Source organism: Branchiibius cervicis, from assembly GCF_042661605.1.
Classification (GTDB): Bacteria; Actinomycetota; Actinomycetes; order Actinomycetales; family Dermatophilaceae; genus Branchiibius; species Branchiibius cervicis.
The window spans coordinates 1525738-1583408 of record NZ_JBHSWJ010000002.1 but is presented as its reverse complement, the minus strand read 5'-3'; the positions used below and the strand labels follow the sequence as shown (position 1 = coordinate 1583408).

45 protein-coding genes, 1 tRNA gene and 9 pseudogenes (2 of these 55 only partly in view) are annotated in these 57671 nt (G+C 67.7%); 42 read left to right on the top strand and 13 right to left on the bottom strand.

Going from position 1 to position 57671, the window contains the following annotated elements; genetic code table 11:
* Positions 1-584 (bottom strand): annotated as a pseudogene (locus ACFQBT_RS08375) (zinc-dependent alcohol dehydrogenase); it reaches 612 nt to the left of the window's first position.
* A gap of 121 nt (positions 585-705) precedes the next feature.
* Here ACFQBT_RS08375 and ACFQBT_RS08370 point away from each other — a divergent pair.
* From ACFQBT_RS08370 to ACFQBT_RS08345, 6 genes and pseudogenes are all read left to right on the top strand, one after another.
* Positions 706-2124 (top strand): DNA polymerase IV, encoded by a 1419-nt coding sequence (locus ACFQBT_RS08370; RefSeq protein ID WP_377821891.1) that lies wholly within the window; start codon positions 706-708, stop codon positions 2122-2124.
* Positions 2125-2169: 45 nt separating this feature from the next.
* A pseudogene (locus tag ACFQBT_RS08365) lies at positions 2170-2357 on the top strand (transglutaminase N-terminal domain-containing protein); the annotation flags it as partial.
* Between the two features lie 9 nt (positions 2358-2366).
* A complete protein-coding gene (locus ACFQBT_RS08360) occupies positions 2367-5573 on the top strand; it encodes a transglutaminase family protein (RefSeq protein ID WP_377825414.1) in 3207 nt (1068 codons plus the stop codon).
* Positions 5574-5585: 12 nt separating this feature from the next.
* A complete protein-coding gene (locus ACFQBT_RS08355; RefSeq protein WP_377821889.1) occupies positions 5586-8123 on the top strand; it encodes a circularly permuted type 2 ATP-grasp protein in 2538 nt (845 codons plus the stop codon).
* A complete protein-coding gene (locus ACFQBT_RS08350; RefSeq protein ID WP_377821887.1) occupies positions 8123-9049 on the top strand; it encodes a transglutaminase family protein in 927 nt (308 codons plus the stop codon). Before ACFQBT_RS08355 ends, ACFQBT_RS08350 begins: the two co-directional genes overlap by 1 nt.
* 28 nt (positions 9050-9077) lie before the next feature.
* Positions 9078-9968 (top strand): serine hydrolase, encoded by an 891-nt coding sequence (locus ACFQBT_RS08345; RefSeq protein ID WP_377821885.1) that lies wholly within the window; start codon positions 9078-9080, stop codon positions 9966-9968.
* A 3-nt stretch (positions 9969-9971) separates the two neighbouring features.
* Here the strand turns inward: ACFQBT_RS08345 and ACFQBT_RS08340 are convergent, their stop codons facing one another.
* Together ACFQBT_RS08340 and ACFQBT_RS08335 are read right to left on the bottom strand one after the other, a co-directional pair.
* On the bottom strand, positions 9972-11927 hold the full coding sequence (locus tag ACFQBT_RS08340) for a potassium transporter Kup (protein WP_377821883.1): 1956 nt from the start codon (positions 11925-11927) through the stop codon (positions 9972-9974).
* 181 nt (positions 11928-12108) lie between these two features.
* A tRNA-Leu gene (locus ACFQBT_RS08335) sits at positions 12109-12191 on the bottom strand.
* A gap of 74 nt (positions 12192-12265) precedes the next feature.
* Here ACFQBT_RS08335 and ACFQBT_RS08330 point away from each other — a divergent pair.
* Genes ACFQBT_RS08330 through ACFQBT_RS08310 form a run of 5 tightly spaced genes read left to right on the top strand, consistent with a single transcriptional unit; the run spans position 12266 to position 16901 of the window.
* Positions 12266-12559: an SRPBCC family protein gene (locus ACFQBT_RS08330; protein WP_377821881.1), complete on the top strand. Its 294-nt coding sequence runs from the start codon at positions 12266-12268 to the stop codon at positions 12557-12559.
* A gap of 9 nt (positions 12560-12568) precedes the next feature.
* Positions 12569-14065, top strand: a complete 1497-nt coding sequence (gene gtfA, locus ACFQBT_RS08325) for a sucrose phosphorylase (protein WP_377821879.1) — start codon at positions 12569-12571, stop codon at positions 14063-14065.
* Between the two features lie 4 nt (positions 14066-14069).
* Positions 14070-14465, top strand: a complete 396-nt coding sequence (locus ACFQBT_RS08320; RefSeq protein ID WP_377821877.1) for a hypothetical protein — start codon at positions 14070-14072, stop codon at positions 14463-14465.
* The gene (locus ACFQBT_RS08315; RefSeq protein ID WP_377821875.1) at positions 14417-15586 is read left to right on the top strand and encodes an ATP-dependent DNA ligase; all 1170 of its coding nucleotides are present in this window, start codon (positions 14417-14419) and stop codon (positions 15584-15586) included. Before ACFQBT_RS08320 ends, ACFQBT_RS08315 begins: the two co-directional genes overlap by 49 nt.
* On the top strand, positions 15579-16901 hold the full coding sequence (locus ACFQBT_RS08310; protein WP_377821873.1) for a M20/M25/M40 family metallo-hydrolase: 1323 nt from the start codon (positions 15579-15581) through the stop codon (positions 16899-16901). Before ACFQBT_RS08315 ends, ACFQBT_RS08310 begins: the two co-directional genes overlap by 8 nt.
* 5 nt (positions 16902-16906) lie before the next feature.
* Here ACFQBT_RS08310 and ACFQBT_RS08305 read toward each other — a convergent pair whose 3' ends face one another.
* The gene (locus tag ACFQBT_RS08305) at positions 16907-17092 is read right to left on the bottom strand and encodes a DUF5703 family protein (RefSeq protein ID WP_377821871.1); all 186 of its coding nucleotides are present in this window, start codon (positions 17090-17092) and stop codon (positions 16907-16909) included.
* 40 nt (positions 17093-17132) lie between these two features.
* Between ACFQBT_RS08305 and ACFQBT_RS08300 the strand changes: the two genes are divergently transcribed.
* Positions 17133-17405 carry a hypothetical protein gene (locus ACFQBT_RS08300; RefSeq protein ID WP_377821869.1) on the top strand — a complete coding sequence of 91 codons (273 nt, stop codon included), beginning with the start codon at positions 17133-17135 and terminating at the stop codon, positions 17403-17405.
* Here the strand turns inward: ACFQBT_RS08300 and ACFQBT_RS08295 are convergent.
* A complete protein-coding gene (locus tag ACFQBT_RS08295) occupies positions 17402-18340 on the bottom strand; it encodes an aldo/keto reductase (protein WP_377821868.1) in 939 nt (312 codons plus the stop codon). The genes ACFQBT_RS08300 and ACFQBT_RS08295 overlap by 4 nt on opposite strands.
* Positions 18341-18377: 37 nt before the next feature.
* On the opposite strand from ACFQBT_RS08295, the gene ACFQBT_RS08290 reads away from it, so the two are divergent.
* Genes ACFQBT_RS08290 through mshC form a run of 4 tightly spaced genes read left to right on the top strand, consistent with a single transcriptional unit; the run spans position 18378 to position 21659 of the window.
* Positions 18378-19073 (top strand): MSMEG_4193 family putative phosphomutase, encoded by a 696-nt coding sequence (locus ACFQBT_RS08290; RefSeq protein WP_377821866.1) that lies wholly within the window; start codon positions 18378-18380, stop codon positions 19071-19073.
* A 19-nt stretch (positions 19074-19092) separates the two neighbouring features.
* The gene (locus ACFQBT_RS08285; RefSeq protein ID WP_377821864.1) at positions 19093-19623 is read left to right on the top strand and encodes a DUF3090 domain-containing protein; all 531 of its coding nucleotides are present in this window, start codon (positions 19093-19095) and stop codon (positions 19621-19623) included.
* Positions 19601-20401, top strand: a complete 801-nt coding sequence (locus ACFQBT_RS08280; RefSeq protein WP_377821862.1) for an SCO1664 family protein — start codon at positions 19601-19603, stop codon at positions 20399-20401. Before ACFQBT_RS08285 ends, ACFQBT_RS08280 begins: the two co-directional genes overlap by 23 nt.
* 40 nt (positions 20402-20441) lie before the next feature.
* Complete coding sequence (gene mshC, locus ACFQBT_RS08275) at positions 20442-21659, top strand: cysteine--1-D-myo-inosityl 2-amino-2-deoxy-alpha-D-glucopyranoside ligase (protein WP_377825412.1); 1218 nt, start codon at positions 20442-20444, stop codon at positions 21657-21659.
* Here mshC and ACFQBT_RS08270 read toward each other — a convergent pair.
* The gene (locus ACFQBT_RS08270; protein ID WP_377821860.1) at positions 21656-22498 is read right to left on the bottom strand and encodes a PAC2 family protein; all 843 of its coding nucleotides are present in this window, start codon (positions 22496-22498) and stop codon (positions 21656-21658) included. The genes mshC and ACFQBT_RS08270 overlap by 4 nt on opposite strands.
* A gap of 59 nt (positions 22499-22557) precedes the next feature.
* Here ACFQBT_RS08270 and metH point away from each other — a divergent pair.
* Positions 22558-26317 (top strand): annotated as a pseudogene (gene metH, locus ACFQBT_RS08265) (methionine synthase).
* On the top strand, positions 26318-26995 hold the full coding sequence (locus ACFQBT_RS08260; RefSeq protein ID WP_377821858.1) for an HAD family hydrolase: 678 nt from the start codon (positions 26318-26320) through the stop codon (positions 26993-26995). It begins immediately after the preceding pseudogene.
* A gap of 48 nt (positions 26996-27043) precedes the next feature.
* On the opposite strand, the gene ACFQBT_RS08255 is transcribed toward ACFQBT_RS08260, so the two are convergent.
* The gene (locus ACFQBT_RS08255) at positions 27044-27490 is read right to left on the bottom strand and encodes a hypothetical protein (protein WP_377821856.1); all 447 of its coding nucleotides are present in this window, start codon (positions 27488-27490) and stop codon (positions 27044-27046) included.
* Between the two features lie 42 nt (positions 27491-27532).
* On the opposite strand from ACFQBT_RS08255, the gene ACFQBT_RS08250 reads away from it, so the two are divergent.
* Entirely contained in the window at positions 27533-27907 is a 375-nt protein-coding gene (locus tag ACFQBT_RS08250) for a hypothetical protein (protein WP_377821854.1), read from the top strand.
* A gap of 3 nt (positions 27908-27910) precedes the next feature.
* Here the strand turns inward: ACFQBT_RS08250 and ACFQBT_RS08245 are convergent, their stop codons facing one another.
* Positions 27911-28777, bottom strand: a complete 867-nt coding sequence (locus ACFQBT_RS08245) for a RecB family exonuclease (protein ID WP_377821852.1) — start codon at positions 28775-28777, stop codon at positions 27911-27913.
* A gap of 53 nt (positions 28778-28830) precedes the next feature.
* On the opposite strand from ACFQBT_RS08245, the gene ACFQBT_RS08240 reads away from it, so the two are divergent.
* From ACFQBT_RS08240 to arc, 3 genes are all read left to right on the top strand, one after another.
* On the top strand, positions 28831-29976 hold the full coding sequence (locus ACFQBT_RS08240) for a site-2 protease family protein (RefSeq protein ID WP_377821851.1): 1146 nt from the start codon (positions 28831-28833) through the stop codon (positions 29974-29976).
* Between the two features lie 25 nt (positions 29977-30001).
* On the top strand, positions 30002-31027 hold the full coding sequence (locus tag ACFQBT_RS08235) for a tRNA (adenine-N1)-methyltransferase (RefSeq protein ID WP_377821849.1): 1026 nt from the start codon (positions 30002-30004) through the stop codon (positions 31025-31027).
* A gap of 64 nt (positions 31028-31091) precedes the next feature.
* Positions 31092-32834, top strand: coding sequence for a proteasome ATPase (gene arc, locus ACFQBT_RS08230; RefSeq protein WP_377821847.1), 1743 nt, complete (start codon positions 31092-31094; stop codon positions 32832-32834).
* Positions 32835-32920: 86 nt separating this feature from the next.
* On the opposite strand, the gene ACFQBT_RS08225 is transcribed toward arc, so the two are convergent.
* The gene (locus ACFQBT_RS08225) at positions 32921-33298 is read right to left on the bottom strand and encodes a DUF3054 domain-containing protein (protein ID WP_377821845.1); all 378 of its coding nucleotides are present in this window, start codon (positions 33296-33298) and stop codon (positions 32921-32923) included.
* A gap of 35 nt (positions 33299-33333) precedes the next feature.
* On the opposite strand from ACFQBT_RS08225, the pseudogene dop reads away from it, so the two are divergent.
* The 10 genes and pseudogenes from dop (at position 33334) to ACFQBT_RS08175 (ending at position 44186) form a co-directional block, all read left to right on the top strand.
* Positions 33334-34868 (top strand): annotated as a pseudogene (gene dop / locus ACFQBT_RS08220) (depupylase/deamidase Dop).
* 85 nt (positions 34869-34953) lie between these two features.
* Positions 34954-35154 carry a ubiquitin-like protein Pup gene (locus ACFQBT_RS08215; RefSeq protein WP_109684590.1) on the top strand — a complete coding sequence of 67 codons (201 nt, stop codon included), beginning with the start codon at positions 34954-34956 and terminating at the stop codon, positions 35152-35154.
* A pseudogene (gene prcB / locus ACFQBT_RS08210) lies at positions 35151-35983 on the top strand (proteasome subunit beta). Before ACFQBT_RS08215 ends, prcB begins: the two are co-directional and overlap by 4 nt.
* Positions 35980-36750 carry a proteasome subunit alpha gene (prcA, locus tag ACFQBT_RS08205; RefSeq protein ID WP_377821842.1) on the top strand — a complete coding sequence of 257 codons (771 nt, stop codon included), beginning with the start codon at positions 35980-35982 and terminating at the stop codon, positions 36748-36750. The pseudogene prcB and the gene prcA overlap by 4 nt, the downstream one beginning before the upstream one ends.
* 152 nt (positions 36751-36902) lie before the next feature.
* Positions 36903-38702: an ABC transporter ATP-binding protein gene (locus ACFQBT_RS08200; protein ID WP_377821841.1), complete on the top strand. Its 1800-nt coding sequence runs from the start codon at positions 36903-36905 to the stop codon at positions 38700-38702.
* Positions 38699-40255, top strand: a pseudogene (locus ACFQBT_RS08195) (ABC transporter ATP-binding protein); the annotation flags it as partial. The gene ACFQBT_RS08200 and the pseudogene ACFQBT_RS08195, both read left to right, overlap by 4 nt.
* A 289-nt stretch (positions 40256-40544) precedes the next feature.
* Entirely contained in the window at positions 40545-41138 is a 594-nt protein-coding gene (locus ACFQBT_RS08190; protein ID WP_377825410.1) for an IMPACT family protein, read from the top strand.
* Between the two features lie 140 nt (positions 41139-41278).
* A pseudogene (gene pafA, locus ACFQBT_RS08185) lies at positions 41279-42639 on the top strand (Pup--protein ligase).
* A gap of 79 nt (positions 42640-42718) precedes the next feature.
* Positions 42719-43735, top strand: a complete 1017-nt coding sequence (locus tag ACFQBT_RS08180; RefSeq protein ID WP_377821839.1) for an FKBP-type peptidyl-prolyl cis-trans isomerase — start codon at positions 42719-42721, stop codon at positions 43733-43735.
* 34 nt (positions 43736-43769) lie between these two features.
* Positions 43770-44186 carry an FKBP-type peptidyl-prolyl cis-trans isomerase gene (locus ACFQBT_RS08175; RefSeq protein WP_377821837.1) on the top strand — a complete coding sequence of 139 codons (417 nt, stop codon included), beginning with the start codon at positions 43770-43772 and terminating at the stop codon, positions 44184-44186.
* Between the two features lie 68 nt (positions 44187-44254).
* On the opposite strand, the pseudogene ACFQBT_RS08170 reads toward ACFQBT_RS08175, so the two are convergent.
* Together ACFQBT_RS08170 and ACFQBT_RS08165 are read right to left on the bottom strand one after the other, a co-directional pair.
* A pseudogene (locus tag ACFQBT_RS08170) lies at positions 44255-45286 on the bottom strand (IS30 family transposase).
* Between the two features lie 306 nt (positions 45287-45592).
* Positions 45593-46672 (bottom strand): DUF3866 family protein, encoded by a 1080-nt coding sequence (locus ACFQBT_RS08165; RefSeq protein ID WP_377821835.1) that lies wholly within the window; start codon positions 46670-46672, stop codon positions 45593-45595.
* A gap of 53 nt (positions 46673-46725) precedes the next feature.
* On the opposite strand from ACFQBT_RS08165, the gene ACFQBT_RS08160 reads away from it, so the two are divergent.
* The 7 genes from ACFQBT_RS08160 to ACFQBT_RS08130 all read left to right on the top strand — a co-directional run bounded on the left by ACFQBT_RS08160 (position 46726) and on the right by ACFQBT_RS08130 (position 53335).
* Positions 46726-47433 (top strand): helix-turn-helix transcriptional regulator, encoded by a 708-nt coding sequence (locus ACFQBT_RS08160; RefSeq protein WP_377821833.1) that lies wholly within the window; start codon positions 46726-46728, stop codon positions 47431-47433.
* Positions 47430-47705, top strand: coding sequence for a WYL domain-containing protein (locus ACFQBT_RS08155; RefSeq protein ID WP_377821831.1), 276 nt, complete (start codon positions 47430-47432; stop codon positions 47703-47705). Before ACFQBT_RS08160 ends, ACFQBT_RS08155 begins: the two co-directional genes overlap by 4 nt.
* A complete protein-coding gene (locus ACFQBT_RS08150) occupies positions 47705-48673 on the top strand; it encodes a helix-turn-helix transcriptional regulator (RefSeq protein ID WP_377821829.1) in 969 nt (322 codons plus the stop codon). The genes ACFQBT_RS08155 and ACFQBT_RS08150 overlap by 1 nt, the downstream gene beginning before the upstream one ends.
* A gap of 82 nt (positions 48674-48755) precedes the next feature.
* On the top strand, positions 48756-49127 hold the full coding sequence (gene tatA, locus ACFQBT_RS08145; protein WP_377821827.1) for a Sec-independent protein translocase subunit TatA: 372 nt from the start codon (positions 48756-48758) through the stop codon (positions 49125-49127).
* 51 nt (positions 49128-49178) lie between these two features.
* Positions 49179-49991: a twin-arginine translocase subunit TatC gene (gene tatC, locus ACFQBT_RS08140; protein WP_377821825.1), complete on the top strand. Its 813-nt coding sequence runs from the start codon at positions 49179-49181 to the stop codon at positions 49989-49991.
* A 9-nt stretch (positions 49992-50000) separates the two neighbouring features.
* The gene (locus ACFQBT_RS08135; protein ID WP_377821823.1) at positions 50001-52790 is read left to right on the top strand and encodes a DEAD/DEAH box helicase; all 2790 of its coding nucleotides are present in this window, start codon (positions 50001-50003) and stop codon (positions 52788-52790) included.
* Between the two features lie 23 nt (positions 52791-52813).
* On the top strand, positions 52814-53335 hold the full coding sequence (locus tag ACFQBT_RS08130; RefSeq protein ID WP_377821821.1) for a PH domain-containing protein: 522 nt from the start codon (positions 52814-52816) through the stop codon (positions 53333-53335).
* A 3-nt stretch (positions 53336-53338) separates the two neighbouring features.
* Here the strand turns inward: ACFQBT_RS08130 and ACFQBT_RS08125 are convergent.
* Positions 53339-54239 (bottom strand): annotated as a pseudogene (locus tag ACFQBT_RS08125) (5'-3' exonuclease).
* A gap of 69 nt (positions 54240-54308) precedes the next feature.
* Here ACFQBT_RS08125 and ACFQBT_RS08120 point away from each other — a divergent pair.
* Positions 54309-54782 (top strand): Lrp/AsnC family transcriptional regulator, encoded by a 474-nt coding sequence (locus tag ACFQBT_RS08120; RefSeq protein ID WP_377821819.1) that lies wholly within the window; start codon positions 54309-54311, stop codon positions 54780-54782.
* A gap of 10 nt (positions 54783-54792) precedes the next feature.
* Positions 54793-55965, top strand: a complete 1173-nt coding sequence (locus ACFQBT_RS08115) for a nucleotide sugar dehydrogenase (protein WP_377821817.1) — start codon at positions 54793-54795, stop codon at positions 55963-55965.
* 20 nt (positions 55966-55985) lie between these two features.
* Here the strand turns inward: ACFQBT_RS08115 and ybaK are convergent, their stop codons facing one another.
* On the bottom strand, positions 55986-56456 hold the full coding sequence (gene ybaK, locus ACFQBT_RS08110) for a Cys-tRNA(Pro) deacylase (RefSeq protein WP_377821814.1): 471 nt from the start codon (positions 56454-56456) through the stop codon (positions 55986-55988).
* Positions 56457-56773: 317 nt separating this feature from the next.
* Between ybaK and lnt the strand changes: the two genes are divergently transcribed.
* Positions 56774-57671: the 5' portion of an apolipoprotein N-acyltransferase gene (gene lnt, locus ACFQBT_RS08105; protein WP_377821812.1), read on the top strand. It continues 674 nt past the right edge of the window; 898 of the gene's 1572 nt are visible here — the first part of the coding sequence; it begins with the start codon at positions 56774-56776; its stop codon lies beyond the right edge, outside the window.

Here is a 57671-nt window from a genome sequence, read left to right as displayed (position 1 = left end):
ACGGCCAGTTGACCCACGGGTCCGAGACCGAGAACGGCCAGCGTCCCGTCCTGCGGCACGTCGGCGTAGACGACGCCCTGCCACGCCGTGGGCAGGATGTCGGACAGGTAGAGGAACCGTTCGTCCGGAGGGTCCTCGGGGAGCTTGACCGGGCCGAAGTCGGCGTGCGGCACACGCACCAATTCGGCCTGACCACCCGGCACGGCGCCGTACAGACTCGTGTAGCCGAACAGGCTCGCGCCCTTGTCCTGTTCACGGTTCTGGGTGGTCTCGCACTGTGCGAACAGTCCGCGATCGCACATGAAGCAGTGCCCGCAGGAGATGTTGAACGGCACCACGACACGGTCGCCCGGCGCCAGGTCCTGCACGGCCGAACCGACTTCTTCGACCACCCCCATGAATTCATGGCCCAGGATGTCGCCCTCGGTCAGATACGGAGCCAGCACTTTGTACAAGTGCAGATCCGAACCGCAGATCGCGGTGGAGGTGACCCGCACGATCGCGTCGGTGGGGTCTTGCACGGTCGGCTCGGGAACTTCGAGGACACGAACGTCCTGGATTCCCTGCCACGTCAACGCCTTCATCCGTCGAAACTACGGACGCGAGGGCGATGTGGGCACACCCCTACCGCAGGGCCACGGCCAAACGGTCCATCTCGTCAACTGGCCCAATTCGCCCGCGGCACGTGCTGGGGCTATGCCGCAGGTGAGAGACGATAAGGCCGTGCGTACGACGGCGAGCATCCTGCACCTGGATCTCGATGCCTTCTTCGCCGCCGTCGAGCAGCGTGACAAGCCCTCGCTGCGCGGCAAGCCCGTCGTGGTCGGCGGCATCGGCAACCGGGGCGTGGTGGCGACCGCGAGTTACGAGGCGCGGGCGTACGGCGCTCGCTCGGCCATGTCGACCTCAGAGGCCCGCCGCCGCTGCCCGCCCGGGACGGCCTTCCTCTTCCCGCGCGGCGAGGCCTACCGCCGCTCGAGCCGGGTGGTCATGGACCTCTTGCGGGAACTGTCCCCGGTCGTGGAGCAAGTCTCCGTCGACGAGGCGTACGTCGATCTGGCGGCGCAGGGGGATCAACACCTGAGCGTCGACCAGGTCCGCGCCCGCGTCGAAGAACTCCTGGACACCATCGAGAAGGGCACCGGCGGTCTGACCGCCAGTGCTGGGGTCGGCAGTTCCAAGATGATCGCCAAGATCGCATCGGACATGCACAAACCCAGGGGACTGGTGATCGTCGAGCCCGGGGACGAGGAGGACTTCCTGGCTCCGCTGCCGGTCCGCGCTCTGGGCGGTGTCGGACCCGCCACCGCGGATCGGCTGCGCACCTTCGGTGTGGAAGAGGTGTCCCAGCTACGCCGCATGACCGAGTCCGATCTGGTGAGCATCTTCGGAAATGCCCACGGCTCAGGACTTTTCGCCATCGCCCGCGCTCAGGACGACCGCGAGGTCGTCACGGAGCGCGAAGCCAAGAGCATCTCGGCCGAGGAAACCTTCGACGTCGACGTCGTCGATCGTGCGGTTCTCAGGGAGGAACTCGCCCGCCTCACCGACCGGGTGAGCGCACGATTGGCCGAGCACGGCGCATTCGCCCGCACCGTCACCATCAAAGTCCGCCACCACGACTTCAGCACGTTCACGCGCAGCATCACCGCCGGTCACCCCACCGACGACCCGGCGACCCTGCTGCGTCTAGCCATCGGGCTCCTCGACGCCCACGACGTCAGCGACGGTCTGCGACTGCTCGGCTTCGGCGTCTCCGGTTTCGTCGCCCATGCCCAGGCGGCACTGGACATGCAGTGGCCGGGAGAGGAAGACCTACCGACCGCTACTGCCACCGCCGAGGACGACATCGCCGTCGATCAGGTCGCCAACGCCTGGGGATCGGCACAGGCGCTGGTCAGCCGCCCCGCGGCGTACGCGATGAATCCGGGCGACCCGGTCTGGCGCCCCGGTCAGGACGTCACCCACGAGGAGTACGGCGACGGCTGGGTGTGGGGTAGCGGGCGCGGGGTTGTGACGGTCCGCTTCGAGGGCCCGCGGACCGGACCGGGCAAGGTCCGCACGTTCCGGGCGTCCGATGAGGCGCTGCGGCCGGCGGACCCGCCCGATTGGACTGGCGTGTAACACCACCGCAACACCCTCGCCGCATACCTCTGGCAAGGTAACCCTGTGACGATCCGGGTAGCCCTGCAACACCGCACGACGTACCGCTTCGACCATCCGGTGACGGTGCACCCCCACACCGTTCGCCTGCGTCCTGCGCCCCACAGCAGGACGCCGATCGATTCGTACTCGTTGACCATCGACCCCCGAACCACTTCATCAACTGGCAACAGGACGCGTTCGGCAACTACCTGGCGCGGTTGGTGTTCCCGGAGAAGGTGTCCACGCTGGACATCTGCGTGGACCTGGTCGCGGACATGACCGTCATCAACCCCTTCGACTTCTTCGTCGAGGAGTACGCCGAGAACTACCCCTTCGCCTACCCCGACGCTCTGAAGGCCGACCTGGAGCCCTACCTGCGCCCGGTTGACGAAAGCGGCGCCGGTCCGGGGCCGTTGGTGACGCAATGGGTTGCCGACAACGTCGTTGTCCCGCAGGACGGAATGCGAATCGTTGACTTCCTGGTCGACATCAACGCCAAGATCAACCGCGACGTCGACTACACGGTCCGTTTGGAGCCGGGCGTGCAAAGCCCGGACCACACCCTGGCGGCGCACCTGGGCTCGTGCCGCGACAGTGCCTGGCTGCTGGTCAGCGTGCTGCGGCAGCTGGGTCTGGCTGCGCGGTTCGTTTCCGGCTACCTGGTGCAGTTGACCTCCGACATCCAGGCCATCGACGGTCCGAGCGGGCCCGCGGAGGACTTCACCGACCTGCACGCCTGGGCCGAGGTCTACATCCCGGGCGCAGGCTGGATCGGACTGGACGCCACCTCAGGGCTGTTCGCTGGAGAGGGACACATCCCGCTGTCGGCGACCCCTCACCCCAGCAGCGCGGCCCCCATCTCCGGCGCGACCGATTTCGTCGGCGTCGATTTCGAGTTCAGCAATACCGTGCAGCGGGTCTTCGAGGATCCGCGGGTCACCAAGCCCTACTCCGATGACCAGTGGACCCGCATCCAGAATCTGGGCCACCACGTCGACACCCTGCTGCAGGAGGGTGACGTCCGCCTGACGATGGGCGGTGAGCCGACGTTCGTCTCGGTCGACGACACCTCCACTCCGGAATGGGAGACCGACGCCGACGGCCCGGACAAACGCGAACGCGCCGCCGACCTGGCCCGCCGGCTCAAAGCGCGGTGGGCACCCGAGGGCCTCAGCTTCCACGGCCAGGGCAAGTGGTACCCCGGAGAACCTTTGCCGCGCTGGCTGATCGGGCTGATCTGGCGCGCTGACGGCAAACCGCTGTGGCACGACCAGGAGCTGCTGGCCGACCCGTGGACCGAGTCGGATCTGAAGCCGGGCAGCGTCCAGGCCGCCCGGCAGGTGCGCGCCGTCGCGCTGGGTATCGCCGCCCGACTGGGCATCGACGCCAAACTCACCCGCGCGGCGTACGAGGATCCGCTGAACCAGTTGGCCGCCGAGGTGAGCCGGCCCGCAGGGGAACGACCGCAGGAGGACGCCGACCCAGAGGAGCAGGGCGACGAAAGGTCCCGCCGCAAGCTCGGCGCCGAGATCGACAAGGCCGCGGGTACGCCGGCCGGCTGGGTTATTCCCGTCTTCCCCGACCCCAAGGGCAAGGGCTGGGCGACTGCCCAGTGGCGGACCCGCCGACGCCGGTTGTTCCTGACCGCGGGCACCTCGCCGCTCGGTCTGCGCCTGCCGCTGGGTTCGATCGCGTGGAAGGAAGCGCCGTACGAACCGGACGCGTCCCCGTTCGCCGCCCGCGGCGACCTGCCGGCAACACGCCCCGTCCGCGGGGTGGCCAAGGTCAAGAAGGCCAAGGTCTACGACATCGAGAAGTCGCCCCGCACGGCACTGGCGGTGCAGGAACGCGATGGCCACGTGTTCGTCTTCCTGCCGCCGTTGACCGAGTTGGACGACGCCATCAAACTGCTCGCGGCCATCGAAGGTGCCGCCGCGGCGGCCGGGCAGCCCGTGGTGCTGGAGGGCTACGCCCCGCCCGGCGACCCGCGCACGAAGTCGCTGACCGTGACTCCTGACCCCGGCGTCATCGAGGTCAACGTGCAGCCGACCTCGACCTGGGATGAGCTGCAGGAGCTGACCACCACCCTGTTCGAGGACGCCCGGCACGCCCGTCTCACCACCGAGAAGTTCGACCTGGACGGATCGCACACCGGCACCGGCGGCGGCAATCACATCACCCTCGGTGGCGTCACCCCCAAGGATTCGCCCATGCTGCGCCGGCCGGACCTGCTGCGCAGCATGATCACCTTCTGGCAGCACCACCCGGCGCTGTCCTACGTCTTCTCCGGCAAGTTCATCGGCCCGACCAGCCAGTCCCCGCGTGTGGACGAAGGCCGTCACGAGACGCTCTACGAGCTCGAGATCGCGTTCGCCGAGATGGACCGGGTGCTGGCCGAAGGGGAGCCGCGGCCCTGGCTGGTCGACCGGCTGCTGCGCCACCTGTTGACCGACATCACCGGCAACACCCACCGCAGCGAGTTCTGCATCGACAAGCTCTACAGCCCCGACAGTGATCGCGGTCGCCTCGGCCTGTTGGAGATGCGTGGCTTCGAGATGCCGCCGCACGCCCAGATGTCGTTGGTGCAGGGATTGCTGGTCCGATCCCTGGTCGCGCGGTTCTGGAACGAGCCGTACACCGGCTCGCTGGTGCGCTGGGGCACCGCACTGCACGACCGGTACCTGCTGCCGGCGTTCGCCGCCGCCGACCTGCGCGACGTCGTCGGCGACCTCAACGACTTCCTTGGCGACAGCGGACCGTACTTCGACCAGACCTGGCTGGATCCGTTCCTGGAGTTCCGCTTCCCGCGCCTGGGAGAGGTCGACGTACTCGGGGTTCACCTGGAGTTGCGCACTGCCGTGGAGCCCTGGCATGTCCTGGGTGAGGAGGTCAGCCTGGGCGGCACCGCGCGGTACGTCGACTCCTCCGTCGAGCGCGTCCAGGTCGCCGCGACCGGGCTGGTCGAGGGCCGGCACGTGGTCACCTGCAACGGCATCCCGGTCCCGTTGCAGCCGATCGCCGGCTCCGGCTGGGGACTGGGTTCCCCCGGGACCGGTTCGGCGCCCGACACCTGGGTGGGCGGCGTGCGGTACCGCGCGTGGGCACCGCCCAGTGCGCTGCATCCGACTATCGGCGTGCATTCCCCGCTGGTGTTCGACCTGGTCGACCGCTGGAACGGCCGGTCCCTGGGCGGCTTCACCTACCACGTGAGCCACCCGGGCGGTCGAGCGTACGACGACTACCCGGTCAACGCCGCCGCCGCCGAGTCCCGCCGCAACAGCCGGTTCTCCCGGACCGGGCACACGCCGGGGCGGGTCGACACCAGTAGATGGCCGCAGTACGAGTCGCTGGTGCGGCACGGTGCGGGGGAGTACCCGGCCACGCTGGACCTGAGACGGTTTTCGCCGGGGACCCCGCCCACCTCGTAAGGTGGGCCGATCATGAGCCAACCCGCCGACGCTTCCTCCGGCGTCATCGACGCGTACGCCCAGCTGCTGCAAGAAAGTTCGGGCGGCGACGAGTTCGTCGCCGGCGCGACCCTGCGTGACGGCAACGAGGCGCTGGCTGAGCGGGTGGACGCCCTGGGCGTCAACGGTTTGCGGGCCCGACGAGCCACGGTCCGCCGGGCCATCGAGGACGACGGCATCACGTACGGCGGGGCGCCCGGCTCGGCACGCGCCGGCCGGTGGAGTCTGGATCCGCTGCCGACGATCCTGTCCGGCGGCGAATGGCAGCGGCTGGAAAAGGGTCTGGCCGAGCGCGCCCAATTGCTGGACGAGATTCTCAATGACCTCTACACCGACCAGCGGCTCATCTCAACGGGCGTCATCCCGGCCGAGGCGATCCTGGGCCACCGGGGTTTCATCCACCAAGCCGTGGGCACTCGCGTGCCCGGCTCGAACCAGCTGATCCTGCCCTCGATCGATCTGGGCCGGGATTCCGACGGCGAATGGACCGTCATCGGTGACCGCTCCCAGGCACCGTCGGGTGCCGGGTACGCCATGGCCGACCGGCGGATCATCGCCCGGGCGATGCCGGCGCTGTATCGCGATACCCCGATCGCCCGGTTGCGCGGCTTCTTCGACGATATGCGTTTCGCGCTGATGGACGTGTCACCGCATCACGACCGCTCGCCGCGGGTCGTGCTGCTCTCGCCCGGCCCGGACAGCGAGACCGCCTTCGACCAAGCCTTCCTGTCGGCCCTGCTCGGCTTTCCCCTGGTGCAGTCCGAGGATCTGTCCACCCGCGACGGCCGCATCTGGATGCGCACGACGACCGGCGAGTACGAGCGGGTCGATGTCATCCTGCGGCGGGTGGACGCCGGCTGGTCCGATCCCCTTGAGTTGCGCTCGGGCTCGCGGCTCGGCGTACCGGGCCTCATCGAGGCCAACCGGCGCGGCCACGTAGCGGTGGTCAACCCGGTGGGTGCCGGCATCCTGGAGAATCCAGCGCTGCTGGCCTACCTGCCCCAGTTGTCGCGTGCCGTCCTCGGCACCAGTCCCCGGCTGCCCGCCGCCCGCACCTGGTGGTGCGGGGACGCCCAGCACCGGCGGGAGGCATTGCCGCAGCTGGACAAGCTGGTCATCAAGGCGATCAGCCGCGACAGCGGTTTCGTCACCAGGTTCGGCTGGGAGCTCAGCCAGGACCAGCTGGCGGACATCCGCGCCCGGATCGAGGAGCAGCCCTGGGCCTGGGCGCTGCAGGACCCGGTGTCGCTGTCGACCGTGCCGGTCGTCACCAACGACGGTTTGATGCCGCGCCGGCTGGTGCTGCGCGCTTTCGGTGTCGCGCGGGACGGAAGCTACCGGTTCATGCCCGGTGGCCTGGGCCGCCTGTCCACCGACAGCAGCAGCCGGATGGTCAGCAACGCCCTCGGCGGCCAGGCCAAGGACATCTGGGTGCTGGCAGCCGACGAGACCGCCGGACCGGAACTGTTCACCCCCATCGGCGCCGCCACGGCCCAGTTGCCCGGGCTGGCCGCGGCCGAGGTCGCGGTCGCACCCCGCGTCGCCGACGACCTGTTCTGGCTGGGCCGCTACGCCGAGCGCGCCGAGGCCGCTACGCGCATGTCGATCGTCGCCGACGACCTGCTGGCCGACACCATGGGCCGCACCGGTTCGCTCGGTGCCGCCGCCACCCGGATCTTCCTCGATGCACTCAGCGCGGTGACGACGGTGCGCACCAGCGAAACGCAGGACGGGGTCAGCAACGACCAGGAGTTGTTGCGCACCGTGCTGGTCGGTCCGGGCACCGGATCGATCTCGTACGCCGTGCGTCACCTCATCCGCAGCTCGCTGGCCGTCCGTGAACTGCTGTCCAGTGACACCTGGCTGATCGTCAGCCGCCTGAGCCGGGTCATCGAACCGGGCGAGACGGGCGAGGACCAGCCGTTACAGCCGGTGCTCGCCCAGGTGCTCGAGTCGCTGATCGCGGTCGCCGGCCTGGGCGCTGAGAGCATGGTGCGCGATCAGGTCTGGGCCTACCTCGAGGCCGGTCGGCGGATCGAGCGCGCCCAGCACACCGTCACGATGTTGTCGCACACCCTGGCCGAGGAGCGGTCACCGGTCATCGAGGGCCAGGTCATCGAGGCCGTCCTGCGGGCCACGGACAGTGTCATCACCCACCGCCGGCGCCTGTCGGCCGGGCACAGCGACGGCGGACCGGTGCAGGGCGCGCTGGCGTTGCTGCTGTCGGACCGGACCAACCCGCGCTCGGTGCGTTACCAACTCGACCAGATGGTGGTCGCGATGTCCCACGCCCCGAACAAGGAACTCGACGAACGGATCGCCGCGGTGACCACCACCATCGCCACCATGGACCTGGAGGAACTGACCCGCGGCAAGCGAGCTGCGCTGCGTACCCGACTGGGGGAGTTGGCCGCCGAGTTGCACGAGTTGGCTGCCGAGGTCGAGCGGGTGCACTTCGTACGCCGTGCCAACCAGATGTCGCTCACCGGCGGCGGGTTGGTGATCAGCTGATGGCCGCCGACTGGGGTGATGTGCACGCCCGCCGAAGCTACGAGGTCCGGCACCGCACGACGTACAACTACGACGATTTCGTCACAACCTCGTTCGCCCGGTCCTGCTTGCGCCCGCGCACCACGTCCCACCAGCAAGTGGTGAGCAACCGCATCGAGGTGCTGCCGGGTGCCGACGTGCTCACCGAGCACGTCGACTACTTCGGCAACTACAGCCACTACATCGAGATCCGCACCCGGCACACCCAGCTGCAGGTCGCCAAGACCTCGGTCGTCGACGTGAGTTGGCCACGGGTCGACGTCGACCAGGTCAACCAATGGACCGTTGCCCAGGCCGCTTTGCAGTTGCGCGATCCCTCGACGTTCCCGCCGGCCGAGCACGCGTCGTACACGCTGCCGTCGGATCTGGTGGTGCTGTCCCCGGAGGTGCACGAGTACGCCGGGCAGATCCTGCCGCCCGACCGGCCGCTGGGTGATGCCCTGGTGGATCTCTACGAGACCATCTACCGCGACTTCACCTACCAGAAGGGTGCGACCTCGGTGACCACGACGCTGGCCGAGGTGCTGGCCGAACGCGCCGGCGTGTGCCAGGACTTCGCGCATCTGGCCGCGGGCTGTCTGCGTGCGGTCGGCCTGCCCGGGCGGTACGTGAGCGGTTACATCGAGACCCGTCCCCCTGAAGGTAAGCCGAAGCTCGAGGGTTCTGATGCGACCCACGCGTGGACGTCGACCCGGCTTCCCGACGGCCGCTGGGTGGATCTGGATCCCACCAACAACCACTTCGCCGATTCCCGCTACATCGTGACCGCCTGGGGCCGGGACTTCCGGGATGTCTCGCCGCTCAAGGGCGTGATCTTTACCGAGTCGAAGAAGAGCACGTTGAAGGTGGCGGTGGATGTCATCCCGCTGGAGCGCCTCCCTGTCTGAGACAGCACGGAGCGCTACGATCCCGAGCGTGCCCGCTCAACCGTCGCGCCGTTCGGTGCTGACCGTTGCGTTGGCCGTGCCGGCCTTGGCCGCCTGCGCGAACGCCGAGGGCCGCCCGCCGCTGGGCCGCAGCGAAGGCGGCCAGGCAGCGTTGGCGTCCCGGAGCTCGACGACGACGACGACCAAGCCCGCCGTCCCGACCATCACGCGGGCGGCACTGACCGCCGTGGCCGGCAAATACCTGGCTACCCGTACGGCGACCCTGGGCTTCTCCTTGCACGATCACCGCACCGGGGTCCGGCTGGACTACCGGCCCCAGGCGAATGAAACCGCCAGCAGTATCAAGGTGCTGGTGCTGGCAACGACCCTGCGGATCGCCGCGGAGAACAAGCGGTCGCTGACCGCCACGCAGAAGGCGTTGGCGACACAGATGATCGAGTACAGCGACAACAACGCCACCACCAGGCTCTTCCGCGCGGCGGGTTACAAGAACGTGCAGCGGGTGGCCGGACTGTTCGGACTGACCGGCACCACCATCAACCCGGCCTGGGGAATCTCCACCACCACCCCGGCCGACTGGGTGAAGCTGATGGATCACATTGTGATGGGCAGCACTGTGCTGTCGGTAGCCGACCGCGCGTACATCCGCTCGCTGATGAGCCAGGTCACCAAGACCCAGCGCTGGGGAGTGGCGAACCCTCCGGTCACCGCCGCGACGGTGGCGTTGACCAAGAACGGTTGGCTGCCCTACAAGGGCGTGTGGCGGGTCAACTCGATGGGCTACCTGGAGGGGCAGGGTCGCAAGTACACCCTGGCCATGCTCAGCAAGTCACCCAAAGGCTTCGACTACGGCGTACAGACGCTCAACGGGCTGTCCACGACGATCTTCGCCGCGCTGGGCAAGCAATTGGTGGCCTAGGTACTACACCAGGACGTTGGTGCCCATGATGATCGTGCGGGCGGGCGGCAGGCGGTAGTACTCGGTCGGGTCGGCCGCATTGTGGGCCATCGAGGTGAAGAGGCGCTTGCGCCACCTGCTCATGTTCGGCAGTTCGGTGCGCGACAAGGTGATCCGGGACAGGAAGTACAACGCGGCGTCCGGGTCGATGGGAAGGCCCAGTTGCGTCGCCCCGGCCAGGGAGTGCGGCACGTCCTGCACGTCCTGGAAGCCGTAGGTCACGGTGACGTGGTGGATGTGGTGCGACGGGTGCCCGATGGTGGCCACCGTGACCCGCTCCTCCTCGGGGACATAGGGCACGTTCGCCGAGATGGCCGACAGGATGACCACCGACTCGTGCAGCACCTTGTTGAAGGTCACGTTCTCCCGTAGCGCCAGCGGCGTCGTCTGGTCGTCGGGGTGCAGGAACACCGCTGTGCCCGGTACCCGCGTCAGATCCTGTTGTTGGAGCTCGGTCACGAACGGCACCAGCTTGCCTTCGAGTTTCTGGCGGCGCTCGGTGACCAACGTGCGGCCGCGCTGCCAGGTCATCATCACCAGCACCACGACGGCCGCGATGAGCAACGGCAGCCAGCCGCCGTGCGCCACCTTGGTCAGGTTGGCCACGAAGAAGGTCAACTCCAACCAACCGAACAGCGAGCCCACCAGGATCAGCTTCCAGCGCGGCCAGTGCCAGGCGGCCTGGGCGTGGATCAGGAAGAGCACCGTGGTGATCAGGAAGGTGCCGGTCACGGCCAGTCCGTAGGCGGTCGCGAGCTTTGAAGAGTGTTGGAAGATCAGCAACAGCGTGATGACGCCGGCGAAGAGCACCCAGTTGACCGCGGGCAGGTAGATCTGGCCGCCCTCTTTGTGCGACGTGTGCCGGACGGTGAGGCGGGGCAGGTAGCCCAACCGGATGGCCTGGTTGGTCACCGAGTAGGACCCCGAGATCACCGCCTGTGAGGCGATCACCGTCGCGAGGGTGGCCAGGATGACCAACGCCAGCTGCGCCCAACCCGGAGCGAGCCGGAAGAACGGGTTGCTCAGCGCATCGGGTTCCTCGCGGATCAGCGCCGCCTGGCCGAGGTAGTTCAGGGTGAGCGCGGGGAAGACCAGGAGGAACCAGGCCCGGCGGATCGGCGATCGACCGAAGTGGCCCATATCGGCGTACAGCGCCTCGGCACCGGTGATGGACAACACGATCGCGCCCATCGCGATGAACGCGATACCCGGGTGATCGACGATGAAGAGCACGGCGTAGGACGGGGACAGGGCCCGCAGGATCTCCGGGTCCCGGACGATCTGGCGAAGGCCGAGCAGGGCCAGCACCGTGAACCACACGACCATGACCGGTCCGAAGACGCGGCCCACCAACTCCGTGCCGAAGCGTTGGACCAGGAAGAGGGCCACGATGATGGTGACACCGATGGGCAGCACCAGGTGCGCGAGGCTGGGCGCCGGGACCTCCAGGCCCTCGATCGCTGACATGACCGAGATGGCCGGCGTGATGACACTGTCGCCGTAGAACAGGGATGCGCCGAGGACGCCGAGCACCATCACCACGGCCCACCGCCGACCACCCGGTCGCACGTGTTTGCGGGCCAGGGCCGCCAGGGCCATGACGCCGCCCTCGCCGTCGTTGTCCGCGCGCAGGATCAGCGTCACGTACTTCACCGAGACAATCAGGGTGATGGCCCAGAAGATCAGGGAGACAACGCCGTACACATCGGCGTCGTTGTTCTTGACGATGCCCTTGTCGAGGGTGAAGACGGTCTGGAATGCGTACAGCGGGCTGGTTCCGATGTCACCGAACACCACACCCAACGCGCCGAGCATCAGGGCTGCGGCTCCGGCGCGATGCACCGGACGTGCGTCGCGCGAGCGTCCTGCGGGGGACGGGGAGGAATCTTTGGCCACTTCGACCCTTCGGGAACTGCTCATGACGAGTTTTCGTGCGCTGGCTGGCCGACTCTATCCCTGTTTTGGTGCTGCGAACTCCATGCCTGCTCCTGCAGGCGTGCGCTTGCCGATGGGAACTCGGGACCCGGACCGCTCGACATCAGGCGCGTGCCGGACGGCCGATCCCTCCGGGCGCCTGCCGCGGAGGGATCATCATGTGGAGTGTCCGGAGGGGGACTTGAACCCCCACCCCCTTTCGGGGACTAGCACCTCAAGCTAGCGCGTCTGCCATTCCGCCACCCGGACGAGGTTGCGACCGTGAACGTTAGCACGGTGAGTGCCCGCCCCCGAATCGTGCTGCTGCCTGGGAGACTTCGATCATGGCGTTGATCACCAGGACGTTCACCACCGCACCGCAGCGGCTGTTCCGGGCCTTCACCGATCCGGTCGAACTGGCCGCGTGGTGGCCGGCGACCTCCACCGAGACCGCTCAGACCGTCCGCTCGGAACCGGGCGCCCTTCTCGAACTCGCGGACGCCGACGGCCAGCACACCGTCATCACCTTCGTCCCCGATCCCGCGGGTTGCCTACTCACCGTCGAACGCAGCGACGACGCGCCGGCGTGGCCGGCAGACCTGGACAGACTCGAGGCTCTGGTCGACCCACCGCGCTAGGGTCTGCGGGTGCGCAACCAGGTCCAGCTCATCGCCTACGCCGACCGGTTCGGGGGCACGATCGAGCGCCTCCACCGGCTCCTCAATGAGAAATTCCCGGGCGCGTTCGGGGGCGTGCACGTGTTGCCGTTCTATTCGCCGTACGACGGCGCGGACGCCGGCTTCGACCCGATCGATCACACCAGCGTCGATCCTCGCCTGGGCAGTTGGGCGGACATCGAGCGCCTGGCCGCGTCGTACGACGTGATGGCGGACCTGATCGTCAACCACGTCTCGTCCTCCTCGCCCCAGTTCCAGGACGTGGTCGCGAAGGGCCGCGGCTCGGCGTACGCCCCGATGTTCCTCACCATGTCCTCGGTATTCCCCGGCGGGGCGACGGAAGCGGATCTGACCGCGATCTACCGGCCGCGGCCCGGTCTGCCCTTCACCGCGCTTCGACTGGGCGGCGAGCTGCGCTACGTGTGGACTACGTTCACCCCCGAGCAGATCGATATCGACGTGGCCTCGGACCTCGGCCAGGACTACCTGCACCAGATCCTGGACGCGGTAGCTGCGGCGGGTGTCCGCTTCGTGCGCCTGGACGCCGTGGGGTACGCCGTGAAGACGCCGGGTACGTCGTGTTTCATGACTCCCGAAACCTTCGACTTCATCGCCGCCTTCACCGAACGTGCTCGTGAGCGCGGCGTCGAGGTGCTGGTGGAGGTGCACTCCTACTACCGGGATCAGGTCGCAATCGCCGAGAAGGTCGACTACGTCTACGACTTCGCGTTGCCACCGCTCCTGCTCTACGCCTTCTCCACCGGTGACGGGCAGCCACTCGCTCAGTGGTTAAGGGACCGGCCGACCAACGCGATCACGGTGCTCGACACCCATGACGGCATCGGAATCATCGATGCCGGCCCACGTCGCGGTGAGCAGCCCGGCGACCCGATCCGGCCGGGGCTGCTCACGGAGGAGCAGGTCGACACGCTCGTCGCCGGGATCCACCAGCGCACCGGCGGCAGCAGCCAGACCGCGAGTGGTGCGACAGCCTCGAATCTCGACCTCTACCAGGTCAATTCCACCTACTACGACGCGATGGGTCGTGACGACGCGGCCTACCTGGCCGCCCGTGCGATCCAGTTCTTCGCCCCGGGGATCCCGCAGGTCTACTACGTGGGTGCGTTGGCCGGCGGCAACGACACCGAGCTGCTCGAACGCACGAACGTCGGACGGGATATCAACCGGCACTACTACAGCGGGACCGAGATCGACGCGGACCTGCAGCGGCCGGTCGTGCAGGCGCTGTTGCAGTTGTGCCGGCTGCGCAACACCATCGGCGCCTTCGATGCCGACGACCTCGAGGTCGAGCTCGCCCGCAGCGTGCTCACGCTCCGTCGCGGCGACCCCGGTGGCCCCCGCGCGAGATTGACGGTCGACCTCGCGGACGGCGCCGCCTCGATGGACTGGACCGACACCGACGGGGTGTCGGGCCGACTGGACGACCTCCGGCAACTGCTTGACTGACCGGATGCTGCTGTCGCAGATCGTCGAAGTCTCCGGCCGGGTCGCTTCGACCAGGGCGCGCAACGCCAAGATCGCCGAACTCGCGTCCGTGCTGCGCTCGGCGGATCCCGAGGACGTGCCGCTGGTGACGGCATACCTCACCGGCGCGCTGCCGCAGCGTCGCCCCGGCGTGGGCTGGCGCAGTGTGCGGAACTTGCCACCACCCGCCGCCGACCCCTTTCTGACGGTTGGCGACGTCGACTCCACGGTCAGCGCGATGGAGCAGCTTTCCGGACCGGGTTCGGCGAGCGCGCGGGCCAGGTTGCTCGCTGAACTGTTCGGGGCGGCGACGGGGAGGAACAACGTTTCCTGGTGGGCCTGTTCACCGGCGAGCTGCGGCACGGTGCGCAGGACGGGGTGATGCAGTCGGCGATAGCCGAAGCCTTCGACGTCCCTCCGGCCGCCGTACGCCGCGCAGCCATGTTGGCCGGTGACCTCACCGATGTCGCCGCCACGGCGCAATCGTCGGGGGCTGAGGGTCTGCAGCGCGTCGATCTGCAGGTCGGTCGCCCGTTGCGGCCGATGCTGGCCGGTAGCGCGCCCAGTGTGGAGGCGGCGTACGGCGACGGAGCGGATCAGCAGTTCGACGTGGAGTGCAAACTCGACGGGATCCGGTTGCAGGCTCACAAGGACGGCGAGCGCGTGTGGCTGTTCACCCGCAGCCTGGACGACATCACCGACCGGTTGCCGGAGGTCGTCGAGGTGGTGCGGGCATTACCGGCGCACACCGCGGTCCTGGACGGGGAAGCGATCGCGTTGCGCGCCGACGGTCGCCCTGAGCCGTTCCAGGTCACCGGCTCCCGGACGGCCAGCGCCGACGGTGTCCCCGTGTCGACGTTCTTCTTCGACGTCCTGCACGCCGATGGGCGCACGTTGCTCGATGAGCCGCTGGGGGAGCGCATCGCAGTGCTCGAGCAACTCGTCGGTCCGGAGAATCGCATTCCGCGACGTGCGGGAGCCGACCTGGCGCAAGCCCGGGCCGCGTTCGATGAGTGGGTCGGGGCCGGACACGAGGGTGTCGTGCTCAAGGATCCGGGCGTCGCCTACGCTGCGGGGCGACGTGGTGCGGGGTGGATCAAGGTCAAACCGCGCCACACGCTGGACCTGGTGGTGCTCGCTGTCGAACGCGGCAGCGGCCGGCGCAGTGAGTGGCTGTCCAATATCCACCTCGGTGCGCGCGACCCGCAGACCGGCGAACTGGTCATGGTGGGAAAGACGTTCAAGGGGATGACCGACGAGATGCTCCGCTGGCAGACCCGGCGGTTCACCGAGTTGGCGGACGGGCCGAGCGACGGGTGGACGGTGCGGGTGCGTCCGGAACAGGTCGTCGAGATCGCCTTCGACGGAGTGCAACGCTCCAGCCGCTATCCAGGGGGAGTGGCGCTGCGGTTCGCACGGGTACTGCGCTACCGGGACGACAAGACAGCCGAAGCGGCCGACTCGATCGAAGAACTGCGCCGCTTAGGCTGGGGGAATGACTGATCAGCCCACTGCCCTCGATGAGGTCGTCCGGATCTGCCAGGATCTGATCGCCTTCGACACCAGCAATTTCGGGGACGGTAGCGGCCCCGGGGAACGCAAAGCGGCCGAGTACGTCGTGGGCCAGTTCGAGGAGGTCGGTCTCGATCCGGTCATCATCGAGAGCGATCCCGGCCGGGCCAGCGTCGTGGTCCGGATCCCGGGAGAAGACAGTTCACGAGATGCGCTCGTGGTGCACGGTCACCTCGACGTCGTCCCGGCCACCGCCAGTGACTGGCAGGTCGACCCGTTCGGCGCCGAGATCAAGGACGGCTGCATCTGGGGCCGCGGCGCAGTCGACATGAAGGACATGGACGCGATGATCATCGCGAACGTGCGCGAACTGGCCCGCACCGGCCGCAAGCCGGCCCGCGATCTGATCGTGGCGCTGTTCGCCGACGAGGAAGCAGGCGGCCGGAAGGGCAGCCACCACCTGGTGGCGCACCACCCCGAACTGTTCGAGGGCGCCACGGAGGCGATCAGTGAGGTCGGCGGCTACAGCATCACCTTCCCCGACGCGGCCGGCCGCGAACAGCGGGCCTACCTGCTGCAGAGCGCGGAGAAGGGCCTGGCGTGGCTGACGTTGCGCGCGACCGGGCGGGCGGGTCACGGGTCGGTGCCCAATCCGGACAACGCCGTGATGCACCTTGCCCAGGCGCTCACCCGGATCAACGAGCACCCCTGGCCGCGGCAGTACGGCGCGACCGTCCGAGCGCTGCTGGACGGACTGGCCGAGTTGTCCGGTCGCAGCTACACCGACGACGACCCCGAACCCGTGCTCGAACTGCTCGGCAGCACCCGTGGTTTCGTCGACGCGACGCTGCAGGACACGGTCAACGCGACGATGCTGGAGGCCGGGTACAAGCACAACGTCGTTCCGCAGACGGCGACCGCAGGTATCGACTGCCGGTTCCTGCCCGGTCACGAGGACGAACTGATGGCCACCTTGCGTGACCTCGCGGGAGAGCACGTCACCATCGAGACGGTGCACCGGGACATCGCCGTCGAAGCGCCGTACGACACCGATCTGGTCGCAGCGATGGAGCGCTGCCTCCTGGCGGAAGATCCCGAAGCCACGGTGCTGCCCTATTGTTTGTCCGCCGGCACGGACAACAAGGCGCTCAGCCTGCTCGGGATCAAGGGCTACGGTTTCACCCCGCTACGGCTGCCGGCCGATCTGGACTTCGCCGCGATGTTCCACGGCGTGGACGAACGGGTGCCGGTCGAGTCACTGTTGTTCGGCACCCGGGTGCTCGGGCGACTGCTGCAGGACTGCTGACCGGATCAGGCCGTGCGCATCACGCGAATGATCTTCCGGCGCAGCCAGATCCGCCGCCGGCCCCCGGTGTAGAGGCGCGTCCGGGCCAACTCCCAGTGTTCGTATTCGGCGAAGTCAGCAAGCATTTGCCGGATCTGCCCCGGGGTGGCATCACGGTTGAAGTGCAGTTCGCGAAACTCGTACTCGACCATCGTTCGCCCATTGTGCGTCATTACCGATACGGTCTGCTCTATGGCCACCGATCCGCGCGTCGCGCTGGCTGCCTTCGTGGCGGCCCTGGAACGTCACTTCGAGGTCGTAGCAGCCCGCCGCGGAGAACAGGACCCGGCCGTCGAAGCCGCGTACCAAGCGCTCGCCGAAGCCTTCGATGAGTACGACCGAGCCCTGATGGACACCTACGGCGAGGTCACCCCGTTCGAGATCTACGACGACGAGGACGACGATGACCTCGACGACGATGAGATCGAGGAACTGGACGACGAGCTCGACGACGTCGACGATTAGGCCGACGTCGCGGACACTTCGTCCAGTGCTTCACGGACCGCGTCCGGGATCGTCAGTTCCTCGCTACGCAGCAACGAGGCCAGCTGGGTCGTCGTGCGAGCGCCGACGATGCTCGAAGCAACCCGGTCGCGGACCCACGCCAGCGACACCTCGGCAGGACTGACCTCCAGGCCGGCGGCGGCGGTCAGCACCGCGTTCACCACCGGCGAGGTGGCCTCGCCCAGATAGCGCTCGGCCCATCGCTCGTGCTGGCCTGAGGCAGCGCGCGAGTCCGCGGGGGTGCCGTGCCGGTACTTCCCGGTCAGGACCCCGCCGGCCAGCGGAGACCACGCGAGAATGCCCGCACCGGCGTACTGCGCCGCGGGAATGACCTCGGTGTCAGCCGAACGAGCCAACAGGTTGTACTCGATCTCATTGGCCACCAACGGAATTCGGGCTTCACGAAGTATCGAAGCCGCCGCGGTGAACTGCCAGCCGGAGTAGTTGGACACCCCCACGTACCGCGCTCGGCCACTGCGCTGCGCGGCCTCCAACGCCGACATCGTCTCGGCCAGCGGCACCTGCGAATCCCAGGTGTGCACCAGCCACACGTCGAGGTAGTCGACGCCGAGCCGCCGCAGTGATTCCTCCAACTGCCGCATCAGGGTGCCGCGCGAAACGTCCACCATCCGGGCCCCGGAAGTGCGCGAGATCCCGGCCTTACCGATCAGGCACACCTGATCGCGCTCGGCGGGGGACAGCAGCTCACCGAGGATCGTTTCGGCGGTGCCACCGCCGTAGCCGTACGCCGTATCGAACGATCTTCCGCCCGCGTCGCGGAACTGGGTGAACAACTGCCGCGCGCTGTCCGGGTCGACCTGCTCGCCCCAGCCCATCGTGCCGAGGGTCAGGCTGCTGACCCGCAATCCGCTGTCCCCGACCGATTGGATACGCACGCACGCAGCGTAGTGGGACGCCGGTTACCGTTCTGGGGTGGCACTGGCCCTGATCGTGCGGCACGGCCGCACCGCAGCGAACGCGTCCGGCACCCTTGCCGGCTGGACCCCGGGGATCCCCCTCGACGACGTCGGCCGGGAGCAGGCAGCGCGCCTGGGCGCCCGGATCGCCGACCTGCCGGTGCACCGGATCGTCGCCAGCCCCCTGCAGCGGTGCCAGGAGACGGCCGAGGTGCTACGCGGCGTACGCGACCTGCCGATCGAGACCGCTGACGACCTGGGGGAGTGCAAGTACGGCGCGTGGACCGGTCGGCCGCTGAAGGATCTGGCCAAGGATCCGTTGTGGCGCATCGTGCAGGACCAACCCTCGGCGGCCACGTTCCCCGCCTCGGCAGATTTCGAGGCTGAGTCGATGCGCGCCATGCAGTGCCGTGCGGTTGCCGCCATGCGGCGGATCGATCTGGAGGTCACACAGGAGTTCGGTGACCAGGCGATCTGGGTGGCCGTCAGTCACGGGGATGTCATCAAGGCCGTCCTCGCCGACGCATTGGGCACCCATCTGGACCAGTTCCAGCGGATCACGGTCGGGCCGGCCTCGCTCAGTGCCGTGCGCTACGGCCCGGCGCGCCCGTTCGTGGTCCGGCTGAACGACACCGGAGGCGACGTCAGCGACCTGGTCCCGAAACCGGCGCACGCGCCGGAGGGTGATGCGCCGGTCGGCGGTGGGTCATGACCGGGTTTAGGGTCGATCCATGCCGCTGATCGAGTACGACGAGCCGGAGCGCTTCATCGCCGGCACCGTGGGCGAGCCCGGGCAGCGCACCTTCTTCCTGCAGGCTGTTCAAGGCCCCCGGATCACCACCGTGTCGCTGGAGAAGGAGCAGGTGGCGGTCCTCGCCGAGCGTTTGAACGCCCTCCTGGACGAGGTGGGGCAATCGGATGAGCAGGTGCTGCCACCGGACAACGACCCGTTGAGTACGCCGATCGAGGACGAGTTCCGCGTCAGCACCTTGAGCCTGGCCTGGGTCGCGGACGTGCAGCGGGTCGTCATCGAATGCCACGATCGCGACGTCCAACTGGAGGATTCCGGCGACGAGGTCGTCGAACTGACCGAACCGGACGCAACGGTGCTACGGATCGTCTTGTCTCCCGTCGCCGCCCGGGAATTCGCCCGGCGCGGGTTGGCGACGGTCGCCAGTGGGCGGCCGCCGTGCCCGTTCTGCGGCGCTCCGCTGGAGGCATCCGGCCACATCTGTCCTCGTGCCAACGGATACCGACGCTGACGACCTCGCCGCCTTGTTGGAGCGCGGCGACCTGGAGATCGAGGGCCGGCTGACCCACGCCTCCAATGCGGTCTACCGGGTCGTGGTGGACGGCTCGCTGCGGGCCGTCTACAAACCGGTGCGCGGTGAGCGGCCGTTGTGGGACTTCCCGGACGGGACGTTGGCGGCCAGGGAGTTGGCTTCGTACCTGATCTCCCGGCTCGGCGGCTGGCACCGGATCCCGCCGACGGTGCTGCGCGACGGTCCACTGGGGCCGGGTTCACTGCAGCTGTGGGTCGGCCCGCTGGATGTGACCGGTGACCACGACTTGTTGCGGGTCGATCCGCCGGGGAAGCTGCCGGAGGGGTACCGCCCGGTGGTGCAGGCTCAGGACGACTACTTCGCCGACGTGGTGGTCTCGCACGCCGACGATCCGGCGTTGCGGCAGGTCGCGCTGCTGGATGCGGTGCTCAACAACGCCGACCGCAAGGCGACGGCGTTGATCATGGACGGCGGCGACCTGTTCGCGATCGATCACGGGCTGACCATGCACGAGGAACCCAAACTGCGCACGGTGCTGTGGGGGTATGCCGGTGAGCCGCTGACCGCCGACGAGGTCGCGCAACTGACCGACGTGCAGACCATCCTGGGGGCCTCGCAGCTGCGCGACCTGCTGGGACGCCTGATCACCCAGACCGAGCTGACCGCGCTGGACCGGCGGATCCGCAAGCTGCTGCGCGATGCGGCCATGCCGGTGATACCGCCCCATCGGCACCCGTTGCCGTGGCCGTTGTGGTGAGCCAATTACGCTGAACCCCGTGAATCTGGCCGACACTCCCTTGCAGCCCTGGGCTGCTCCCGACGTCCCGGCCGTGCCGCCGGTGCCCGGCCGGCTGTTGCTGGCGACCCGGGAAGGAGCGCTCGAGCCGATCGTCCCGACCGACGGGCTGGCGGGCATGTACGTGTGCGGCATCACGCCGTACGACGCGACGCACCTCGGTCACGCCGCCACCTATGTGACGTTCGACCTTGCCAACCGGGTGCTGCGCGATTGCGGTGTCCGGGTGCGCTACGTCCAGAACGTCACCGATGTCGACGACCCGCTGCTGGAGCGCGCCGCCCGGGACGGCGTCGACTGGCAGGATCTCGCGCACAGCGAGATCGAACTCTTCAAAGACGACATGAGCGCCCTGCGGGTGCTGCCGCCGGACGTCTACGCCAGCGTGGTGCAGACCATGGACCGGCACATCGCCGTCGTCACCAAACTGCTCGACTCCGGTGCGGCCTACTCCGTCGAAACGGATCTGTATCTGGATCTGGCACAACAGGATTCGTTCGGCTCGGTCAGCGGTTGGGACCGTGAGCAGATGATGTCGGTCTTCGCCGACCGCGGCGGCGACCCCGACCGCGCCGGCAAACGCGACCCGCTGGATCCTTTGCTGTGGCGCGGTGAGCGGCCGGGCGAACCGGCCTGGGACGGCGGGGTCCTGGGTCGGGGCCGACCCGGCTGGCACGTCGAATGCACGACGATCGCGCTGGACAACCTGGGAATGGGTTTCGCCCTGCAGGGCGGAGGGACCGACCTGATCTTCCCCCACCACGAGATGAGCGCGGTCCAGGCGGTTGCGCTGACCGGCACGCGACCGTTCGCGCACAGTTTCGCCTACCAGGCCATGGTGGGTTTCGAGGGGCACAAGATGAGCAAGTCGCGCGGCAACCTGGTGCGCGTGGCCCAGCTGCGCCGCGACGGCGTCGACCCGATGGCCATCCGCCTGATGCTGCTGGACCAGCACTACCGGGCCGAGTGGGAGTACACCGATCAGTTGCTGGCCGCCGCCCAGGCCCGTCTCGACCGCTGGCGCGCGGCGGCTTCCGGTGGGGACGACCGGGATGCCGAGGACCTGGTGATGACCGTGCGGGCCGCGCTGCGGGCGGACCTCGATGCGCCCTCTGCGTTGCGGGCGGTCGACCGGTGGGCCGGCCGGGTGCCGTCCGGCGGTCAGCCGAGCTTCGGCGTACGTGAACTCATCGACGCCCTGCTGGGTGTGAAGCTCTAGTCCTCGTCGCGGCGGCGTAGGTAACGCTCGAATTCCTTGGCGATCGCATCGCCGCTGGCCTCGGGCAGTTCGGTGGTGTCCTGCTGCTCCTCCAGGGAGTGCACGTAGTCCGCGACCTCCTCGTCGGATGCCGCCAACTCGTCGACCCCGTGCTCCCAGGCGCGGGCCAGGTCGGGCAGGTCGGCGTGGCCGATGAGTGTGTCGAAGAGCGTCTCCAGCCGGGTGAGCAGCGCCAACGTCGCCTTGGGGGACGGCGAACCGCCCGCGTAGTGCGGTACGGCGGCCCACAGTGAGATGGTCGGAATCCCGTTACGGTGGGCCGCGTCGGACACTACCCCGACGATGCCCGTCGGACCCTCGTAGCGGCTCGGCTCCAGGTCGTAGCGATCGCGGATGTCCGGGTCGTCGCTGGACACCGTGACCGGAATGGGCCGGGTGTGCGGGACGTCGGCCAGCAGCCCGCCCAAGGTGATGAGCATCGTGGCGTCCGCATCGGCGGCCAGGTCGATGATCTCCTGGGTGAAGGCGATCCAGCGCATCGACGGTTCGATGCCCTGCACGAGGATCACGTCGCGATCCAGCGGGGTGTCCCGGGCCAGGAACAACTTGGTCGTGGGCCAGGTGATCTCCCGGTCCCCGGCCTCGCCGGAGATCCGGGGCCGGTTGACCTGGAAGTCGTAGTACTCCTCGGGGTCGAGCGCCGCCAAGGGTTGCGCGTCCCACATCTGCACCAGGTGGGCCAGGGTCGAGGTGGCGGTTTCACCGGCATCGTTCCACCCTTCGAAGGCGGCAATGATCAGCGGATCCCGCAGCAGTGGCAACTCCTCGAACTCGATCACCCGCTCAGCGTACGGACTGCCGTGACCGGCTCGGTAGAATCCTCCTCAGATTCAACCGAATGGGGACCGATGTGAGCAGCCGCTCCGAAACCGCCCAGGCGTCGCAGATCCAGCCGGACCAGACGGCGACCCTGCGCGACCTACTCACCCAGCGCATCCTGATCCTCGATGGGGCGATGGGTACCCAGATCCAGGCGAAGGGGTTTTCCGAGGCCGACTATCGCGGTGAGCGCTTCGCCGACTGGCCCAGTGACCTGCGGGGCAACAACGACCTGCTGAGCCTCACCCAGCCGGATGCGATCAAGGACATCCACACCGCCTACCTCGAGGCGGGCGCGACCCTGGTCGAGACCAACACCTTCAACGCCCAGCGGATCTCGCTGGCCGATTACGACATGTCCGATCTGGCCTACGAGTTCAACCTGGCCTCGGCGCGGCTGGCGCGTTCGGCAGTCGATGAGTTCGTGGCCGCACACCCGGGCGAGCAGCGCTTCGTGGTCGGCGGGATCGGGCCGACCAACCGGACGGCGAGTATCTCCCCGGACGTGAACGACCCGGCCGCCCGCAACGTCAGCTACGAGCAACTGGTCGAGGCCTACCTGGAGCAGGCCGAGGGTCTGGTCGACGGCGGCGCGGACCTGCTGATCATCGAGACGATCTTCGACACGCTGAACGCCAAGGCCGCCATCTTCGCGTTGGAGACCCTCTTCGAGCTGCGCGGCCGCCGGTGGCCGATCATCATCTCCGGCACCATCACCGACGCCTCCGGGCGCACCCTTTCCGGCCAGGTGACCGAAGCCTTCTGGAACAGCGTCCGGCATGCCCGCCCGCTGGCCGTCGGCCTGAACTGCGCGCTGGGCGCCGAGGAAATGCGCCCGTACCTGGCCGAGATCTCCCGGATCGCCGACTGCTTCGTGTCGTGCTACCCCAACGCGGGTCTGCCGAACGCGTTCGGGGAGTACGACGAGACGCCGTCGCAGATGAGCGAGATCATCGCCAAGTTCGCCACCGACGGACTGGTCAACATCCTGGGCGGTTGCTGCGGTACGTCCCCGGCGCACATCGCAGCCATCGCCGAGCAGGTCCGGGGCTTCTCCCCCGCGAGGTGCCGACCGTCGAATCGGCCTGCCGCTTGTCGGGTCTGGAGCCGCTCAACATCACCGACGAGTCGCTGTTCGTCAACGTGGGTGAGCGCACCAACGTCACGGGGTCGGCCAAGTTCCGCAACCTGATCAAGGCCGGTGACTACACCTCGGCGCTCAACGTGGCCCGCCAGCAGGTCGAGGCCGGCGCCCAGGTGATCGACATCAACATGGACGAAGGGATGCTCGACGGCATCGAAGCGATGGACCGCTTCTGCAAGCTGGTCGCCTCCGAGCCGGACATCTCCCGGGTGCCGGTGATGATCGACTCCTCCAAGTGGGACGTCATCGAGGCCGGATTGCGCTGTGTCCAGGGCAAACCCATCGTCAACTCGATCTCCATGAAGGAGGGCGTCGAGTCGTTCATCGAGCACGCCAAGCTGTGTCGCAAGTACGGCGCGGCAGTGGTGGTCATGGCCTTCGACGAGGAGGGTCAGGCCGATTCGCTGGAGCGGCGCAAGGAGATCTGCGGGCGCGCCTACCGGATCCTGACCGAAGAGGTGGGTTTCCCGGCCGAGGACATCATCTTCGACCCCAACATCTTCGCGGTGGCCACCGGTATCGAGGAGCACGCCAACTACGGTGTCGATTTCATCGAGGCGACCCGCTGGATCAAGCAGAACCTGCCGCACGCGCTGGTGTCCGGCGGTGTGTCGAATGTGTCGTTCTCGTTCCGGGGCAACAACCCGGTGCGCGAAGCGATCCACGCGGTCTTCCTCTACCACGCGATTTCCGCGGGGATGGACATGGGCATTGTCAACGCCGGCGCCCTGGTGGTCTACGACGAGATCGATCCCGAGCTGCGCGAGCGGATCGAGGACGTCATCCTCAACCGGCGGGCCGACAGCACCGAGCGCCTGCTGGAGATCGCAAACAAGTACAACGTCAAGGGTGACGAGGTCGAACCCGCTGCGGCGGAGTGGCGTTCGCTGCCGGTCCGCGAACGCATCACCCACGCCCTGGTCAAGGGCATCGACGAATTCGTGGTCGACGACACCGAGGAACTGCGGGTCGAGCTGTCCGCGGAGGGCCGGCGGCCGCTGGAGGTCATCGAGGGTCCGTTGATGGACGGAATGGGCGTCGTCGGCGACCTCTTCGGGGCCGGCAAGATGTTCCTGCCCCAGGTGGTCAAATCCGCGCGGGTGATGAAGAAGGCCGTGGCACACCTGATTCCGTACATCGAGGCGGAGAAGCAGCCCGGCGACGCCGCGCACAGCAAGGGCAAGATCGTCATGGCCACGGTCAAGGGCGACGTTCACGACATCGGCAAGAACATCGTGGGTGTCGTCCTGCAGTGCAACAACTACGACGTCGTGGATCTGGGGGTCATGGTGCCGCCGCAGAAGATCCTGGACGCTGCGCGCGCCGAGAACGCCGACATCATCGGCCTGTCCGGCCTGATCACCCCGTCGTTGGACGAGATGGTCAACCTGGCCCAGGAGATGGAGCGGCAGGGCTTCGAGATCCCGCTGCTGCTTGGTGGCGCGACAACTTCCCGCGCGCACACCGCGGTCAAGGTCGAGCCCAAGTACCACGGGCCGGTCGTGTGGGTGAAGGACGCATCCCGTTCTGTCCCAACGGCTTCCGCGTTGCTATCCGACGACCGCCGCGGCGCCTTCTTGGAGGAAGTCGCCAAGGACTACGAGTCCATCCGGGAGCGCCACGCCGCCAAGCGGACCGAACGGCCGCTGGCGTCCTACGCGCAAGCCATGGATCGACGTACGCCGATCGACTGGGATGGTTACGAACCCACCCGGCCGACGTTCACGGGTCTGCGCAGCTTCAACGACTACCCGCTGGCGGAACTGCGTGAGTACATCGACTGGCAGCCGTTCTTCAACGCGTGGGAGATGAAGGGGCGCTACCCGGACATTCTCAACAACCCGGCCAGCGGTGAGGCAGCCCGCAAGTTGTGGGACGACGCCCAGACCATGCTCGACCGGTTGATCGAGGAGAAGTGGTTGCAGGCCAACGGGGTGGTCGGATTCTTCCCAGCCGCGGCGGTCGGCGACGACCTGCTGGTCTACACCTCCGAGGAGCGCAATGAGGTGGCCACCACGCTGCATCACCTGCGCCAGCAGGGGAGCACCGCGAGGGCGTCCCGAACCGGTCGCTGGCGGACTACATCGCGCCCAAGGACACCGGAATCGCCGACTACGTCGGAGGATTCGCGGTCACAGCCGGCCTGGGCGCAGCCGAGAAGGTGGCCGAGTTCAAGGCGGCAATGGACGACTACAGCGCGATCCTGCTGGAATCGCTCGCCGACCGGCTGGCAGAGGCGTTCGCCGAGCGGCTGCATGAGCTGGTCCGCACGCAGTTGTGGGGTTACGCGCCGCAGGAGTCGTTGGACAACGCAGCCCTGATCGACGAGCGCTACACCGGCATCCGCCCGGCGCCGGGTTATCCCGCATGTCCGGACCACACCGAGAAGCAGACGTTGTGGGAGTTGCTGGAGGTGCAGGAGCGTGCCGGGATCACCCTCACCGAATCGATGGCGATGTGGCCCGGTGCTGCGGTGAGCGGTTGGTACTTCTCACATCCGCAGTCGCAGTACTTCGTGGTGGGCCGACTAGGCCAGGACCAGGTTGCTGACTACGCGCGCCGCAAGGGCTGGACGATGCAACAAACAGAGCAGTGGCTCTCGCCGAACCTGGGTTACGAACCGGAGGACCGGTAAGTGCCGCTGCCCGCGGCCGTCCTGTGGGACATGGACGGCACGCTGGTGGACACCGAGCCCTACTGGATCGGGGCGGAAAAGGACCTGGTCGCGGCGCACGGCGGCGTGTGGACCGACGCAATGGCCAAGGAATGCGTCGGCAACACCCTGCTGCGTTCGGCGCAGATCATCATCGACAATTCGGACGTGACCATGACGCCCGAGCAGGTCGTGGACCATCTGATCGGGCAGGTGCTGACCGCGATGCGCCGGCACATGCCGTGGCGACCAGGTGCTCGCGAGCTGCTGGCCGAAGCCGTGCGGGCCGGGGTTCCAAACGCACTGGTGACCATGTCGTACACCGTGCTCGCCGACGAACTGGTCGCGGCGCTGCCCGACGGTTCGTTCGACACGGTGGTGACCGGTGACGTGGTGACGCACGGCAAACCGCACCCTGAGCCCTACCTGACCGCAGCGTCGCTGCTGGATGTGCGTCCGGAAGATGCTGTCGCGATTGAGGATTCGCCAACCGGTGCCCGCTCGGCAGTCGCTGCCGGCGTGCCGACGATCGCCGTACCGCACGTTGTCGAGGTGCCGCAGATGGACGGCGCGGTGCAGGTGGACACGCTGGCCGGGTTGCGCTTGGCCGACCTGACCGCGCTGTTCAGCGATCGCAACGAACCCCTGAACACGAAGTAGCTCCTCCGCATTCGCAGGACACCGCCAGACACGAACCGGAGATCAGCCTCACCTGGTCGGCGTGACCATGACCGTCGCCACGTAATTGGTAGGCGGGCACGTCGGTCCGTTCGGAACACGACGTGACGGTGCAACCGTAGAGGTGACGGTGGGTCCTACGGCACCGGCGGAATCAGCAACGGCCACGGTGACGACCACGGGACCCGCCGTCCCAACGGAGGTGTCGCGCACGTTGATGGGTGCGCCCGACTGGGCACTGTCGAACATGCAGGCACCCTCAATGCACGCATTCGCGACCCAGGTGGCCGGCGGCGGGTAGGCAAACGTCGGAGAGGTCGGCGTTGCTCCGCTGACCGACACCACGACACCCTGGTCCAGATCTGAATAGTCCATCGGGCACGCGGAGACGTCCTGTTGTGATGAGCACGCAGCCGTGAGCCCGAGCGAAGCTGCGATGAGCGCTGAGCCCGCGGCGCCTACCGCGACCTTCACCATGTCCGCACACTAGCGGCGGGACAGCTGGCTACGCTCGCTGGAATGCGTAACATCGCGGACTTCCCCGCCGAGAAGTACGCCGCTGACGGCGGCTATGAGTGTGTCGAGACGGGCATCTACCGGTCACCGGACGACCCGGATACCTACGTCACTTCCTTGAGTTTCGAGCAGGAGCCGGAGCGGGGCGAAGGAGACAGCCCGGCCAGGATCTCGCAGTACCCGTTGGAGGACGTCCTCGACCGGTTCGACGCCTGGGTCGAGGACTTCTACCCGGAACTGAACAACGCCAGCGAGCGCACCTGCTATCAGGAGTTCGGTTCGACCGAGGTCGAGGATCTTCGGCGGTTGCGCGACATCATCGGCCGGCACGTCTACCTGCGCCACGACGACGGGGCGGTCACCCTGGTCATCGAGTGAGGGTCAATCCGGGTCGATCGCTCCGGTGATCTCGGGGTCGGTGGCTCGCTCGATCGAGTAGTCGGGTAGCGGCGGGGGAGTGCCACCCCACGCCGGGCACAAGGCTTTGTGATCGCACCAGTCGCACAGTCGTGAAGGGCGCGGTCGCCAATCGCCGGTCGTCGCCGCCCGCTCGATGGCCTGCCACAGCGCCTTCACCTTGCGTTCGGTCGCCAGCAGATCCCACTCCGACGGCTCGTAGCGGATGATCTCGCCGTTGCCGAGATACACCAGTTGCAGCATCGCCGGGATCACTCCGCGGGTGCGCCACCACACCAGGGCGTAGAACTTCATCTGGAACAACGCCTTGCCCTCGAACAACTCCGAGGGGGAACGGCCCGTCTTGTAGTCCACGACCCGCACCTGGCCGCCGGGCGCCACGTCCAGCCGATCGACGTACCCGCGCAGCGTCAATCCGTCCACGTCCGCCTCGACGTACAACTCCCGGGCGGCCGGCTCCAACCGGGTCGGGTCCTCCATCTCGAACCAGCGCTGCACCAACCGGAACGCGTCGGCCACCCAGTCGGCGAGGTCGTCCTCATCCACCAGGTCGCCCAGGTCCGGATTCTCCTGTACCAGCCGGCGCCACTGCGGCTCGATCAGCTCGCGGGCGGTCTGCGGATCGCGTTGTCCCGCAGGCAGGTCGAAGAGGCGTTCGAGTACGGCGTGCACCAGGGTCCCGCGCGAAGCCGCCGGCGACGGCGCCTCGGGGAGGCGGTCGACGACCCGGAAGCGGTACAACAGCGGGCACTGCATGAAGTCGCCCGCCCGGCTCGGTGACAGCGCCGCACGACGGGGCGGTGCGGCGGTCTCGGACACGGGAGAGGTCATGAGCAGAACTCTAGGACGCGGGTCCGACAACCGGCCCGACTACGCTGGGCGCCATGGCGAGTGCGGCGCAGAATCCAGGTCTGCGGATCGGGTCCCTGCGCGGCGCACCGGTCTTCATCGGCCGGAGTTGGCCGGTCATCGCGATCATCATCATCTTCACCTTCGGACCTCAGGTGACCACCCTGCGGCCCGACCTGGGAGCAGGCGGATACCTGGTCGCGGCCGCCTTCGCGATCCTGCTGTTGCTGTCGGTCCTGGTGCATGAGGCGGCGCACGCCCTGGTCGCCCAAGCCCGCGGGATGGAAGTGCACCAGGTGGTCGCCGACGCGTGGGGCGGGCACACCAGCTTCGACCAGGACGACACCTCGCCGGCCACCGGCGCACTGGTGGCCGTCGTCGGGCCGCTGGCCAACGGCGTACTCGCCGTGCTCGGCTGGTTGGTCCTGCAGATGCAGGGCGACGGTTCGGCGGTGACCCGGTTCGACCCGATCAGCGTCCCTACGCTGCTGCTGTCGGCGTTCGTGTGGGCCAACGGATTCGTCGCGATCTTCAACCTGCTGCCCGGGCTGCCGCTCGACGGCGGCTATCTCGTCTCCTCCCTGGTGTGGGCAGTGACCGGCAGTCGCTCGCGCGGCTCCGTCGTCGCCGGTTGGTGCGGGCGGATCGTCGCCGTGCTGGCAGTTGCGTGGGCCATCGGGCTGCCGCTGCTGCATGGCCAGCAGCCCTCCATGATCACCACGGTGTGGGCGATCATGATCGGCGGCTTCCTGTGGTTCGGGGCCGGCGCCGCGATCAACCGAGGCCAGGCCGAACAGGTGCTCGGCAAGGTGCAGGTGGGCCAGCTCCTGCGGCCGGTGTTCATCGCCGCGGGTCCGACGCCGCTGTCGAACCTGCCGCAGAACGCCGACATCGCGGTGACCGCAGCGGACGGGACGCCGTGGGGCGTCGTGCCCGCCGAGATCGCCGCCCAGGTGCGGGCCGGCCAGCCAGGGCTTGCGGTCGAGTCGGCCGCACTCCGCCAGCCGCAGCCCTGGGTGGCGCAGGTCGACGATCCGCAGGCTGACGTCTCCCAGCTGGTGCGCGTCTACCAGGCCACCGGGGGCGCAGCCGGCTACCTGCTGGTGGCGAACGGAAGCGGCCAGGTGCTTGGCATCGTGCGCACCGAGGACCTGCGCGTCGCGCTCAATGCGGTCGCCTAAGGCGCGCCCACTAGAATCGGGCGCGATGACTGATCAGCCCACCGGAGCCGACCGTCGCCGAGGCCCGTTCCGGGCGGGTGATCGCGTCCAACTCACTGACGCCAAAGGCCGGATGCACACCATCGAACTGGTGCCCGGCAAGCAGTTCCACACCCACCGCGGCCATATCAAGCACGACGACCTCATCGGCGCACCCGACGGCACGACCGTGCGCAACACCACCGGTATCGAATACCTGGCGATGCGCCCGCTGCTGTCGGACTACGTGATGTCGATGCCGCGTGGCGCCGCCGTCGTCTACCCGAAAGATGCCGGCCAGATCATCACGATGGCCGACATCTTCCCGGGCGCGGTGGTCGTCGAGGCGGGTGTGGGCTCCGGTGCGCTCAGCATGTCGTTGCTGCGGGCCGTCGGCGACCAGGGCCGGTTGCTGTCGATCGAACGCCGCGAGGACTTCGCCGACATCGCACGAGCCAACGCACGAGCGTTCTTCGGTGAGGACCACCCCGCCTGGCAGGTCCGCATCGGTGACCTGCAGGAGGAGCTTCCCCTCGCCGTACCGGAAGGATCGGTCGACCGGATCGTCCTGGACATGCTGGCCCCGTGGGAGTGCCTCGACGCGGTCGCTTACGCCCTCGCGCCGGGCGGGGTTCTCATCTGTTACGTCGCCACCGCCACCCAGCTGTCCCGGGTCGCCGAGGACATTCGCAGCCACGGAGGATTCAGCGAACCCGCTGCCTGGGAGTCGATGGTGCGCGATTGGCACCTCGAGGGTCTCGCGGTCCGGCCGGCGCACCGGATGCACGGCCATACCGGCTTCCTGATCACCACGCGACGACTTGCTCCCGGCGTCACTCCGCCCAGGCGCACCCGCCGACCGGCCAAGGGCTCGTACGACGAGACGCAAGTCCCGGAGGATGAGACATTCGCGATAGATGTGACCAAGGACACATCGGACTGGGAAGGCGCTGACTTCGGCGAAAGACCCGTGTCGGAGAAGAAGATTCGGCGCTTACGGAGGGCAATCAGCGCGCCACCCGACGAAAACTGAACTCCGCGAGTTAGGGTCGGGTGGCATCACTTGGACGCGCTCCGGCGCGGCAGAGGAGGCCACGATGACCGAGCACTTCACGCCCCACGGTTCCTCCGACGAGGAGTCGGTCGCCCGCCTGCAATCCGAGGTGGCCGCGTTGCGCGACCGCCTTGCCACAGCGCCGGGAAGCAGCCGATCGCGCGAACTCGAACAGCAGATCCTCCAATTGCAGTCGTCCGTCGGTACGTTGTCGGCGCAGAACGAGCGACTGGCCCGCACGCTCAAAGAAGCCCGCGAGCAGATCGTCAACCTCAAGTCGGAAGTCGATCGACTGGCGCAGCCGCCGGCCACGTTCGGCGTGGTGTTGGTCGTGCATGACGACGGCACCGCCGACATCCTGAACGCCGGCCGCAAGATGCGCGTTGCCGTCAGCCCCTCGGTCGAGGGCGAGCAGATGGTCCCGGGCCGGGAAGTCATGCTGAACGAGGCCTTGAACGTCGTCGCTGCGGTGGGCTTTGAGAACGTCGGCGAGCTGGTCCAGGTGAAGGAACTGCTGGGCGAGGACCGCATCCTGGTCGTTGCCCACGGCGACGAGGAGCGCGTCTGCCGACGCGCCGCGTCGCTGCGCGATGAGACCATCCGCGTGGGGGACTCGCTGCTGTTGGACACCCGCAGTGGGTTCGTCTTCGAACGCATCCCCAAGGCCGAGGTCGCCGACCTGGTCCTGGAGGAAGTGCCGGACATCCGCTACGAAGACATCGGCGGTCTGTCCGGTCAGATCGAGCAGATCCGCGACGCGGTGGAGCTGCCCTACCTGCACGCCGACCTCTTCCGCGAGCACGCGCTGCGGCCGCCGAAGGGTGTCTTGCTCTACGGTCCGCCCGGTTGCGGCAAGACGCTGATCGCCAAGGCGGTCGCCGCGTCGCTGGCCCGCAAAGTCGCCGAGCTGACCGGCCGCGAGCAGACCAAGAGCTACTTCCTGAACATCAAGGGGCCGGAGCTGCTCAACAAGTACGTCGGTGAGACCGAGCGGCACATCCGGCTGATCTTCCAGCGCGCCCGGGAGGCCGCGTCCGACGGCACCCCGGTGGTGGTGTTCTTCGATGAGATGGAGTCACTCTTCCGGACCCGCGGATCCGGTGTCTCCTCCGACGTGGAGACCACGATCGTGCCGCAGTTGCTGGCCGAGATCGACGGCGTGGAGCGTCTCGAGAACGTCATCGTCATCGGTGCTTCGAACCGCGAAGACATGATCGACCCCGCGATCCTGCGACCGGGTCGACTCGATGTGAAGATCAAGATCGAGCGGCCGGACGCCGAGAGTGCCCGGGAGATCTTCAGCAAGTACCTCGAGCCGAGCCTGCCGTTGCACGCCGACGACCTGGCCGAGAACGGCGGCGATGCCCAGGCCACCGTCGAGGCGATGATCCAGGCGACCGTCGAGCGGATGTACGCCGAGATCGACGAGAACCGTTTCCTGGAGGTCACCTACGCCAGCGGGGACAAGGAGATCCTCTACTTCAAGGATTTCAACTCCGGCGCCATGATCCAGAACATCGTCGACCGGGCCAAGAAGATGGCCATCAAGGACCAGCTCACCCTCGGCGCCAAGGGCATCCGCGTGGAACACCTGTTGCGCTCATGCGTCGATGAGTTCAAGGAGAACGAGGACCTGCCCAACACGACCAACCCCGATGACTGGGCGCGGATCTCGGGCAAGAAGGGTGAGCGGATCGTGTACATCCGCACGCTCATCGACGGCAAGAACGGTGACAACCCGGGCCGCTCGATCGACTCCGTGGGTAGCACCGGCCAGTACCTGTAACGCGGTGAAGACCCGATCCGCGCAGGTTGTCCACGTTCGCGCGGCCTATAGCCCGCGCGTCTGTCGACAACCCGCGCAAACTCGGTTCAGGAGGTGAGCCGCCGGGCGATGAACCCGGCGGCCCACCGCCAGCCCAGTAGGAAGACCGCCAGCACGACGCTGGCCACGATCACGAACGACACCGCGATCCCGCGTCCGGTCAGCACGCGCAGCACCATGCCGAAGAACACGGTCGCGAACCACACGGAGACGGCGGAGTTCACGCTCACCGGTGCCGATCGGCGTACGGCGAGGCTCACCACCCAGCCCAACACCAGACCCGCAAGGAAGGGCCCGGCGGTGCTCAGCACGCCTGCCGCCGCGCCGGATTCGTCATGTGATCGGCGCCCGATCGCGGCGAACAGGACGACCAGGAGAACGTCGAGGACGAACGCGCCGACGGCGCGCCGGATCGGGTGGGCCACGCGGTCCAGTATCCCCGCAGTGTCAGACTGAACGCATGACCGTACGCCGCGTAATGGGTATCGAGACCGAGTACGGCATCTCGGTGCCTGGCAACCCCACCGCCAACCCGATGGTCCTGTCCGGGCGTGTTGTCACGGCGTACGCCACCGATCAGGGCATGCGCGCAGCGCGCGCCGGTTGGGACTACGAGGACGAGGCGCCGCTGCGCGACGCCCGTGGCTTCGAGATCTCCCGCGTGCACGCCGATCCCAGCCAGCTGACCGATGAGGAAGATCCCACTCTGGCCAACGTCGTGCTCACCAACGGCGCCCGGCTCTACGTCGACCACGCCCACCCGGAGTACAGCTCGCCTGAGGTGACCACCCCCGGGCAGCCGTCGCATACGACCGCGCCGGCGAGCTGGTGATGGCGCGCGCGGTGCAGTTGTTGTCCGCGCCCGGCACCGCCGGCGTCAACCTCTACAAGAACAACACCGACGGCAAGGGCGCCAGCTACGGCACGCACGAGAACTACCTGATGAGCCGCACCACGCCGTTCGCGGACATCGTCAAGCACCTGATCCCGTTCTTCGTCGTACGCCAGGTGATGTGCGGCTCCGGCCGGGTCGGCATCGGTGTCGAATCCGGCAAACCCGGTTTCCAACTGGCCCAGCGCTCGGACTTCTTCGAGGTGGAGGTCGGGCTGGAGACGACGTTGAAGCGGCCGATCATCAACACCCGCGACGAACCGCACGCCACGACCGAGAAGTACCGCCGGCTGCACGTCATCCTGGGCGACGCCAACCACTGCGACGTCGCGAATCTTCTGAAGATGGGCACGACGTCGCTGGTCCTGGCGCTCATCGAGGCCGGAGCCATCACCGAGGACCTGAGCGTCGACAAACCGGTGGCAACCCTGCAGGCGATCTCGCACGACCCGACCCTGCAGACGAAGGTCTCGCTCGCCGGCGGCCGGCAGATGACCGCGGTGCAGTTGCTGTGGCGCTACTACGAGCTCGTGGCCGACTGGCTCGCCGCGACGTACGGCTCAGATGTCGATGCGGACACGGCCGAGGTGATGCAGCACTGGGAGCAGGTCCTGACCACGTTGGAACGGGACCCGATGGACGCCGCGCGCCAGGTGGACTGGGTCGCAAAACTGGCCACGCTCGAGGGTTACCGGGCACGCGACGGACTCGACTGGGGCAACCCGAAGTTGCGCCAGATCGATATCCAGTGGTCCGACGTACGTGCCGACAAGGGCTTGTTCAACCGGCTGGCGGCCGCGGGGCGGTTCGACCAGCTCGTGGGCATCGACGAGGTCCGCCAGGCGGTGACCGCACCGCCGCCGGACACCCGCGCGTATTTCCGCGGGATGTGCCTGACCAAGTTCCCGCGTGAAGTGGCGGCTGCGTCCTGGGACTCGGTCATCTTCGACATCCCCGGGCAGAGCAGCCTCCAACGGGTGCCCACCCTGGAGCCGGAACGCGGTACCCGGGCACACGTCGGCCAACTGCTGGAGCAGTCGCAGACCGCGCAGGACCTGCTGAGGTCATTGGAAGCGCTCCCGCCGGCTGACGGCAGCAAGTGAGCACGCGGGGGTAAAAGCCGCGATCCTGTCGGTCCCACGACATAGGGTGGGTCCAAGAAGCCCACCTCCCGAAAGGTGACCAGCGATGCCCAGCCAGGAGCACAAGAGCACCCAGCGCCGCGATGGCGATCCGGCCGACGACGCGCCGGAGCCCACGCCGGTGGCGCAGGCCAATAAGGCCGAACTCGACGCCGACATCGACGACGTCCTCGATGAGATCGACAGCGTCCTGGAGAGCAACGCCGAGGAATTCGTGCGCGGCTTCGTCCAGAAGGGCGGCCAGTGAGCGCTGGAAACGTCCGCGACGATGGCCGGCTGCCGCTGGATTTCACCCGCACCGGATCGTCGTCGTTCAGTGAGTTCCTGTCCCACTACGCGCCGCACCTGATGCCGTCGGCCCGCACGTTGCCCCCGGCACCACGCTCGAAGCGCCGCACGGCACGACGATCGTCGCGGTCACCTACGCCGGTGGCGTCCTGATCGCCGGTGACCGGCGCGCCACGATGGGCAATCTGATCGCCAACCATGACATGACCAAGGTGTACGCCGCGGACGAGTACTCCGCGGTGGGGATCGCCGGCACCGCGGGTGTTGCGATCGAGCTGGTCCGGTTGTTCCAGGTCGAGCTGGAGCACTACGAGAAGATCGAAGGTGCCCTGCTGTCGTTGGACGGCAAGGCCAACCGGCTGGCCTCGATGATCCGCGGCAACCTCGGCATGGCCATGCAGGGTCTGTCGGTCGTGCCGCTGTTCGCCGGATTCGACCTGGACACATCAGTAGGCCGGATCTTCTCCTACGACGTGACCGGCGGTTGCTACGAGGAGCACGACCACCACAGTGTGGGGTCCGGCTCCCTGTTCGCCCGCGGTGCGCTGAAGAAACTGTGGCGACCCGGACTGGACGAGGCCGAGGCCGTCCGGGTGACCGTCGAGGCGTTGTACGACGCCGCCGACGACGACTCCGCGACCGGCGGTCCCGATCTGGGCCGGCGCATCTTTCCGACCCTTGCGGTGCTGGACCCCAACGGCGTCCGGTTCCTCACGACCGATCAACTGGAGTCGGTGGTCGAGAACGTCGTCGGAGCCCGTCGAGCGCAGGGAGGTGCCGGCGCATGAGCATGCCGTTCTACGTCTCACCCGAGCAGTTGATGAAGGACCGGGCCGACTTCGCGCGCAAAGGAATTGCTCGGGGTAGGTCCGTGGTCGTCGTCGCGTACGACGGGGGGATTGCCTTCGTCGCGGAGAACCCCAGCCGGGCGCTGCACAAGATCAGCGAGATCTATGACCGCATCGCCTTCGCTGCGGTGGGCCGTTACAACGAGTTCGAGAACCTCCGGGTGGCCGGTGTCCGCTACGCCGACATGCGCGGCTACTCCTACGACCGAGCCGACGTCACGGCACGCGGCTTGGCCAACGCCTACGCGCAGACCCTGGGCGCGGTGTTCACCCAGGAGTCCAAACCGTACGAGATCGAACTCGTCGTCGCCGAGGTCGGCCGGACCCCGGAGGCGGACCAGATCTACCGGCTCACGTACGACGGCTCGGTCAGTGATGAGCGCGGTTTCGTCGCCATGGGCGGTGCGGCCGAGCGGATCAGCACGGGGCTGGAGCAGAACTGGAGCAGCGGGCAGGACCTGGGATCGGTGCTGCGCTTGACGGTGCGACTCCTCGGCGGGGACGACGAGAACGGATCTGCGCGGGTGCTGGGTGCCGATCAACTGGAGGTCGCCGTCCTCGATCGGCATCGCGAACGCCGGCTGTTCCGCCGGTTGACCGGGCCGTTGCTGGAGGCGCTGCTCAATCCAGCCGACCCGACGCACGACGTTCCGGCGACCGACGAACCGCATGCTGGAGCCCGCGACACGCTCAGCGAACCGGAATAACGACGGGCGAACCCCCGGGCGCCGGCAATCCGTTTCGAGGCTGTCGGTGCGGGGAGGCATAATGACGGAGTAGTTAGCCAGGCAAAGAAGTTGTCCGGCGACTCATCACCCTCTGCACGATCTGCTGGGGGAGAAGTGGGGGCTGCTCGCCGATGCCGGATCACCAAACCGCGGTCGCACCACCGCCCGCCAGGCAGCATTCCTGGAGTGCGCTGGTCCGCCTTCTGCCGTACCTGCGTCCCTACCGGGCCCGCTGGATAGCCATGTTCACGGCGGCGATCCTCAGCCTGGTGGCGACCATCGGGATCCCGCTGGTGACCAAGGCAGTCATCGACGGCCCGATCGCGCACAAGGACCGTCACGGTCTGTGGGTGCTCGGTAGCGGGGCGGTTGCCTTCGGCATCCTGGAAGCCACCTTGTGGTTCGTCCGCCGCTGGCTGGTGTCCCGGGCGACGCTGGGTGCCGAGACCGGGATCCGCAAGGATCTCTACGCGCGTCTGCAGGTGCTGCCGATGTCGTTCCACGGTCAGTGGCAGTCCGGGCAGTTGCTCTCGCGGATGATGAACGACCTGGCCACCGTGCGCCGCTTGCTCGGTTTCGGCTTCACATTCCTGGTGCTCAACGTCATCCAGATCATCGTGGTCAGCGCGATCCTGTTGGCGATGTACTGGCCGCTGGGGCTGCTGGTCCTGGTCAGCGTGGTGCCGATCGTGGCGGTCATCTGGCACTTCCAACGCGAGTTCATCCGCCTGTCGCGAGCCGCGCAGGATCAGGCCGGCCACGTGGCCACCACTGTCGAAGAAGCGGCCATGGGTGACCGGGTGATCAAGTCCTTCGGGCGTGAGGAGCACATCTTCGAGCGTTTCGATGAGCGCGCTACCGACCTCTACGGCATCCAACTGGAGAAGGTGAAACTCCAGGCCAAGTTCTGGACGCTGCTGGAAGTCATCCCGACCCTCAGCCTGATCGCGGTCCTCGGCCTGGGTGCCGCGGCCGCCGGTCAGCACCGGTTGACCCTGGGCACCCTGGTCGCCTTCATCACCTTGATGCTGTCCTTGGTGTGGCCGATCTCCTCGCTGGGGTTCCTGCTGTCCATGGCGCAGGAGGCGATGACCGCATCGACACGCATCGTGGAGATCTTCGACGCACCGATGGAGATCACCGACGGCGCCTCCGGGCACCAACCGCGCACCGGGCATCTGGAGTTGATCGACGTCGGGTTCCGCTTCGACGACACGCCCCCGGATGGCGAATGGGCGCTGCGGCACGTCAACCTGGATGTCGCGCCGGGGGAGACCGTCGCGCTGGTCGGATCCACCGGATCGGGCAAATCCATTCTCACGGCGCTGATTCCGCGACTACACGACGTGAGCGAGGGCGCGATTCGCATCGACGGGGTCGACATCCGCGACATGAGCCTGCCAGACCTGCGCAGCACGGTGGCCACGGCCTTCGAGGACCCGACGTTGTTCTCGATGTCGGTGCTGGAGAACCTCACGTTGGGCAATCCGGGAGCCGACCCGGAGCACGTGCAGGAAGCCATCGAGGTGGCCCAGGCGCACTTCGTGCACGATTTGCCCTACGGACTCGACACCCGGATCGGTGAACAAGGCATGAGCCTGTCCGGCGGGCAGCGCCAGCGATTGTCCCTGGCCCGTGCCGTCCTGACCCGGCCCCGGGTGCTCGTGCTGGATGACACGTTGTCCGCCCTCGACGTACACACCGAAGCGAAGGTCGAGGAGGCGTTGAGCCGGGTCCTGCACGATGTCACCGGCATCGTCGTCGCCCACCGCGCCTCCACGGTCCTGTTGGCCGACAAGGTCGCGTTGCTGGAGCGCGGCACCATCACGCACGTCGGCACGCACCGCGAACTTCTGGCGAACGTGCCTTCCTACCGGTTCCTGCTCAGCGCCGAACTGGACCACGACGAGTTCGCAGAGGTGCTCTCATGACGACCACGGTGGGCAGTGCATCGACCACCGACACCACCTGGCGGGGCCGGTTCGAGGAGCAGCCCGATCAGACCCCGATCGACGAAAGCATTCCTCGCCGCCGCGAAGCACGCGAGCTGCTGGGGTCGCTGCTGCGGCCCTATCGCTGGATGATCCTGGTGCTCGCGCTGGTCGTGATCGTTGAGAACGCCGCGCGGTTGTCCGTGCCGATCCTGGTCCAGCGCGGCATCGACCACGGCGTGCCGCCGCTGCTGCGCGAGGGGAGCGCCGGTCCGCTGCTGGAGGTGGTGGCCGCACTCTGCATCGTCGTGACCGTGCAGGCGTTCTCCCGGATGTTCTTCCTGCGCCGCTCGGGGTTCATCGGCCAGAAAGTGCTGCTGGATCTTCGCCGCCGCGTCTTCCGGCACTTCCAGGCGCTCGACGTCGCGTTCCACGACCGCTACACCTCCGGGCGGGTTGTGTCCCGCTCCACCAACGACGTCGAGGCCATCCAGGAAATGCTGGAGAACGGCTTCGACGGATTGATCACCGCCGTGCTCACGTTGGTCGGCACGGCCACGCTCCTGGTCGTGCTGGACGTGAAGCTGGGTCTGCTGTGCCTGATCGGCTTCCCGTTCCTGGTGCTGCTGGCGATGTGGTTCCGGCGCGAGTCGGCGATCACCTACCGCCAGGTCCGCGAGAACGCGGCCCTGGTGATCGTGCAGTTCGTCGAGACCATGACCGGCATCCAGGCCGTGCAGGCCTACCGTCGTCAGGGCCGCAACCAGGAGATCTTCGACGACGTGGCCGACCGCTACCGGGTGGTCAACGAACGTACCTTCCGGTTGGTCGCGATCTTCATGCCCGCGGTCAAACTGGTCGGCAACCTCACCACCGGGATGGTGCTGCTGTACGGCGGGTACCGGGTCCTGGAGGGCGACATGACGATCGGGGTGCTGACCGCCTTCTTGCTCTACCTGCGGATGTTCTTCGAACCCATGCAGGAGATCACCCAGTTCTACAACACCTTCCAGTCGGCGTCCTCGGCACTGGAGAAGCTGGCCGGTGTGCTGGCCGAAGTGCCCGCCATCCAGAATCCCGCCGAACCCGTGCGACCCGAGAACATCCGGGGCGCAGTTGATTTCGACCATGTGATGTTCGAGTACGTCGAGGGCCGGCCGGTGCTACCCGACCTCGATCTGCACATCCCGGCCGGACAGACCGTGGCGCTGGTCGGCACGACCGGTGCGGGCAAGACCACCATCGCCAAACTCATGGCACGCTTCTACGATCCGAGCGCCGGCACGGTCCGGCTGGACGGCATCGACCTGCGCGACATGGCCCAGGAAGATCTGCGCCAGCACGTGGTGATGGTGACCCAGGAGAACTTCCAGTTCGAGGGCAGCATCGCCGACAACATCCGGTTCGGCCGTCCTGGGGCCAGCGATGCGCAGGTTCGTGCCGCCGCGGAGGCCGTCGGTGCCGATCGCTTCATCGGCGAACTGCCGCAGGGGTACGACACCAACGTCGCCAAGCGCGGCGGCCGGCTGTCCGCCGGCCAACGGCAACTGGTGGCCTTCGCCCGGGCGTTCCTGGCCGACCCGGCCGTCCTGATCCTGGACGAGGCGACCTCGTCGCTGGACATCCCCAGCGAACGACTCGTGCAGCGTGCCCTGGAGACCGTCCTCGCCGACCGGACCGCGCTGATCATCGCCCACCGCTTATCGACGGTGGAGGTGGCCGACCGGGTACTGGTACTCGAGCACGGCCGGATCCTGCAGGACGGTTCGCCGGCCGACCTGGTCGCCAGCGGTGAGGGGAGTACGCCGCGTTGCACGATGCGTGGGTATCCTCGCTGGCCTGATGGCCGGCTACCTCACCCTTCCGACCGGTCATGCGCTGACGGCCGAGATCGACGTGCGCCGGTCCCGATTCCTGGCCGTGGTCTGTCGGGTGGGGGACGAGTCGGCCGCCCGCGCGGTCATCGCAGGCTGCCGATCGGCGTACCCGGATGCGCGCCACCACTGCAGTGCCTTCGTGCTCGGCCCCGCTCCGCGCACCGAGCGCAGCAACGACGACGGCGAACCGTCGGGCACCGCCGGAGCGCCGATGCTCCAGGTGCTGCGCAGCGCCGATCTGTCGGATGTGGTGGCCGTCGTGACCCGGTACTTCGGCGGCACCTTGCTGGGCACGGGGGCCTGGCCCGGGCCTACGCCGATGCGGTCCACGCCGCGCTCGATAGTGACGACCGCCGCGTTCGCCGCGTGCCGGTCGAGCTGTTCGAGCTGGTCGTACCGCACGCCGACGCCGGACGGGTCGAAGCGGCACTACGAGCAGCGGCCCTGGACCGGGCGGATCTGCAGGTGCTGGAGACCAGGTATGAGGACGAGGCCGTCCTGCACCTGGCGGCCGGCCGGGTCAGTGCCCGTGAGCTGCCGGAACTGGTGGCCGGGCTGAGCGCCGGGCAGCTCAGCGCGACCCCGGCCGGGCGGGACTGGATCGACGTACCCGCCTGATCGCGGGGCCACCGGGCAACACACACCCTCCTTGCCGCCAGGCGACCGGGCAGGAAGCTGGTGCGCGACTACTGTTGGTCTATGGACCGTCGGATCTTCGGGATCGAGAACGAGTACGGCGTGACGTGCACCTTCGAGGGGCAGCGTCGGCTCACGCCGGATGAGGTCGCGCGCTACCTCTTCCGCAAAGTCGTCTCGTGGGGCCGCTCCAGCAACGTGTTCCTCTCCAACGGTTCGCGTCTCTACCTCGACGTGGGCAGCCACCCCGAGTACGCAACGCCGGAATGCGACGACATCCGCGAAGCGGTCATCCACGACAAGGCCGGTGAACGCATCGTCGAGGGTTTGGTCGAGGACGCCCAGCTGCGCCTGGCGGAGGAGGGCATCGAGGGGCAGATCTACGTCTTCAAGAACAACACCGACTCCGCGGGCAACTCCTACGGCTGCCACGAGAACTACCTGGTCGGCCGGCAGGGGAGTTCCAGCGCATCTCCGACCACCTGATCCCGTTCCTGGTCAGTCGCCAGATCACCTGCGGCGCAGGCAAGATCGCGCTGCTGGGTCATCGCCCGACGTACTGCGTCAGCCAACGCGCCGACCACATCTGGGAAGGCGTGTCCAGTGCAACCACGCGGTCCCGGCCGATCATCAACACGCGCGACGAACCGCATGCCGACGCCGAACGCTATCGCCGGCTGCACGTCATCGTCGGCGACAGCAACATGAGCGAGACCACGACGATGCTCAAACTGGGCTCGGCCGACCTGGTGTTGCGGATGATCGAGGAGGGCGTGGCGCTACGTGACCTGAGCCTGGAGAACCCCATCCGCGCGATCCGCGACATCAGCCACGACATCACCGGCCGCACTCCGGTGCGCCTGGCCAACGGCAAGGAAATGTCTGCGCTGCAGATCCAGACCGAGTACTTCGAGCGCGCCAAGGCGTTCGTCGACCAACACGGGCTCGTCGACGCGCAGACCAAGCGGGTCATGGACCTATGGGAACGCACCCTGCACGCTGTGGACACCGGCGACCTGTCCCTGGTCGACACCGAGATCGACTGGGTCATCAAACACACTTTGCTGGATCGCTACTCCGCCAAGCACGGTCTGTCGCTGGACGACCCCCGGATGCTCCAACTGGACCTGACCTATCACGACATCAACCGCCGCCGCGGGCTGTTCTACCTGCTGCAGCGCAGCGGCCGCACCGCCCGGGTCAGCACCGACGTCGAGGTGTTCGAGGCCAAGACCCGCCCGCCGCAGACGACCCGGGCGAAACTGCGCGGTGATTTCATCCGCGCGGCACAGGCCGGTCGGCGTGACTTCACCGTCGACTGGGTGCATTTGAAGCTGAACGACCAGGCCCAGCGCACGGTACTGGTCAAGGACCCGTTCGTCGCCGTGGACGCGCGGGTGCAGCGGCTGATCGACGGCATGTAACGCACAGATGTGATTCGCACTTAAGTAGCCGGGTTATGGTGAGCCGACCATTCCCCGCTCGACATCGAGGTTTGCATTCGTGCGCCGCACTCTGCGCCTGGCCGCCGCCGGCACCCTGCCCCTGCTCCTGCTCACCGCTTGCGGGAGTGACAGTTCCAACTCATCGGCGAGCGGTTCGAAGTCCTCGACCGCGACCTGTACGGCCCCGCCCCCCTCCGCGGCAGAGGTGTCCGACCTGTCGGCGGTCACCGTCGACACCAAGGACGCCAAGAAGCCGGTCATCACGCTGGCCAAGAAACCGTTCAAGGTGGCCAAGACCGAGACCAAGGTGCTCAAGGCCGGCACGGGCGCAACGCTGACCAACAAAGATCTGGCGACGGTCAACTACACCCTCGTCAACGGCACCTCCGGCAAGGAGGCCGCCAACACCTTCGCCAGCAAGTCGGTGGTTTTCAACCTGACCGACACCACCTTGGTGAAGGGTCTGTCCAAGGCCATGATCGGGCAGAAGGTCGGCAGCACCCTGACCATCGCCGTACCGCCCAGCGAGGCGTTCGGGTGCGACGGGCAGACCAGCCTGGGCATCACCGAGAACGACACGATGGTCTTCTACATGAACATCATCAGCGCGACCCAGCCGCTGACCGAGGCGACCGGTACCCCGGTGGCGCCCAAGGCCGGCCTGCCCACCGTGAGCGTTCCCGCGGGGAAGGGCAAGGAAGCCGCCATCACGATGCCGAACGCCGACCCGCCGAAGACGTTGGTCAGCCAGGATCTGATCACCGGCAAGGGCGCGAAGGTCACTGAGGGTGACACCGTCATGGTCAGCTACACCGGCGTGATCTGGGCCAACGGCAAGAAGGGCACCGCCTTCGACTCCACCGCCAAGCAGGGTGGCCAGCCGACGACCTTCCAGTTGGCCCCCGGTCAGCTGATCAACGGCTGGGTCAAGGGCCTGGAGGGCAAGACGGTCGGCAGCCGGGTGTTGCTGGTCGTACCACCGGCCGACGGTTACGGCACCGCGGGCAACACCCAGGCCAGCATCAAGGGCACCGACACCCTCGTGTTCGCGGTCGACATCCTGGCCATCACCTGAATCAACCCCGTCCACTCTTCCTAAGGAGCGCCGTATGGCTCACGACCCCAACGTCAAACCGGAGATCGACTTCCCCGGCGACGAGCCGCCGACCGACCTGGTCATCGAGGACATCACGGTCGGTGACGGCCGCGAGGCCGAGCCGGGAGACACCATTCAGGCGCATTACGTCGGCGTCGCCTGGTCCACCGGCGAGGAGTTCGACTCGTCCTGGAACCGCGGGGCACCCCTGCGCTTCCAGGTGGGTGTCGGTCAGGTCATCCAGGGCTGGGACACCGGCATCCTGGGAATGAAGGTGGGCGGCCGGCGCAAACTGACCATCCCCGCCGATCTGGCGTACGGCGATCGTGGAGCGGGCGGCGCCATCGGCCCGGGCGAGACGTTGATCTTCGTGGTCGACCTGGTCAGCGCCGACAAGCCCGGCGCGGGATCGGCGTTCGGCCTGCGCTGAAGGCCAAGGGTCGACGGCTGACGGCTCACAACTTTTGGAACGGGATTCACCTGAGAACGCAGGCGGATTCAAGTGGTGGCTGCAACGGTGAGTAGTTCGTTGAGCATATTGGCTGGTTTGGCCCAGCCCAGGGTCTTGCGGGGACGGATGTTCAGCAGGCGCTGCATGTCGGCGATCTGCTCATCGGTGATGTCGGCGAAGTTGGTGGACTTGGGGTAGAAGTCGCGGATCAGTCCGTTGGTGTTCTCATTCGTCCCGCGTTGCCAGGGCGAGTGCGGATCGCAGAAGAACACCTGGCAGTTCGTGGCCAGGGTGAACTGCGCGTGCCGGGCCATCTCCACGCCTTGGTCCTAGGTCACCGTTTGCCGCAGCGAGGCCGGCAGGTCACGCATCATCGCGATCAGCTGGACAGACACCGTGGCTGAGTCGTGGGTCAGCGGGAGGCGGCGGACCAGCACGTAGCGGGTCATCCGTTCCACCAGGGTGATCAACGCGCTGGATCCGTCGGTGCCGATCACCAGGTCCCCTTCCCAGTGCCCAGGCACGGCACGATCCTCGGCTTCGGCGGGGCGCTGGGTGATCATCGCCTCGTCCCCGATCCAGGAACGGCTACCGCCCCGTGGGGGCAGGTTGGAACGGGGCCGGCGCCGGGTCCGCCCGGTCCGTAACGCCTTCTCCCCGAGGAGTTCTTGGCGCAGCGAGCCTTTACCCTGCACGTACAACGCCTGGTAGATCGTTTCGTGACTCACCTGCATATCGTCCCGGCCCGGGAACCGGACACGAAGCTCAGCGCTGATCTGCTCCGGAGACAACCGGTCCTGCAGCAACCGCAGCACCTCGAGCCGAAGGTCAGTGCCCGCGAGCCGGGACGCCCGCGGACGACGACGCCGAACGCGGGCGGACCCAGCGGCTTGACGCGCCCGGTAGGACCCATCACGAGGATCTCGCCCGCGAGTCACCTCCCGCCACACCGTGCTGCGGTGCACACCCAACTCCGCGGCGATCGCGGGGATACTGACCCGCTCGTTCAGCCGCAGATGGATGACCACCCTGGCCTGGTCGGTCAACCGGCCCGACTCATCGGTCCATGGCCCGGCCACCGGGGCCGGTTTGACCACACCAGCCACACCCCCGTGGCGACCAAGAATCAGCGTCATACCGGCCAGCTTGGCCCACGAACGCACCCGGTCAGGCTTAACCCCGACCCGACGCGCTGCCTGTTCAGCGCTCAATCCCCGCGACAACAACCGAAGAGCCCGGCGATGCTCCCGAGACAGATCCTGCAACACAACCTCCAAGACCGTGTTGCACCCACCGCCTGAACTTGCCGCAATTCTCGGGTGGATCCCGTTCCAAAAGTCCGGGGGTCGGTCCCACCGGTCCCACCGGTTGCGCGGCCGCCGGTGTTACAGCAGCCCTGCGACGTGCTTGCCCGCAGCCGCCGCCACCAGGAACGCCGCCTCGTCCTGCTCGAGGCCGCGACCCATCGACTGCATGAGCACGGGTGACTCATCGAGCACCTCGCGCATTCCGGTGACGTCGACATCGACCCGTCGCAACCGTCCGTCAGTGCTGGCGATGAGTTCATCGACCTGATCCGACAACGACCGGCCGAACTCGGAGTCGAGGTCGGCCACCGGCACGTCCGCGGGCACCAGCGCCACCCGGCCGTACGCCGTACGACTGTGGTGGGACAGACCGCGGTGCCGGGGGCGCTCGTCGGCCTGCGAAACCCGCAGCGCGGCGATCGCCCGCCCGCCCAGGGTGTGGGCGGCGTTGAGGGTCTCACCGGCCGAAGTCCCGGAAAAGCCCCACCTGGTTCCCGTGCCCAGGTTGCCCGGGCCCTGGCTGACCACGGCCACGTCGGCGCCCAGCACCAGACGCGCCGCGAGCAGGCCGGTGTGCACGTTGACCGCCTCCAGCGTGCCCCCGAAGGCTTGGCCCACGGTGATGGCGCCGGTCAGCCAGTTGGCGCGGCGCAGACCGGCGACATTGCGCGAGAACGCCAGCGGCAGCGCGCCGCCGTCGGTCATCACGTAGACGACTTTCGCGTCCGGCTTCACCGAACGCAGCCCGGCGATGATGGCTGGCACCGACGAGTGCAGATCGGCCGCGATCACCGGCATCCCGTCGATCGAATCCGCATCGGCCAGCAGGTGGTGATGGGGACTGTCCTGTTCGTCGACGCCGAGCACCATGTCCTGCAGCGGTGTGTACCGCGCCTTGACGACGTGCCCCTGCGTGAAGGCGGGGTCACTGGGCAAGCGATCGGGTGTGGCCACCACCAGCGCGAGACCACCCGTGCCCAGCCCCTTCTCCAACGCGGTCACGTTCAACAACACGCGGTCCCCGACGTTCGGGCGTCCGGTGAGCGTCACGTAGGCGATGGCCGGTACCAGATCCTGACCTACTCGGGTCTGCACCTGACACGCACCGGACCACAACTCTTCGACCGTCTCAACGGTTCCCTGACGCCACTTGATCACGCACGCAGGGTAGTACGGCGCGTCTGCGTGCTGGGTGGGATACCGTCGGCGCTGTGAGCGCACCGTCACCGGCCGTCAAAACGGAACGGCTGCTCAACCTCGTGATCTGCCTGCTTTATACCCGGCGCCCCCTCTCCAAAGCGCGGATCCACGAGGCAGTCCCGCAGTACGCGCAGACCGCCTCCGATGAGGCGTTCGACCGGATGTTCGAGCGGGACAAGGAGGAGTTGCGCGAGTTGGGTATCCCGCTACGCACCGAGCCCCTTGACCCGTTGTTCGACGACGAGCCCGGCTACCGGATCGACCAGCGCGACTACGCCCTTCCCCAGATCGCCTTCGAGCCGGACGAGTTGGCCGTGCTGGGCCTGGCCAGCCGGACCTGGCAGCAGGCCAGCCTGGCCGGTCCCGCCGCGTCGGCGCTGCGCAAACTCCAGGCCGCGGACGTCGAACGCGACGTGGACTCGATCATCGGTCTGGAACCACGCGTACGCACCAGCGAGCCCGCGTTCGCACCCGTGAAGGATGCGGTGCTCGACCGGGTCGCGGTGCGCTTCACCTACCGGCGCCCGGGCGGCGCCGCCACCGAACGCACCGTGCAGCCGTGGTCGGTGGTCAACCACCTGGGCCGCTGGTACGTCGCCGGGTTCGACCAGGATCGCCAGGCGCCGCGCGTCTTCCGGTTGAGCCGCATCGAAGGCCCCGTTCGACGTACCGGCAAACCGGGGAGTACCAGATTCCGCCGCATGACGCGATCGCGATGATCTCCGGCACCGACGGACCGCAGGTGATCGGCCGCGCCCGGGTCCTGGCCCGCCCGGGTTCGGCGCACGCATTACGCCGTCGCGCCGTCGCCACGACCGAGGATCCGCAGGGATGGACCGAATTGACGCTGGAGTTCGGCGACGCAGAGAGTCTGGCCGAGGAGATCGCCGGGTTCGGCCCGGCGGTGCGGGCCATCGAGCCGCCCGAAGTCGTCCAGGGTGTCGTACGCCGATTGCAGGCGGCCCTCGACGCCAACCGGAACGGTGCATGATGGCGGCCGAATCTGCGACCCAGCGCCTTGGCCGGTTGCTGCAACTGGTGCCCTGGCTGGTCAATCGACAGGGGATCGACATCGAACAGGCCGCGGCGGAGTTCGACGTGAGCCGGTCCCAGATCGAATCGGACCTGGCGCTGCTGTTCATGTGCGGAACTCCGGGGCACATGCCCGACGACCTGATCGAGGCCGAATGGGAGCAGGGCCGGGTCTTCGTGCGCAACGCCGACACTATCGCCAGGCCGTTGCGCCTGGGCGTCGATGAGGCGCTCGCGCTGATCGTCGGGTTACGCACCCTGGCCGACGTGCCGGGCTTGGGGGATCGGGATGCGATCGACCGTGCACTGGCCAAGCTGGTCGAGGCCACCGGTGACGCAAGCGCCGCGTCGGCGAACGTGCAGGTGCGGCTGGCGGATCTGCCCGCCGACCTCCTGACCGACCTGCGCGGCGCGGTCCGCGACCACCGACGGGTGCACCTGCGGTACCTGGTGGCGTCGCGCGATGAGACCACCGAGCGCGACGTCGACCCCATGCGGGTGCTGTCCATCGACGGCCACTGGTATCTCGAAGGCTGGTGCCACCGGGCGCAGGACCAGCGGTTGTTCCGGCTGGATCGGGTCGAGGCGTGGCAGGTGCTCGACGAGGACGGAACACCGCCGCCGGAGGCCGCACCGCGCGATGTGGCCAGTTTCAACGCGGAGGTGTTCACCAGCGGGCCGGAGGACATCGTGGTCACCTTGTCGCTGCAGCCGCATGCGGCATGGGTTGCCGACTACTACCCGGTCGAGCATGTCGAGCGGACCCCCGAGGGCACCCTCCTCGTGCGACTGCGGACCGCCGACCTGACCTGGCTGCGGCAGTTGGTGTGGCGCCTGAGCGGCGCCGCCGAGGTCATCGAGCCGGAGACGCTGCGTCAGCAGGTTGCCAGCGGCGCGCGCGACGCGCTGGCGGGCTATGTGACGTAGGCTGACAACAGATGCGCGACCTGCGCGTCGTGGTGAGACGAACGACACAAAGCGTGTGTCGTACCGAGGGAGTTCAGTTCGTATGTTTGGAAACCTCTTCGAGCGGCCGAGCGCGCTGATTGTCATCGTGCTTCTCGCCATCGTCGTGTTCGGCTGGAAGCGCCTGCCGGACGCCGCGCGGAGTCTGGGCCGGTCGGCCCGCATCCTCAAGAGCGAGATCGGCGAGATGCAGGAAGAGGGCAAGAAGAGCGACGCCGCCAACACGACGGTGCCCGGCGAGACGGTGCCGCCGCAGCCGGCTAGCGCCGTTCCCGGCGAAGCCCCCGTGCAGCAGCCCCCGGCGCAGACCTACCCTCAGCAGCCGCCGGCGCAGACCTACCCCCAGCAGCCGCCGGCGCAGACCTACCCTCAGCAGCCGACCGCAACCAACTCCGACCGCCCCACGGGTGCCTGAGCCACCACCAGTTGACTGCGTGAAGCCGCCCGTGAGAGACCTGACGCGTCGATGGCACTTCTGAGGCGCAAGAACAACCCCGAAGCCCGGATGTCGCTGGGCGAACACTTCAAGGAGTTCCGTAACCGGGCGACGGTTGCCTTCATCGCCATCCTCATCGGTGGCATCATCGGCTGGCTCCGGTACGACGACATCTGGCAGTGGCTCCAGGAGCCGATCAACAGCGTTGCCCGCGAACGCAACAATCCCGACGTCAAGCTGAACATGGGCGGCGCCATCACCGACCCGTTCAGCATCAAGTTCAAGGTCGCGCTGTGGGTGGGCATCATCGCATCCAGCCCCGTGTGGCTGTGGGAGATCTGGGCGTTCCTCGCTCCCGGCCTGACCCGCAAGGAGAAGCGCACCGGACTGGGATTCCTCGCCGCTGCGGTCCCGCTCTTCCTCGTGGGCTGTTGGGCGTCGACCTTCGCGCTGCCCAACGCGGTGAAGTTCCTGTTGGGAGTCACTCCCGAGGGCGTCGCGAACTTCCAGGACGGGCAGACCTACCTGACATTCGTGACGAAATTCATCCTCGCGTTCGGGTTCGCGTTCCTGGTCCCGGTGTTCCTCGTTGCGCTGAACGCCGCGCATGTGTTCCCCGGCCGCATCATGCTCAAAGGGTGGCGCATCGCCGTCATGGCCATCGGGGTGTTCGCGGCAGCGATGAGTCCCAGTCCCGACGTGTGGTCGATGCTGGTGTTGATGGGGCCGATGATCGCGCTCTATTTCGCCGCCTGCGGAATCTCACTGTTCATGGACAAGCGTCGCGACTCCGGCCGCCCCGAGTGGTTGGACGTCCCCGATGACGAACGGTCCCCGCTCTAAAGTGATGGCGTGAGCGCCGCCCACCCCGACGATCCGGCCAAGCGGTTCGACCGTTCCCACCTGACCCGTTTCATCGAGTCATTCGACTTCGAACTCGATGACTTCCAGGTCCGCGGGTGCACCGCGGTGCAGCAGGGCCGCAGCGTGCTGGTCGCCGCGCCGACCGGCTCCGGCAAGACGGTTGTCGGTGCGTTCGCGGCGTACCTGGCCCTGCACACCGGGCGCAAGACCTTCTACACGACCCCGATCAAGGCCCTGTCCAACCAGAAGTACAACGAACTGGTCGAGCAGCACGGGGCGGACAAGGTGGGGCTGCTGACCGGCGATTCCTCGATCAACGGCGAAGCTCCGGTCGTGGTCATGACCACCGAGGTGTTGCGGAACATGATCTACGCGCGGTCCGGCACGCTGCGGGATCTGGGCTTCGTGGTCATGGACGAGGTGCACTACCTGGCCGATCGCTTCCGCGGCGCGGTCTGGGAGGAAGTGATCATCCAGCTCCCGGCGTCGGTCCAGCTGGTGTCGTTGTCGGCCACCGTCAGCAACGCCGAAGAATTCGGCGACTGGCTGCGGGAGGTCCGCGGCGACACCGAGGTCATCGTCGAGGAACACCGTCCTGTGCCGTTGTGGCAGCACATGATGGTCGGCAAGCGGATCATGGATCTGTTCGTCAATGCCAGCGATAACGCCCGGGTCAACCCTCAACTGCTGCAAAGCATTTCGGCGCAAGAGGCCGAGTCCCGGCATGGCCGCCGTGACGACGCCGGTGGGCCGCGTGGCCGCCGCGGCCAGAGTCGTGGGGGACCAAGAGGTCCGGTGCGTGCGGGTCGTCCGGGCCGCGGGCCGAGCCGGCCCGAGGTGATCGAGGCGTTGGACCGTGAGGCGCTGCTGCCGGCGATCACCTTCATCTTCAGCCGGGCCGGTTGTGACGCCGCCGTCGCCCAGTGCCTGGCGTGGGGGACCCGGCTCATCCCGCCGGAGCAGGGCGAGCGGATCCGCCGCCAGGTGCAGGAACGGGTCATCTCGATCCCCGAAGAGGACCTGGTGGTCCTGGGGTACTGGGAATTCCTCGAAGGGCTGACCCGGGGGTTCGCCGCGCATCACGCCGGCATGCTGCCGAGCTTCCGGGAGATCGTCGAGGAACTGTTCACCAACGGTGACCTGCGCGCGGTGTTCGCTACCGAGACGCTGGCCCTCGGGATCAACATGCCGGCCCGCAGCGTGGTGCTCGAACGACTGGTGAAATTCAACGGTGAGACCCACGCCGACATCACCCCGGCCGAGTACACCCAGTTGACCGGTCGGGCCGGACGGCGCGGGATCGACATCGAAGGACACGCCGTCGTCCTGTGGCAGCGCGGCATCGACCCCGCCGAGGTGGCCGGGCTGGCCTCCACCCGCACCTACACGTTGCGCTCTTCCTTCGTGCCCACCGCCAACATGGCGGTCAACCTGGTCGGACAGGTCGGCCGGCAGCGGGCCACGTCGGTGCTGGAGGCGTCGTTCGCGCAGTTCCAGGCCGACCGATCCGTGGTCGGTGTGGCCCGCTCGATCCAGCGGAACCGGGAAGCCCTCGAGGGGTACGCCGACGCAATGCGTTGCCACCTGGGCGACTTCCAGGAGTACGCCGGACTGCGACGTGAGCTGAGCGACCTGGAGAAGCAAGCCCGCAAAGCACGGATGGCCTCCGAAACCGCCGCGACCCAAGTCTCGCTGGATGAGTTGAAACCCGGTGACGTGATCCACCTGGCCGAGGGGCGCCGGGCCGGCCTGGGCATCGTCATCACCCCGAAACGACCGGGCAAGGCGTCCTCGCCGGTGCCGACCGTGCTCACCCAGGACGCACAAGTACGCCGCCTCGAGCCTTCTGACGTCGACGGCCCCGTGCGCCCGATCGCGCACCTTCCGATTCCGAAGCAGTTCAACGCCCGCAACCCCAAGTCGCGTCGCGACCTGGCGGCTACCGTTCGTGCGAAGGCCGGTCGCGACGTGCCGACGGCACGGGAGATCAGCCGGGCCGCGCAGGAGGCGGACGAGACCCGGCAGGCCCGGCGATCGGCGTACGACGAGCAGATCGAAACCTTGCGCGCCCAGATCCGGGCGCACCCGTGTCACAGCTGCCCCTACCGCGAGCAGCACGCGCGCTGGTCCCAGCGCTGGTGGCAGTTGGAACGGGAGACCGAGGGCCTGCAGCGCAAGGTCGACCGGCGTACCCACACGGTGGCGCGCACCTTCGAGCGGATCTGCGACCTGCTGGCCGGACTCGGCTACCTCGATCCCACCGGAACGACGGTCACCGATCAGGGTCAGGTGCTTGCGCGGATCTACGCCGAGAAGGATCTCCTGGTCGCCGAGTGCCTGCGCCAGGGCACCTGGCGGCAGCTCGATGCTGCCTCGCTCGCTGCGGTTGTGAGTGCGCTCATCTACGAGCCTCGCGGTGACGCAGCGGGGGAGGCCCCGAAGATCCCGAACGCCGATGTGCGCGACGCCCTGGAGGACCTGCGGGACATGTGGGCCGGCCTGGTCGCCCGCCAGCAGGAGGCCGGTGTACCGCAGATGGCCGAGCCGGACGGCGGTCTCGCGTGGAGTATCCATCGGTGGGCCAGCGGCGGTCGCCTGGAGACGGTCCTGCGCGACGGTTCGCTGACCGCGGGCGACTTCGTGCGCCGCTGCAAGCAATTGGTCGACCTGCTGGGTCAGATCAAGGACGCGGCACCCGATGAAGGCCTGCGCCGGACCGCCGACCGTGCCGTCGACGCCATCCTGCGCGGCGTGGTGGCCGCCGACCGGCTCGACTGATCGCGCTGTGTCAGGATCGGCGCATGGTCTTCACCGAGGATGAACTGACCCAGGGCGAGTACGTCGTGGCCTCCTTGCGCACGCACAGCAAACAGATCTGGGGTGCGCTGCTGATCGGTCTGGTCACAGTGATCGCGCTCGTCGTCGCGCTGGCCTACCTGCACGACAAGGGCACCTGGGTGGTTCTCGCGCTCATCGTCGCGGCGCTGCTGGTGATCGCGGTCTGGGTGCTGCGGCCGCTAGCTCGCTGGTACAGCACGCATTTCGTCGTGACCAACAAACGAATCATCACCCGCAACGGCATGGTCTCCACCAGCGGCAGGGACATCCCGCTCCATCGCATCAACGACGTCTCCTCGCAGCAGGGTCCGCTGGACCGCATCCTCGGCTGTGGAACCCTGGTCATCTCGGATGCCTCGCAGCAGGCCGGTCTGTCGTTCCGGGACATCCCGCACGTCAAGAAGGTGCAGGTCGAGATCACCCAGTTGTTGCTGGATCTGCACGACGGTAGCGACGACGACGGGACGCAGTTCGCCGATCGCTGACGCTCAGATGCCCAGTGCTGTGAGCAACCGGCTCACCGGATTGCCGATGCGATAGGTCTCGATGAGGTCGATGAGCCGTTCCGGGTCGGCGACCGTCGAGGGCAGTGCCGGATCGAGGTCCGCCGGCAACGGGACGTCGCGGACCACCTGCACGACCTCGGGCGCCACGTCCAGATAGTCGCCGGCCGCGTGCAACTTGGTGCGCTGGGAGGGTGAAGCCGGAGTCCCCGTCGGCGAGCGCGGCCCGCAGACCGGACAGATCGCCGTACCTGCCGATCAAGGTGGCGGCGGTCTTCTCACCCACGCCGGACACACCGGGCAGTCCGTCACTGGTGTCGCCGCGCAGGATCGCCAGATCGGCGTACTGGGCACCGGTGCGCACGCCGTAGCGCTGGAGCAGCGCTGCCTGGTCGATGATGTCAGGGGCGCGCACCCCGCCTTTGGCCGTGTACAGCACCCGGACACCGGCAGCGTCGTCGACCAGCTGGAACAGGTCGCGGTCGCCGGTGACGATGTCGACCGGTCCGCTGGAGCCGGTCGCCAGCGTCCCGATCACGTCGTCCGCCTCGTATCCGTCGCTGCCCACGCGGCACACGCCGACGGCAGCCAACAGGTCGACGATCACCGGCACCTGCGGTGTCAGATCTTCCGGTGACTCCTCCTGCACGTCACTGCCGGGTGTCAGCCGGTGCGCCTTGTACGACGGGATGGCGGCCACCCGGAAGGCCGGCCGCCAGTCGTTGTCCCAGCACGCCACCAGGTGCGTTGGGCGGTGGTCGTTGACCAGTGTCGCGATCATGTCGGTGAAGCCACGGACGGCGTTGGTAGGGATCGGCGCGCCGTCGGAGCGCGCAGGAACCCCGAAGAAGGCCCGGAAATACAGACTGGCCGAGTCGAGAAGCATCAACCGTGACGTCACAAGGCCACTGTGTCAGAAGCCGGACGCGCCGTCGCGAAGCGCTATCTTTCACACGTGGAAGCGTTCGACCGGCAGATCGTGCAACTCCTGGGAAACGACGGGCGGCTGAGCTTCACCGACCTTGGGCGGCTGACCGGGATGTCAACCTCGGCGGTGCACCAGCGGGTTCGCCGGCTCGAGGAGCGCGGGGTGATCCAGGGCTATCGGGCCGTGCTCGACTACGAGGCCGCCGACATCCCGCTGACCGCTCTGGTGTCGGTCACCCCGGTAGATCCTGCAGCGCCCGACGACGTGCCGGATCGTTTGCGGCACCTGGAAGAGATCGACTCGTGCTTCTCCGTGGCCGGTGAGGAGAGTTACGTCCTCAAAGTGCGTGTCGCAAGCCCCGGTCGCCTGGAGGAGTTGCTGGCCCGGATCCGGGCGGCCGCGGCGGTGACGACCCATACCACTGTGGTGTTGAGCACACCGTGGGAGGATCGGTGCGTCATGCGGCCCGAAGCCGAGCAGGGAATGACCGGGGACAACTAGCCTGTCAGGCATGGACGCCAAGATCGCCGTTGCCGGTGTGGGGTACGTCGGACTGTCGAATGCGGTGCTGCTCGCACAGCACAACGATGTCGTGGCGCTCGACCTGGATGCGGCGAAGATCGCTTCGCTGCAGGCGGGTACGAGTCCGATCGCGGATCCCGAGATCGAGCAGTTCCTGCGTGACGAACCGCTGCGGCTCACCTTCACCACGGACCCGCAGCGGGCGTACGCCGAGGCGCAGTTCGTCATCGTCGCTACACCGACCGACTACGACCCGCAGACCAACTACTTCGACACCACCAGTGTCGAATCGGTGATCGCCGATGTGGCCAGCATCAATGCCGACGCGGTGGTCGTCATCAAATCGACGATTCCCGTCGGGTACACCGCTGCTCTGCGCGGCCGCACCGGGAACCCGAACATCATCTTCTCCCCGGAATTCCTGCGCGAAGGCAGGGCGCTCTACGACAACTTGCACCCCTCGCGCATCGTGGTCGGGGAGAACAGCCCGCGAGGTAAGGAGTTCGCCGGGCTGCTGCTCGAGGGCGCGATCGAGGATGCTCCCGTGCTGTTGATCGACAGCACCGAGGCCGAGGCGGTCAAACTCTTCGCCAACACCTACCTGGCCATGCGCGTCGCCTTCTTCAACGAGTTGGACACCTTCGCGGTGCGGCACGGCCTGTCCAGTCGTCAGATCATCGACGGGGTGAGCCTGGACCCGCGGGTCGGCGCACACTACAACAACCCGTCCTTCGGCTACGGCGGTTACTGCCTGCCCAAGGACACCAAGCAACTGCTGGCCAACTACAACAACGTGCCCCAGAATCTCATCGAGGCGATCGTGTCGGCCAACACCACGCGCAAGGACTTCATCGCCACCGAGGTGCTGGCGCGCCGGCCCAAGGTGGTCGGCATCCATCGACTGATCATGAAGGCCGGTTCGGACAACTTCCGCGCCAGCAGCGTGCAGGGTGTGATGAAACGCATCAACGCCAAAGGTGTCCCGATCGTGTTGTTCGAGCCGGAACTCGAGGCCGACGAATACTTCGGCGCTCCGGTGCTTCGCGATTTCGACGAATTCTGTGCCCGGTCCGATGTCATCGTCGCCAACCGCCTCGTGGAGGAACTGGAGCCGGTCCGCGAGAAGGTCTACACCCGGGACCTGTTCGGCAACGACTCCTGAGGCGGCCCGCAGCGAGCAGATCAGCGCGCGACCGGTGCCACCACGGCGTCGAGCAGCCGGATCAGATCCTGCGGATCCACCTCGATGTCGAAGCCGCGGCGCCCGCCGCTGACCAGGATGCTCGGGTATCCGGTCGCCGATCGGTCCAGCACCGTGGGCAGGCGTCGGCGTTGACCGAACGGGCTGATCCCGCCGATGACATATCCCGTGCTGCGCTGCGCATCGGCAGTGGCGGCAAGCGCCGCCTTCTTCACCCCGAGCGCCGCGGCCACCGCTTTCAGGTCCATCATCGTGGCGACCGGAACCACGACCACGGCCAGCCCGACCTCCGACTCGACGATCAGGGTCTTGAACACCCGGTCGGCGCACACGCCCAAGGCCTGCGCAGCCTCCTGCCCGTAGTCGGTGACCGACGGGTCGTGGTCGTACACGTGCTCGGCGAACGGTGTCTTGGCTGCGCGCAACGTGCGGGTCGCGGGAGTGGCAGGCATGTCCGACATTGTGCTGGGCACGGTCGGCGCACGCCGACAGCGGCGTGTCGTCTGCGACACGCCGTGATGACAGCAGAAATCCAATTTGTCGTTGCGCCGTGTTCACCTCGCTGACCAGCAAAAACGCGCGTTGCCGCAGGTCAGGGCCCGGTTGACAGGACGCTGAGGACGGAGTTCCCTGTCATGCGTCGGCAGTTGGCCCGGCGGCCCACCGCGGTGGGTCTCGGCCGTAGCTCTAGTAGAAAACGTGCGCACGGAAAACCGTGCGGCGGCCCCAACGACGCGGCCGAGACCCACCCGCCGATTACGCTGGGCCAGTGCTGCGCCGCCTGATCCTTGCCGCCGTCTCCGGCATCGCGCTCTGGGCAGCCTTCCCGACCATCAACTGGTGGTGGCTGGCCCCGCTGGGCGTGGCGGGCCTGGCACTGGCGACCCGCGGCACACGGGCCCGTGGCGGCGTACTCACCGGATTCCTCACCGGATTGACGTTCTTCGTGCCCGGGCTGGCCTGGTCGGGGACCTACGTCGGTCACGTGCCCTGGTTCGCCCTGGCCATCACCGAATCGCTGTACCTGGCCGCGATGGGCGGGCTGCTGGCGTGGCTGCAGGGCCCGCCGGCCGCAGCACGGGTCCGGCCACTCATCGTCGCTGTGGTGTGGGTCGTCCAGGAATGGCTGCGCGGCACGGTTCCGTTCGGTGGGTTTCCCTGGCTCCAACTGGCCTGGTCGCAAGCAGACAGCCCGTTGCTGCCGATCACGCGGTACGCAGGCTCCACCGGTCTGACCTTCGCGGTGGCCCTGCTGGGCGGTCTGCTGGCCGCGGTGGTGCACGATCGACGTACGCCGGGCATGGCCCTCGCCGCCGCCGGCGCTGCAGTGGCGTTGGGCCTCGCGCCCCTGGCCCTGAGCGTGCCGCTCGACGGCCGGCCGATGCAGGTGATGGGTATCCAGGGCAACGTCCCCACCGCCGGGCTGGAGTTCAACGCCCAGCGCCGCGCCGTCCTGGACAACCACGTCCGGCTCACCGAAAAGGTCGCGGCGGAAATCGCCGACGGGCAGCGCCGACAACCCGACCTGGTGGTGTGGCCGGAAAACTCCTCGGACATCGACCCGCTGCGCAACGCCGACGCAGCCACCGAGATCGTCCGGGCTGTGAACGCGATCAAGGCGCCCACGATCATCGGCGCCGTCCTGCAGCAACCCTCACCAAAGCTGT

Excerpts from the sequence above, each read along its gene's own strand:
- ACFQBT_RS08190 (WP_377825410.1), top strand. The coding sequence starts at position 40,545 with ATGGCCGGCTACCTCACCCTTCCGACCGGTCATGCGCTGACGGCCGAG.
- ACFQBT_RS08155 (WP_377821831.1), top strand. The coding sequence starts at position 47,430 with ATGATCTCCGGCACCGACGGACCGCAGGTGATCGGCCGCGCCCGGGTC.
- ACFQBT_RS08250 (WP_377821854.1), top strand. The coding sequence starts at position 27,533 with ATGCGTAACATCGCGGACTTCCCCGCCGAGAAGTACGCCGCTGACGGC.
- ACFQBT_RS08310 (WP_377821873.1), top strand. The coding sequence starts at position 15,579 with ATGACTGATCAGCCCACTGCCCTCGATGAGGTCGTCCGGATCTGCCAG.
- ACFQBT_RS08330 (WP_377821881.1), top strand. The coding sequence starts at position 12,266 with ATGGCGTTGATCACCAGGACGTTCACCACCGCACCGCAGCGGCTGTTC.
- ACFQBT_RS08215 (WP_109684590.1), top strand. The coding sequence starts at position 34,954 with ATGCCCAGCCAGGAGCACAAGAGCACCCAGCGCCGCGATGGCGATCCG.
- ACFQBT_RS08340 (WP_377821883.1), bottom strand. The coding sequence starts at position 11,927 with ATGAGCAGTTCCCGAAGGGTCGAAGTGGCCAAAGATTCCTCCCCGTCC.
- ACFQBT_RS08320 (WP_377821877.1), top strand. The coding sequence starts at position 14,070 with ATGCTGCTGTCGCAGATCGTCGAAGTCTCCGGCCGGGTCGCTTCGACC.
- ACFQBT_RS08175 (WP_377821837.1), top strand. The coding sequence starts at position 43,770 with ATGGCTCACGACCCCAACGTCAAACCGGAGATCGACTTCCCCGGCGAC.
- ACFQBT_RS08130 (WP_377821821.1), top strand. The coding sequence starts at position 52,814 with ATGGTCTTCACCGAGGATGAACTGACCCAGGGCGAGTACGTCGTGGCC.
- ACFQBT_RS08115 (WP_377821817.1), top strand. The coding sequence starts at position 54,793 with ATGGACGCCAAGATCGCCGTTGCCGGTGTGGGGTACGTCGGACTGTCG.
- arc (WP_377821847.1), top strand. The coding sequence starts at position 31,092 with ATGACCGAGCACTTCACGCCCCACGGTTCCTCCGACGAGGAGTCGGTC.
- ACFQBT_RS08300 (WP_377821869.1), top strand. The coding sequence starts at position 17,133 with ATGGCCACCGATCCGCGCGTCGCGCTGGCTGCCTTCGTGGCGGCCCTG.
- ACFQBT_RS08200 (WP_377821841.1), top strand. The coding sequence starts at position 36,903 with ATGCCGGATCACCAAACCGCGGTCGCACCACCGCCCGCCAGGCAGCAT.
- ACFQBT_RS08150 (WP_377821829.1), top strand. The coding sequence starts at position 47,705 with ATGGCGGCCGAATCTGCGACCCAGCGCCTTGGCCGGTTGCTGCAACTG.
- tatC (WP_377821825.1), top strand. The coding sequence starts at position 49,179 with ATGGCACTTCTGAGGCGCAAGAACAACCCCGAAGCCCGGATGTCGCTG.
- ACFQBT_RS08305 (WP_377821871.1), bottom strand. The coding sequence starts at position 17,092 with ATGGTCGAGTACGAGTTTCGCGAACTGCACTTCAACCGTGATGCCACC.
- ACFQBT_RS08245 (WP_377821852.1), bottom strand. The coding sequence starts at position 28,777 with ATGACCTCTCCCGTGTCCGAGACCGCCGCACCGCCCCGTCGTGCGGCG.
- ACFQBT_RS08285 (WP_377821864.1), top strand. The coding sequence starts at position 19,093 with ATGCCGCTGATCGAGTACGACGAGCCGGAGCGCTTCATCGCCGGCACC.
- ACFQBT_RS08350 (WP_377821887.1), top strand. The coding sequence starts at position 8,123 with ATGGCCGCCGACTGGGGTGATGTGCACGCCCGCCGAAGCTACGAGGTC.
- ACFQBT_RS08240 (WP_377821851.1), top strand. The coding sequence starts at position 28,831 with ATGGCGAGTGCGGCGCAGAATCCAGGTCTGCGGATCGGGTCCCTGCGC.
- ACFQBT_RS08355 (WP_377821889.1), top strand. The coding sequence starts at position 5,586 with ATGAGCCAACCCGCCGACGCTTCCTCCGGCGTCATCGACGCGTACGCC.
- ACFQBT_RS08255 (WP_377821856.1), bottom strand. The coding sequence starts at position 27,490 with ATGGTGAAGGTCGCGGTAGGCGCCGCGGGCTCAGCGCTCATCGCAGCT.
- prcA (WP_377821842.1), top strand. The coding sequence starts at position 35,980 with ATGAGCATGCCGTTCTACGTCTCACCCGAGCAGTTGATGAAGGACCGG.
- ybaK (WP_377821814.1), bottom strand. The coding sequence starts at position 56,456 with ATGCCTGCCACTCCCGCGACCCGCACGTTGCGCGCAGCCAAGACACCG.
- tatA (WP_377821827.1), top strand. The coding sequence starts at position 48,756 with ATGTTTGGAAACCTCTTCGAGCGGCCGAGCGCGCTGATTGTCATCGTG.
- ACFQBT_RS08235 (WP_377821849.1), top strand. The coding sequence starts at position 30,002 with ATGACTGATCAGCCCACCGGAGCCGACCGTCGCCGAGGCCCGTTCCGG.